Genomic DNA, 57,370 nt, shown 5'->3' on the forward strand with positions numbered 1-57,370 from the left:
TGGCGTGCACCAGGCACCAGCGGTCATCCACCGGAAAGTGGTCGTAGAGCCAGCTGAGCGGGCGCTGGCCGCTCCAGGCCAGGCAGTCGCTGACCTCTTTTTGCTGTTCGGCAATATGAATGTGGATCGGGCCGCTGGCGGGCGAGGCGTCCAGCACTTCGCGGATTTGCTGTTCGCTGACGGCGCGCAGCGAATGGAAACAGAGCCCGGCGCGGTGCAGCGGCTTGCCGATCAGCAGGCGCTGAAGGCGCTGCTGCTGGGCCAGATACGCCTCGCTGTCCTGAATAAAGCGCTGCTGCCCGGCCAGCGGCGGCTGGGCGCCAAACCCGCTGTAGCTGTAGAGCACCGGCAGCAGGGTCTGGCCGATGCCGGCCGACTCCGCCGCGGCGATCAGCTGCTGCAGCATGGCATCATCGGCGTAGGGGCGGCCGGCGGGATCGTGATGCAAATAGTGAAATTCGGCGACCTGGGTATAGCCCCCTTTTACCATGTCGATATACAGCCAGCGGGCGATCGCCCCGACCTGGTCGGGTGAAAGGCGCGCTACCATCCGGTACATCAGGTCGCGCCAGCTCCAGAAGCTGTCCTGCGGATGCCCGGCGACCTCCGCCAGACCGGCCATGGCGCGCTGAAAGGCGTGCGAGTGCAGATTGCTCATCGCCGGCACCACCGGGCCGCTGAGGCGGGCGGCATCCGCGGCCGGGCTGTCAGGCTGCAGGCGCGCAATATTCCCCTGCGCGTCAACTTCAATTCGAACATTTTCCCGCCAGCCTTCGCGTAACAGGGCGCGGGTCGCAAACCAGACAGACATAGTTGACCTCGAGGAGATGTGATTGTATATACATATACATACTTATCCATCAGGAGTAAACCGCCCGCCGGTGCGTTCCTGCAACCCTGAGGAGAACGCCATGGCTGGCCGGCAACCCTGTGATTCACTCTGGCTCGGCGCGGACATCGTTACCCTGCGCGACGGACGCTACCACCTGCAACCCGCCGGGGCGATTGCCGTACGTGCGGGACGCATCCTGTGGTGCGGTGCTGAAGCCGATGCGGGAGACTTTGCGGCGGCGCAGGTGACGCGCTTTACCGGCGGTATTATCACCCCAGGGCTGGTGGACTGCCACACGCATTTGGTGTTTGGCGGCGATCGCAGCGATGAATTTGCCCAGCGGCTGGAAGGCGTCACCTATGCCGACATCGCCGCGCGCGGCGGCGGGATCCTTGGAACGGTGCGCGCCACGCGCGCCGCCAGTCAGGCAGCGCTTCAGCAGCAGGCGGCGGCGCGGATTGCCTGTCTGCTGGCGGAGGGCGTGACCCTGTTGGAGATCAAATCCGGCTACGGGCTGGACGTGGCCAGCGAGCTACGGATGCTGCAGACTATTCGCGCCCTTGGCGACGCGCTGCCGCTGACCATTAAGGCCACCTGCCTGGCGGCCCACGCGGTGCCGCCGGAGTTTGCCGGCGACCCGGACGGCTGGATTGATTGCATTGTGCACCAGCTGCTGCCGCGGGTGGCGCAGGCGGGGCTGGCCGACGCGGTTGATGCGTTTTGCGAACACCTGGCGTTTACGCCGGCGCAGGTGGCGCGGGTGTTTGACGCGGCGCAGTCGCTCGGTCTGCCGGTCAAGCTGCACGCGGAACAGCTCTCTGCGCTGGGGGGCAGTTCGCTGGCCGCACGTTATCACGCGCTCTCCGCCGATCACCTCGAGTACATTACCGAGGATGATGTGCGCGCCATGGCCGCCAGCGGCACCGTCGCGGTGCTGCTACCGGGCGCATACTATCTGCTGCGCGAAACCCGCTGTCCGCCGGTTGCGCTGTTTCGCCAGTATGGCGTACCCATGGCGCTGGCCAGCGACAGCAACCCCGGAACCTCCCCGGTATTGTCGCTACGCCTGATGTTAAATATGGCCTGCACGCTGTTCGGACTGACCCCGGAAGAGGCGCTCGCGGGCGTCACGCTGTGGGGCGCCAGGGCGCTGGGGGAGGCGCATCAGCGGGGCAGCATCGAGGCCGGCAAATATGCCGATTTTGTACACTGGCCGGTGGCGCACCCGGCGCAGCTGGTTTACTGGCTGGGCGGGCAGATCCCGTGCCAGACGATTGTCAATGGAGAGAGACGCCAATGAATGCCTGTCAATTAACCGAAGGATCGCTGCCGCTGTTGATCAGCGTGCCGCACGCGGGGACCGCCCTGACGCCGGAAGTCGAGGCCGCGCTGGCGCCCGCGGCGCGGGGGCTGCCGGATACCGACTGGCATATTCCCCAGCTGTATGCATTTGCCCACGAGCGGGGCGCCAGCCTGCTGGTTGGCCACTATTCGCGCTATGTTATCGACCTGAACCGGCCCCCGGATGATACGCCGCTCTATACGACCGCCACCACCGGTCTGTTTCCCGATACCCGCTTCGACGGTACGCCGCTGTTTGTTGAGGGCAAAGCGCCGGACGCCACGGCGCGGCGGCGCTACCTGAAGGATATCTGGCAGCCATACCACCGCGCGCTGCAGCGTGAACTCAATCGCCTGCGGATAAAATTTGGCTATGCGCTGCTGTTGGACGCGCACTCTATTGCCTCGGTGGTGCCGCGCCTGTTCACGGGCACGCTGCCGGATGTGAACCTGGGAACGCACAGCGGCGCCAGCTGCCACCCGGCGGTGCGGGAAGCACTGGAGGCGACCTGCGCCGCACAGACGCAGTTCAGCTGGGTGCTCGACGGTCGCTTTAAGGGCGGCTACATCACCCGCGCCTACGGCCAGCCGGATCGTCATCAGCACGCGCTGCAGCTGGAGCTGGCGCAGCGTAACTACATGGACGAAACGCCGCCGTTTCGCTGGCAGCCCGAGCGGGCCGCCGCGCTGCAGCCGATGCTGGCGCGGCTGATCGATACGCTGCTCAGCAGTGGCCGTCTGCGTTAGCGCGGCGGTCGGGCGTCCGGCCGCACTAAATCAAAGCGCTCTGCCTCACTGATGCCGTAGTAGGCGCTGGGGCCGCCGGCGCGAAGTACCGGCTGCGCGCGGGCGGTTTGATAAATGCCGTCTTCCAGCAGATGGCTGTCGATATGCACGGCGATAACCTCGCCCAGCACCAGCCAGCTCTCCAGCGCCTCGCCGGCGGCGGACTGCAGCTGGATGCACTGTGACAGGCGGCACTCAAAATTGACCGGGCTTTCCGCGACCAGGCTGGCCGCCACGCGCGTGCCGGGCAGGGGCGTCAGGCCGGCGTGGCTGAACTCATCCTCCGCCGCGGGCAGTGAGGCGGAAGTTTCGTTCATCGCTTCGGCCAGCGGGCGGGTAGCCAGGTTCCAGACAAATTCTCCGGTTTGCTGAATATTACGCACGCTGTCTTTCCAGCCGCTGCTGGCAAAGCCGATAATCGGCGGGCGATAGTTAAAGCAGTTAAAGAAGCTGTACGGTGCCAGATTACGGACGCCGTCGGCGCTCAGGCTGCTGATCCAGCCGATGGGGCGCGGGCCGATAATGGCGTTAAGCGGGTCGTGCGGCAGGCCGTGCCCCTCCGCGGGGCGATAGGTGTAACGTGAACGCGTCATCATGTCTCCCTGGTTGGAATTGTCAGTGTAGCGGCTGATGTGCGAAAAGTGTTGGCTGCGTATTTACCCTGAGTGCGGTGACGCGTATCGTAACGCGCCTTAACAGGAGACAGCCATGCAAACCCCGGCCACTACACCCCGATTTCATCCGCGTAACCGCCACCAGGGACGCTACGATCTTAACGCGCTGCGCGCGGCTCTGCCCGCGCTGGGCGCGTTTATTCACACCGCGCCGCACGGCGGGGAAACCGTGAATTTTGCCGATCCGGCCGCGGTAAAAACCCTCAACGCCGCGCTGCTCAGTCACTACTACGGCCTGCGCGACTGGGATATTCCGCCCGGTTTTCTCTGCCCGCCGATCCCCGGCCGTGCCGATTACGTCCACTTTCTTGCCGATCTGCTGGCGGAAGACAACGGCGGGCGGCTACCGGAACAGGCCTCGCTGCTGGATATTGGCTGCGGCGCCAATCTGATCTATCCGCTGATTGGCGTACACGAGTATGGCTGGCGTTTTACCGGCAGCGACATCAACGCCGAAGCCATTCACGCGGCCAGCGCGATTATTCAGGCCAATCCGGGACTGAACCGCGCCATTCGGCTGCGTCGGCAAAAATCCCCGGCGGCCATCCTGCATGGCGTAGTGCACCGCGGTGAGAGCTTCAGCGCCACCCTGTGTAATCCGCCGTTCCATGACTCGGCGGAAACGGCCCGGCAGGGCAGCGCACGTAAGTTAAAGAACCTCGGCCTCGATGCAGATAGCGCGCTCAACTTCGGCGGGCAGCAGCAGGAGCTGTGGTGCCCCGGCGGCGAGCGGGCATTTATTTTGCAAACCGTGGCTGAGAGCGTCGACTTTGGTCGTCAGGTGGGGTGGTTCACCTCACTGGTGTCACGCAGCGATCTGTTACCGGTACTGAAAGAGGCGATCAAGGCTGCGGGAGCCAGCCGGGTCAGAGTGGTGAATATGGCGCAGGGGCAAAAACAGAGCCGCTTTATCGCGTGGAGCTTTCTTGATAAAACGGCGCGCAGCCGTTTACTGAAGTAAGGCAAAGCGGGCCGGTTGACACCGGCCCGTACTCATCAGGCAACGTGCTGCAGGAACTCTTTCAGGCGGGCGCTGGGCGGATGGCTGATCAGCGTATCCGGATCGCCATCTTCGGCAATGCGTCCCTGATCGACGAAAATCAGCCGCGAGGCCACTTTCTGCGCAAAGCCCACTTCATGGGTGACGATCACCATGGTCATACCTTCCTCGGCCAGATCCTGCATCACTTTCAGAACTTCATGACGCAGCTCCGGGTCCAGCGCCGAGGTCGGCTCATCAAACAGCATCAGCTTCGGCTTCACCGCCAGCGCGCGGGCAATTGCGACGCGCTGCTGCTGGCCGCCGGAAAGTTCAGACGGGTAGTGGTGGCCGCGTTCGGCCAGCCCCACTTTCCCCAGTAGGGTCTTTGCCAGCGCGTGCGCGTCGGCTTTACTGGCGCCGCGGACGCGGATGGGACCAAAAGCGACGTTCTCCAGTGCGGTCATTTGCGGGAACAGGTGGAACTGCTGAAACACCATGCCCGCCTCCTGACGAATCAGGCGCTCATCCACTTTCGGATCGTTAACTTTTAGGCCATCAACAATCAGCTCGCCGCTGGTTATCTCTTCCAGCTTATTGATACAGCGCAGCAGGGTAGATTTGCCGGAGCCGGAGGGGCCGATAATCACCACTACTTCACCCTGATTAATTTTCAGATCGATATTGTGCAGCACCTGGGTTTGACCAAAATGCTTGGAGACGTTTTTAAATTCAATCACAGGATTTTCATCCTTTTTTCAATGAGGCGCAGCGCGAGGCTCAGCGCCATGGTAATGATCAGGTAAATCACCGCCACCGTACTCCAGATCTCCAGCGCGCGGAAGTTACCGGCGATGATTTCCTGACCCTGGCGGGTCAACTCTGCCACGCCGATCACGATAAACAGCGACGTATCCTTAATGCTGACGATCCACTGGTTACCCAGCGGCGGAAGCATACGGCGCAGCGCCAGCGGCATGATCACATAGCGCAGGGTTTCACGGCGCGACAGCCCCAGCGCCAGGCCGGCTTCGCGAAAACCTTTGTTAATGGACAGCACCGCCCCGCGGGTGATTTCGGCGATATAAGCCCCGGAGTTGACCATGATGGTCACCACCGCGGCGGTGAGCGGATCGATGCGCAGGTCGCTAAACGCCAGCGGCAGCGCAAAATAGATAAACATCACCTGGACAACGATCGGGGTACCGCGGATGATTTCGATGAAAATCAGCGCCAGGGCATTACTGATGATGCCCCCGTACGCGCGGGCGAAGCCGGCGACCAGGCCGATAATAAGCCCACCGACCAGGCCGAGGACCGAAATCCACAGGGTCAGCTTGGCTCCTTCCATTAAAAGTGGAAGAGCAGGCCAGATGGCGCTCCAGTCAAACTGCATGGTTAATTCTCCGGTTTTGTGGCCGTCAAAAACAGCAAAAAGACAGAGGAGCAGGGCTCCCCTGACAAGCAAACGGCTTATTTCGGTTCAGTACCGAACCACTTTTTATAGAGGGCGTTATACGTGCCGTTTTCGCGCAGGGTTTTCAGCGCGCCATTCACTTTTTCGCGCAGCGCATCGCTGCCTTTCGGGAAGGCAATGCCGTACTGCTGAGCTTCCAGCGAATCGCCTACCGCTTTAAATCGGCCCTGGCCGGCCGTTTTGATAAAGTAGAGGATATTGGGCGTGTCGTGCAGGACCGCATCCGCGCGGTTAGTGGCCAGCTCGAGGTAGGCATTATCAATGTTCGGGAACTGACGCAGGTCTTTCGCCTTGATGTTGGCTTTCGCGTAGTCGACCGATCCGGTACCGCTCTTCACGGCCACCACTTTTCCATTCAGGTCGGCAGCACTCTTAATGTCATTGTTATTGTTGCGCACCATCACCAGCAGGCCGCTTTTATAGTAGCCGTCAGAAAACTCAATTGCCTTTTTGCGCTCATCGGTGATGGTGATCCCGGCCAGCGCCAGATCCACATTCTTCGTTTGCAGCGCCGGGATGATGCCGCTGAAATCCATCGGCTTCAGGGTGTAATCCAGCTTCAGTTCTTTGGCGATGGCATCCCACAAATCGATGTCAAAGCCCACGTATTTATCCCCCTGCTTAAACTCGAAGGGAACAAAAGCGGTATCGGTTGCGACGATAAGTTGCTTTTCAGCCGCGGTGGAGGAGACCGCGAAGGCGAGCGCCAGAGCCGCCAGTGAGCCTTTAATTGCTAACGTCATTTTATTTTCCTTATCTGTCCGACGGGAAAATCCCGCGCGAGTCGGGTCACGACATGAAAAAATCGTGCCATCTTGATCACTATAAGCAAAAACAATCGATTAATTCATCTTTTTCCGAACAAAAGCGGGCGATGGCTCACACTGCACCACGGGAGGGCGCCAAAAAGGGGCGTGCGATCCAAAAAGGTGCGCGGGAGGAGGGATAACGGTTTGTGCAGCAGGAGGGAGGCACAAAAAACGCGCAGGGCGAAAGGGGTCGCCCTGCGCATTGCCCGAACGGCGTCGGGTGAGAGATTCAATTACTCAATGTTGGACTCGATAAACCACAGGAATTTATCGAGGTCGCGGGAAGCGGCGGTGAAGATATCGGCTGTGTCTTCGTCTTCAACTTCGCCGGTGGCTTTACGCACGTCGTTGGCGACGATGCCGTAGCGATCGGCCAGTGCCTTCAGGTGATCCTGCACGCTGTGAATGTTCAGCGGATAAGCTTTTAGCGGCGTTTTGTCATTGACGATCTGCGTGGTACCCAGCGCCACACCGCCCAGCTGCACGGCACGCTCGGCCATGGTGTCGGAGTGTTCAACCAGCGCGGTGCGAAAGCCATCCAGCATCTCGTGAACGGCAATAAAGTTGGCGCCGCGCATGTTCCAGTGCGCCTGCTTGGTGATAAGCGACAGATCAATGAACGCGATGACTAAACGATTCAACACCGCGATGGTCGCTTTCTTCTCGCTCTCAGATACATCGTTGCGTGTGTAGTGTAGATCGGGAGATTTCGTTTTAACCAATTTAGCGGTACCCATCATTTATATCCTCTTGATAATGAAGTTGTCCTCTCAAGTACGGCAATAAGTGTAGCAGAACCCCACCGGTTTGCCGGGCAGGCGCTGCCTGTCGCTGTGAAAGGTCGCGGCTAATAACCGGCAGGGAAGTTGATTAATTTATTGAAAATAGGTGATTTTTTGAAAAACATCAGCGGCGGATGGCGAAATGTAAATGAATACAACACAGCATCATCAGCGCCACCGCTCCCGCGCAGGCCTAGTCAGGTCGCTCCAGGGGGGTAATCGTCGCTTTGCCGCGCACGGTGAGCGTGGCGCCCATGCTGGCGGCAATGATCGCCAGCAGCGCGAGGCACTGGGTCAGGGTCAACCACTCGCCGAGAAACAGCATGCCGGAGAGAGCCGCCATGGCCGGCTCCAGGCTCATCAGGGTTCCGAAGGTGCGCGCCGGCAGGCGGGTTAGCGCCACCATCTCCAGCGAGTAGGGCAGTGCGCTGGAGAGCACGGCCAGGAGCAGCCCCAGCGGCAGCAGTGACCAGCTCCAGTGATCCAGCTGAGAAAATCCCACCCCGAGCGGCACAAACACCAGCGCGCCGATAAGCGACCCCATTGCCACGGTCGCCGGGCCGTGATCGGCGCCGGCGCGCTGGCCGGTGAGAATGTACACCGCCCAGCAGGCACCGGCGCCAACCGCCAGCCCTGCGCCCAGCGGATCCACCGCGGAAAAATCCTGTCCCAGCGGCAGTAAAAATACCAGGCCAAGTACCGCCAGCACCACCCAAACGAAATCCAGCGGCCGCCGCGCGCCCAGCAGCGCCAGCGCCAGCGGACCGGTAAACTCCAGCGCAACCGCAATGCCGAGCGGCACCGTACGGATGGAGAGATAAAAGAGATAGTTCATGCCACCCAGCGCCAGCCCGTAGCATATCAGCGGCCATCGCTGTTCGCGGCGAAAACGCAGCCGCCAGGGGCGAAAGATAATGCTTAAAATCAGCGTGGCCAGGCCAAGGCGCAGCGCGGTTATACCGGTGGCGCCGATCAGCGGAAACAGCGTTTTGGCCAGAGAGGCGCCGCTCTGGATTGAAATCATTGAAATCAGAATCACCATGACCGGTATGGCGACGCTGCTGCGCGACGGGGGAAGAGACATCCTGTTCACCTTATTCCTGACTGGGAAGACGACAATGCACCGCAGGGAGTCTACCGGAAGGAGAAAAAGGGGGAAAGTTTGTCGGAAAAATCGGCGAGTTCCTGGCGATAAAGACACAAAAAGGCGAAAAAACAGGCGATTTTTTTAGGAATTATCTCAATGAACCTTTCTTTACAATTGCAAATTATGCGTGGCGTATCACAAAAAACATCCGTAAAAAGAATGACATGTGATCTGCCATTCATTTTCTGTTACACGAAATCTTGCTTTGGACAACAAAATCGAGGCAGAGTTTCCCGCTAGTTTTTGCTATATTTTCAGCGTTGTCAGGAGAAGAAGTACTATCACATTTGAGGTGGTTATGAAAAAAATTGCATGTCTTTCAGCATTGGCTTGTGTACTGGCAGTTTCCGCGGGCTCCGCAATGGCGAAAAGCACCGTAACTGCTGGTTACGCGCAGAGCGACTTTCAGGGCGTGGCTAACAAAGCTAACGGCTTCAACCTGAAATATCGCTATGAGAACGGCTCCGACGCCCTGGGCTGGATCGGTTCTTTCACCTACACCGAGAAAGATCGCACTACTGATGGCTTTTACGACAAAGGTCAGTACTACGGTGTGACTGCAGGTCCGGCTTACCGTCTGAACGACTGGGCCAGCATCTACGGTGCAGTGGGTATTGGCTACGGTAAATTCGTCAGCAATGGCCCGAACCGTGACAAAAATGACTACAGCGACGTTGGTTTCTCCTACGGCGCAGGTATGCAGTTCAACCCGATGCAAGACATCGCGCTGGACGTTGGCTACGAGCAGAGCCGCGTTCGCAGCGTAGACATCGGTACCTGGACTGTGGGCGTTGGCTACAGCTTCTAATTGCTGTCAGCATGCCAAAAAATCCGCCTTCGGGCGGATTTTTTTTTGCCCAATTATGGCCCCAACGGGTCTTCTGGCAGCGTGTCGTAGGCCCGGCGCTTCAGTGCAAAATTCGTCACCCACTGCGGCCCGGCCGACTGCGATGACATAAAATGCCAGTCGGTGCGAACCTGCGGGGTGCGGATCCCGGTCCACTGCACAAACAGCGTCAGAAAATCGTTGGCCGAGCGCGGCGCGGCGATGGTCTGGCGCTGCGTATCGCCGCTGGCGGTAATAAACAGCGGCACGTCGTAGTTCTGCCGGAAGCGATCGTCATGCGCCAGGTAAGCGCTGCTGGTGCCGCGTGACTTAACCGCCATGCCGTGGTCGGAAAAATAAATCATCGACCAGCTCAGGCCGCTGGCGTGCAGCCGCGCGTGCAGCTCCTGCAAAAACTGATCGGTCTGCCGAATGCTTTCCAGATAGCAGGAGAGCTCCGGGCTATGGAAAAAGGTCTGATAGCGTCCGCCGGTGCGATCGCAGGTCTTGGGGTGTGAGCCCATCAAATGCAGCACCACCAGCCGCGGCTTATCCACCGGCTGAGCCAGCGCCGGCGGCAGCAGCGCCAGCAGATCCGTATCGCGGGTACTTTTATCCGCCTCAAAATCGCCCCGTTTCAAAAACTGCGCATGGCCGGCGCGTCGGGCAATACTGGCTATCGGCGTATCATACTGCCCAATCTGTCCCTGGTTTGATAACCACCAGGTGCTGAAACCGGCGCGGTTAGCGAGGGTGATAATGTTATCCTGATAAAGCGGCTTGCCGTCCTGTACCCGGTTCAGCGTCAGGCCGAGTGATTTCTGCGTTGACGACGCCGCCGAAATATAGTGGGTAAAAAGCTGGCCCTTTGCCGCACTCATCCACGGTGTGTTCGACCAGCGGCCGCCAAACGCCCCCAGGGCATCGCGACGGGCGCTTTCACCGATAACCAGCACGTAAATCTGGCGCCCGGGGTTTACGCTGCTCACCGTCCAGTCATCTTCCTGAGCAGTCAGGGCCTGCATCCGCGCCAGCTCTTCATCGACGCGCAGCTTGCTTACCAGCGTATCTTTGGTAAAACGCACCAGCGGAAAACCGGCATCGGTCAGGCTGAATACGCCGCCGTGGGTGGCGTTAAGCAGCGGCTGTGTCAGCGCGGCTACCGCGGTAACCAGCAGGCAGGCGGCGTCAAACCAGGCAAAGCGCCGCCGCGGGCGCTGCGGGCCGCGCAGCGCCAGCGCGCCACACGCCATTATCGCAACCCCAATCAGATAGCTGCTCCACGGGAACACCTGCAGAATTTCGCTGGCCTCTGCGACATTGGTGGCGTGCAGCGCCAGCAGGGTATTAAAATTCGGCGGGCCGTACGCCTGTCCAAACGGATAGTAAAACCCGGCCAGCAGCGCGGTGCTGAGCAGCAGGCCTTTCTGCACCCTCGGCCACTGGCGACCCAGCAGTAACAGCAGGGCGGTAAACGCCAGCGCATAATAGCCGCTGACGGGATAGCCGAGCCCGATATTGATGGCCAGAGAAAACACCAGATATAGCCCGGGCCACGGGCTGAGGCTTTCCCGCAGGCGGGAACCGGGTTGCAGCATACTCAGGATGACATTCATTGTGTGACTTCTGGTGCAAAAGGGAACAGGCGCAGCAGGCGCTGCGGATCGACGGCCGGGCCGACGCGTTCATGCCAGGGAAGCCGTCGGGTACACGCGCACCGCGGCCAGCACGCTCACGAACGGGCGGCTAAAGATAATCCGACTTTTTTTGAAGTGCAACCGGCACTTAGCATGGATGGTGTGAAGTGCTTAAAAAAAAGCCCTGCGGGCGTCAGGGCGTGGCGTCGTCGGTTTTTTTGGGGGAAGTGAGTAACGCCATCAGCTGCAGCCGCAGCTGAAACGGTGAGCGCCCCCAGAGGGTAAATAGCAGGGGTTTTTTCATGGCGACCTCCCGGGTGATCCACAGATGATGCTATTTTCATCATGTATAGCACAGGCTATACCCTTTAGCCAAGGCTATTTAACGAAGCCTGGACGTTTGCGGAGGCTGGTTTACAATAGGCCACCCGCAACCGGCCTGTTGAGCAAGCCGGAAGGAATCAAGAGGAAGCTTAATGAGTCGTCGTGCCAAACCTGCGGCCAGCCCTAACGGGCCTCTAAAAGATATTGAAGAACACGTTGAGGGCTTTCGCCAGGTTCGCGAAGCCCACCGCCGCGAGCTGATTGACGACTACGTTGAGCTGATTTCGGATTTAATTCGTGAGTTTGGTGAGGCTCGCCAGGTCGATATGGCGGCGCGCCTCGGCGTATCGCAGCCCACCGTGGCCAAGATGTTGAAAAGGCTGGCCAGCGCCGGGCTGGTTGAGCAGGTGCCCTATCGCGGGGTATTTCTGACTCACGAAGGGGAAGAGCTGGCGGAAGCCAGTCGGGTTCGCCACTTTATCGTTGAAAATTTCCTGCTGGCGCTTGGCGTGAGCCCGGATACCGCTCGCCGGGATGCCGAAGGGCTGGAGCATCATGTCAGCGATGAAACGCTGGCCATCTTCAGGCAGTTTACTGAAGCCCGATAAGGCTATTGGATACCGGATCCGCTGCTATGCGCACACTGCTGCTGCCGTTTTTGCAGGATCGCTTCCTGCATCTGTTGCTGTTAATTGCCGTCCTGCTTGCCTGTCTGGTGCCCTTTTCGTGGCGGGCGCTGCCCGCCGCGGTGGACGGGCAAACCATTATCACCCTGGCCGGGCTGCTGATCCTTACCAAGGGGATAGAAGCCAGCGGCTATTTCGACTGGCTGGGGCGGCGATTGATTCAGCGTTTTCAGCACGAGCGCGGGCTGGCGCTGTTTATGGTTGCCGCCTCGGCGCTGCTGTCGACCTTCCTCACCAACGATGTGGCGCTGTTTATTACCGTGCCGCTGACCCTGACGCTGCGCAAATACTCTACTCTGCCGGTATCGCGGCTGATCATCTTTGAGGCGCTGGCGGTCAATGCCGGATCGCTGCTGACACCGATGGGCAATCCGCAAAATATTCTGCTGTGGCGTCACGGTGACGCCGGTTTTATCGACTTTATTACCCAGATGCTGCCGCTGGCGGCGCTGATGATGGCCAGCCTGCTTCTGCTGACCGCCTGCAGCTTCCGCGCACGCCCCCTCCAGCGTCACCCGGCGGGCGAAGCGCTCGGCTGGCAGCGGCCGCTGTTGTTCACCAGCGTACTGCTGTACGGGGTATTTTTCCTGCTGTTGGAACACGGGCTGGCGCCGTGGGGGCTGGCGCTGGTGCTGCTGGTGTTCCTGCTGCGCGCCCCACGCCTGCTGCTGAGCCTCGACTGGAGCCTGCTGCTGGTGTTTGTGGTGATGTTCATTGACGTCTGGCTGCTAATGCGCCTGCCGCTGCTGCAGCAGTGGCTGCCGCAGGTGCAACAGATGGGGGAGGGGCAGCAGTTTTTGCTCGCCGCCGGACTATCACAGCTGATCAGTAATGTCCCCACCACCATCCTGCTGCTGAACATGCTGCCGGCCTCAACGCTGCTGGCATGGGCGGTGAACATTGGCGGTTTTGGTCTGCTGCCCGGATCGCTGGCGAATCTGATTGCGCTGCGCATGGCCAGGGATCGCGCTATCTGGTGGCAGTTTCACCTGTTCTCACTGCCCATGCTGGCCTGGGCACTGCTCAGCGGCTGGCTGCTGTGGCGTCTGCTTAGCTAACTTTTGTTATTTAATCTAAACGGACGTCAAGTTAGCGTTGATTTTGTCAATTTTCCTCCTATTGTTAAAGCCATTAGGGAGTTCGGCCTCGTCGGGAGGCCGATGAAAATTGATGAAAACTATGGCCGAACAACACACATCCTCTGCAGACGACGCGCAGCAAGACGGCGCGACCGACGACAAATTCACGCGTAAGCGCCCGGGTAAAAAACCGCTCATTATCCTCGCCGTGGTCGTGATCATCATGCTGGTGGTGGCGCTGTGGTACTGGATATCGACGCGTAATCTGGAAACCACCGATGACGCCTTTACTGAGGGCAACGCGGCGACCATTGCGCCGCAAACGTCGGGCTATGTGACACAGCTACTGATCCGTGATAACCAGCGGGTGAAGAAGGGCGATCTCCTGCTGGTTATCGATCCGCGCGATGCGCAAGCGTCAGTTGCGCAGGCCAAAGCCCAGCTGTCGCTGGCGACATCCCAGCTGCATCAGGCCGAGGCGCAGCTGGCGCTGTCCAAAGTCCAGTATCCTGCCCAGCGCGATCAGGCCCTGGCGCAGCAGGCGCAGGCGCAGGCCAATCTGAGCAATGCCGAGGCGGACTATCGCCGCCAGCGCGGCGTTGACCCGCGCGCCACCTCACAGCGCACCATTGACGCCGCCAACGCTCAGCTGCGCTCGGCCCGCGCGGCGCTGCAAAGCGCCAGCGCACAGGTGGAAGTCGCCTCCCAGATACCGCTGCAAATTCGTCTGCAGGAGACTAACGTTGAAGCGCGGCGCAGTCAGCTGGCGCAGGCGCGGGCGCAGCTGCAGGTCGCCGAGCTGAATCTCTCCTGGACCGAGGTGCGCGCGCCCTACGACGGCTTTATCACCAAGCGCAATGTCGATCAGGGATCGCTGGTGCAGGCGGGCAGCGCGCTGTTCTCGCTGGTCTCACCACACGTGTGGGTCACCGCTAATTTTAAAGAGACCCAGCTCGCGCGGATGAATCCCGGCGATAAAGTGTCTATTTCGGTCGATGCCTTCCCGGATCGCAAACTGGAAGGCCACGTTGACAGCATTCAGATGGGCACGGGTTCGCGCTTCTCCGCGTTTCCGGCGGAAAATGCCACCGGCAACTTCGTGAAAATCGTCCAGCGCGTCCCGGTGAAAATCGTGATTGACCGCGGGCTGGATGCGAACCATCCTCTGCCGCTGGGGCTGTCGGTGGAACCAACGGTGACGGTGGAATGACCCACGACAGCAGCTGGCGGCCGGCCAGCAATCCGTGGGCGGTGGCGCTGGTGGTCACCCTGGCGGTGTTTATGGAGATCCTCGACACCACCATCGTCAACGTGGCGCTGCCGCACATTGCCGGATCGCTCTCGTCCAGCTATAACGAATCCACCTGGGTGCTGACCTCCTATCTGGTGGCGAACGGCATCGTGCTGCCGCTGTCAGCCTTCTTCAGCCGCCTGCTGGGGCGCAAACAGTTTTTCCTGATCTGCGTCGTGATGTTTACCGTCAGCTCTTTCCTGTGCGGCATCGCGACCGAACTGTGGCAAATTATCCTGTTTCGCATTATGCAGGGCTTTTTCGGCGGGGGACTGCAGCCGGTGCAGCAGTCGGTGCTGCTCGATTATTTCAAGGTAGAAGATCGCGGTAAAGCCTTCGGGCTCTCCTCCATCGCCATTATCGTTGCGCCGGTGCTGGGCCCGACGCTGGGCGGCTGGATAACCGATAACTACAGCTGGCGCTGGGTATTTTTTATCAATATTCCGGTGGGCATCATTACCGTGCTGGCGGTGTATCAGCTGCTGGAAGATCCGCCGTGGGAGAAAAAGGTACCCCGCGATAAACTGAGCATTGATTACATCGGTATCAGCCTGATTACGCTCGGCCTCGGCTGCCTGCAGGTGATGCTGGACAAGGGAGAGGACGAAGACTGGTTCAGCTCTCACTTTATCATTACCGTGGCCATCCTTACCGCCATCGGGCTGGTGGGGGCGATCTACTGGTTATTGTACGCCCGCAAGCCGGTGGTGGATCTGACCTGTTTGAAGGATCGTAACTTCGCGGTGGCCGGTATTCTGATGGCCGGCATGGCGGCGATCCTCTACGGCAGCTCCGTGGTGCTGCCGCAGCTGGCGCAGCAGGATCTGGGCTATACCGCCACCTGGTCCGGGCTGGTGCTGTCGCCCGGGGCGCTGCTGATCGTGCTGACCATTCCGGTGGTGCTTAAACTGATGAAAGTGGTGCAAACTCGCTGGATAATCGCCTTTGGCTTCACGATGCTGATGCTGTCGATGTTTTACTCTGCCGGGCTGAATCCGCAGGTCGATTTCACCACGCTGGTAATGATGCGCAGCGCCCAGTCGTTTGGCCTCGGGTTCCTGTTTGTGCCGCTGACCACCATTGCCTTCGCCTCGTTACCGCAGCGGCTCAACGCCGACGCGTCGGCGCTGTTTACCATGTTTCGAAACGTGGCGGGATCCATCGGGATCTCGCTGTCGACCGCGTCGATCACCAACTATACCCAGATTAACAGTGCGTACATGGTGCACAACATGTCACCGCTAAATGAGAACTTTAACCTGGCGCTGGCCAAGCTGGCGCAAGGTATCCGCGACTTTACCACCCTGGTGGGGGACCCGATGGCGCTGGCGACCGGACAGCTGTACCGAGAGATGATCGCTCAGACGCGTATCCTGGCCTACGTCGACGTCTTTACGCTGCTGGGACTGGTGGCAATGCTGATGATTCCCCTTTGTTTACTGCTGTCGCCGATCAAAAGCGCCGGCAGCCCTGGAGCGCACTGACATGCAGGTTACGCAGACACTCTCTCTTCTCACGTTAGCGCTGCTGCTCGGCGGCTGTGCGGTTGGGCCCGATTATCGCGCACCGGATTCGCCGCTGCCCTATCGCTGGCAGGCGCTTGATGCGACGGCCGCGTCGCGGCCCACTGCGGGGCAACCGCAGACGCAATGGTGGCGCAGTTTCAACGATCCGCAGCTCAACCGGCTGATGGGGCGCGCGATTACCGGCAACCTCAGCCTGCAGCAGACGGTGCTGCGCATCGCCGGCGCGCGCGAGCAGCTGGCGCAGGCGCGCGGCGGCTATCTGCCATCGGTGCAGGGCAACGTCGGTTACACCCGGCAGCAGCTGGGTCTGAAGGGGGAGCTGGAGTCGCAGGGCGTGTACCAGCGCGCCAATGAGGTTAATCCGGCGCTGGGCGAGGCGCTGGATGGCCTGACAAAACCGGTCAACCTCTATCAGGGCAGCTTTGATGCCGCCTGGGAGCTGGATTTGTGGGGCAAGGTGCGCCGCCAGGTGGAAGCCGCCGACGCGCAGACCCGGGCCGCGATAGAGCAGCGCAACGACGCACTGGTATCGCTGGAAGCCGAAGTGGTGCGCGCCTGGCTGCAGCTGCGCGGCGCTCAGGCAATCCGCCAGACGCTGCAGCAGCAGATTAACAGCGCGCAGCAGACGGTGGAGCTCACCCGCAGCCAGCAGCAAAACGGCCTGACGCCGCAAATGAATGTGGAGAACGCCCGCGCTCAGCTCAGCGGCCTGCAGGCGCAGCTGCCGCCGCTGGAGGCGCAAATCCAGCAGGCGATGAACGGCCTGGCGCTGCTGCTCGGTCAGCCACCGGGCGCGCTGGACGCGGAACTGCGCGGTGATAAACCGCTGCCGGCGCTGCCGCAGGCGGTGCCGGTCGGTATCCCGTCGACGCTGGCGCGTCGGCGGCCGGACATTCGCCGGGCCGAAGCGGAGCTGCACGCCGCCACTGCCAATATCGGCGTATCGGTGGCGCAGCTGTTCCCCAGCCTGTCGCTGACCGGGCAGTTTGGCCTGCGCAATACCGAAGCCGATAGCCTGACCCACTGGAGCAGCCACTTTTACAGCGTCGGCCCGTCGCTGACTATCCCCATTTTCCAGGGGGGCCGGCTGGTCTCCAGCGTGAAGGTGGCGCGGGCGCAGCAGGCCAGCGCGGTGCTGCAGTATCGCCAGACGGTGCTCACCGGGCTGCAGGAGGTGGAAAACGCGCTGGTCAGCTACCGCACTGACCAGCAGCAGGTCGCGCGGCTGGAGGAGAGCGTGGCCTCACTGCAGCAAACCTTCTCGCTGGCCAACGATAACTACCGCGAGGGCAACAGCAGCTTTATTGACGTGCTTAGCGTACAGCGGCAGCTGGCGCAGTCGGCGCAGCAGCTGGCCAGTGCCCGGATGCAAACCGGCCTGGATTTGGTAGCGTTGTACAAAGCGCTCGGCGGCGGCTGGGAGCCGTTCCAGCAGGTGACGCTGCCGGATTACAACGTTTTTGGCCCGGCGCCGACCGGCTGATGACGCCCCCCTACGGTTAGCGCCATTTTTATGGCATACTGTGGTCAAATTCACGACAGGCCGTGCCCGGTTTCCGGGCGCGGCTTCATTTTGATAAGAAGGCAATTCCGTGCTCGTCTCCAGTAACGTCACTATGCAGTTTGGCAGTAAGCCACTGTTTGAAAACATCTCAGTAAAATTCGGCGGCGGCAATCGCTACGGCCTGATCGGCGCTAACGGCAGCGGCAAGTCGACCTTCATGAAGATCCTGGGCGGCGATCTGACGCCGACCAACGGCAACGTCTCGCTCGATCCCAACGAGCGCATCGGTAAACTGCGTCAGGATCAGTTTGCCTTTGAGAAATACAGCGTGCTTGACACGGTGATCATGGGCCACGCCGAGCTGTGGGAAGTGAAAGAGGAGCGCGACCGCCTCTATGCGCTGCCGGAAATGAGTGAAGAGGATGGCTACAAGGTGGCCGATCTGGAAGTCAAATACGGCGAAATGGACGGCTACACCGCAGAAGCGCGCGCCGGTGAGCTGCTGCTGGGCGTCGGCATCCCGCTGGAACAGCATTATGGGCCAATGAGCGAAGTCGCTCCCGGTTGGAAACTGCGCGTACTGCTGGCGCAGGCGCTGTTTTCCAACCCGGACATTCTGCTGCTCGATGAACCGACCAACAACCTCGACATCGACACCATTCGTTGGCTGGAAACCGTGCTCAACGAGCGTAACAGCACGATGATCATCATTTCGCACGACCGTCACTTCCTGAACATGGTCTGCACCCATATGGCGGATCTGGATTACGGCGAGCTGCGCGTCTATCCGGGCAACTACGATGAATACATGACCGCCGCTACTCAGGCGCGCGAGCGCCTGCTGTCGGACAACGCCAAGAAAAAAGCGCAGATTGCCGAGCTGCAATCGTTCGTCAGCCGCTTCAGCGCCAACGCTTCCAAGTCTAAACAGGCTACTTCACGCGCGCGGCAGATTGATAAAATCAAGCTGGATGAAGTGAAGGCGTCCAGTCGACAGAACCCGTTTATCCGTTTTGAGCAGGATAAAAAGCTGTTCCGTAACGCGCTGGAGGTGGAAGGCCTGACCAAGGGCTTTGATAACGGCCCGCTGTTCAAGGGCACCAACCTGCTGCTGGAAGTGGGCGAGAAGCTGGCGGTGCTGGGCACCAACGGCATCGGTAAAACCACGCTGCTCAAGACTCTGGTGGGTGAACTGCAGCCAGACGCGGGCACGGTAAAGTGGTCGGAAAACGCCCGCATTGGCTACTACGCCCAGGATCACGCCGGAGACTTCGCCAATGACCTGACGGTATTTGACTGGATGAGCCAGTGGAAGCAGGAGGGCGACGACGAGCAGGCGGTGCGCAGCATTCTTGGCCGCCTGCTGTTCAGCCAGGACGACATCAAAAAGCCGGCTAAGGTGCTCTCCGGCGGCGAAAAAGGGCGGATGCTGTTTGGTAAGCTGATGATGCAGCGCCCGAACATCCTGATCATGGATGAGCCCACCAATCACCTCGACATGGAATCCATCGAATCGCTGAACATGGCGCTGGAGATGTATGAAGGCACGCTGATTTTTGTCTCGCACGACCGTGAGTTTGTCAGCTCGCTGGCCACGCGGGTGATTGAACTGACCCCGGGTAAAGTCATCGACTTCAGCGGCAGCTACGAAGATTACCTGCGCAGCAAGGGTATCGAGTAAGCCATCAGGCGGGGAACTCCCCGCCTTTTTTATCACTGCAGCTGACCGATATTCAGATACTGGGTTTCCAGATACTCTTCCAGCCCCACATCAGACCCTTCCCGGCCAAGGCCAGACTCCTTGACTCCGCCAAACGGCGCCACTTCGGTGGAGATGATCCCTTCGTTAATGCCGACCATGCCGCTCTCCAGCTGCGGCGCCACGCGCAGCGCACGGGCGAGGTCGCGGGTCCACAGGTAGGCGGACAGACCAAATGGCGTAGCGTTAGCGCGGCGGATCACCTCCTGTTCCTCGCGGAAGCGGAAACAGGCCGCCAGCGGACCAAAGGTCTCTTCATATGCCAGGCGCATCGCTTCCGTGGCGTCACCGAGTACCGTTGGCTGGAAAAAGTTGGCGCCCAGCGGCAGACCTTCGCCGCCGCACAGCAGCGTGGCGCCTTTGGCGCGCGCATCGGCCACGTGCTGCGCCACTTTTTCCACCGCTTTGGCATGGATCAGCGGCCCCTGCTGTGCCCCCGGCGTCATGCCCGGTGCCACCTTCAGTGCGCGGGCGGCAGCGGTAAGCTGCTGGACAAAGCGATCGTAGACCCCTTCCTGAATGTAAAAGCGATTAACGCAAACGCAGGTTTGCCCGCTGTTGCGAAATTTCGCTGCGATAGCGCCGGCCACGGCGGCGTCAATATCGGCATCATCGAAAACGATAAACGGCGCATTGCCGCCCAGCTCCAGCGACAGCTTTTTCACCGTGTCCGCGGCCTGGCGCATCAGCAGCTTGCCGGTCGGCGTCGAGCCGGTAAACGAAACCTTACGCACCGTCGGGCTGCGCATCAGGGTTTCCCCAATGGCGACGGTATCACCGGTGACGGCATTGATGACTCCCGCAGGCACGCCGGCCTGCCCGGCCAGCACGATCAGTGCAAAGGCGGAGAGCGGCGTTTCATTGGCGGGTTTAATCACCGCAGTGCAGCCGGCGGCCAGCGCCGGTCCGAGCTTACGGGTGAGCATTGCCAGCGGGAAGTTCCACGGCGTAATCGCGGCCACCACGCCAACCGGCTGCTTCAGGGTCAGGATCTGATTACCCGGCTTCGGCGAGGGGATAACCTGCCCATAGGCGCGTTTACCCTCCTCGGCGAACCATTCGATAAAGCTGGCGGCGTAGGCCACTTCCCCTACCGCTTCGCTCAGCACTTTGCCCTGTTCCGCCACCATCAGTTCCGCCAGCGCCTGCTGATTTTCCATGATCAGCTGATACCAGCGTTGCAGGATGGCCGCGCGTGCTTTGGCGGTTTGCCCGCGCCAGGCGGGCAGGGCATCCGCCGCGGCCTGAATTGCCGCCTCGGTTTCTGCCGCACCGACGCAGGCCACTTCCGCCACCAGACTGTCGTCGGCCGGATTGGTCACCGGGTAGTGCTGTGCGGCAGTGCGCCAGTGACCATTACAGTACCAGCCGGTCTGGATCAGGTGTGCAAAACGGCTCATGCAATACTCCTTGTTTCATCATTGGCGGCGCCTGACAGCGTGCGGGGCGGGCGGCTTTCGCGGGACATTCGCTTGCCAGCGGTGTAATCGTTAATCACATCGCACGGCGTGTAGTTACGCTCCAGCTCATAGAGGGCGTCCTCGTCCAGCGGCGTGCTCATTGCGGCGATGGCGCTGTCAATTTGCGCCGGAGAGTCGGCGCCCACCAGCATGGCGTCCACGCCGGGATGGCGCAGCACCCAGGCCTGCGCGACCTGTGCCGGCGGCACACCGAGCTGCTGTGCCACGCGGTCCACCGACTCGGCAATGTGTAATGAGGTGGCGTCGGCGTACATTTCATGGGTAAAGAAATCGGTTTTGTTACGCACCGAATGCAGATCGCCGCTCAACAAGCCGCGGGCCAGCGGACTGAACACCGACACGCCCAGCCCCTGATCGCGGCAAAACGGAATCATTTCACGTTCTTCTTCACGGTAGGCAAGATTGAGCTGTAGCTGCATATTGATCGGCTTGACGAAGCCGTTACGCTCACAGCACCAGAGGATCTTCGCCAGCTGCCAGGTGTACATGGTCGAGACGCCGACGTAGCGGGCTTTACCGCTGCGCACAATGTCGTTCATCGCCGCCCAGGTCTCTTCTACCGGCGTCGTCACGTCGAAATAGTGCAGCATATAAATATCCACATAATCGGTGCCCATCCGCTTCAGGCTTCCGTCGATGCTGTCCATAATGTGCTTGCGCGAGTGGCCCTGGTTGTTGTGACCGCCGCCAATCGGATAGCCGACTTTGGTGGCCAGCACCAGTTCATCGCGGCAGGCAATACGGTTGATAACCCGTCCCACCACTTCTTCTCCGGCTCCGCTGGAGTAGAAATCGGCTAAATCGATAAAGTTGATCCCGGCGTCCAGCGCATGGCGGATCAGCGGTTCGCTCTGGGCCTCATCAAAAATCCATGGTTTCCACGCCTTGCTGCCCATATTCATGGTGCCGAGGCACAGGCGGGAAACGGTAAGGCCACTCTGGCCGAGCTTAATGTACTCCATCACGACTCCTTAACGTTGCGGGGTATAAAACGGGTTACCCAGTTCGGGCAGGGCCGCTTCCAGCTGGCGGCGATTCGGTAGTTTCTCCATGGCGGCCTGCAAGGCGGTGGCGCAGGCCGCCAGATTGTTGCGGTACACCTCGTCCAGATCGGTACAGGCGGGGTTCACCCAGTTGGCGGTGACAATGCACCAGTTATCTTCAGCGTCGGCAGGCAACAGTCCGCTGAGCTGCGCGTCGGTGACCGCTTTGGCAATGGCCGCCTGCGAGGCACCCCAGGTGGCGTTGGCGTGCAGGTCGCCGCTGATTTCCGCTTTATTGACGTACAGGGTCATCGGCTTGGCCGGGACGTTAGGCTTGATGACCACCATAAACGGGCAGTGTCCCTGTGACGGCGAGGCCAGACTGCTGGCAAATGCCTGACCCACCGGGCCGCTGCGTGGGCCAATCAGGATATTAATGTGTGACGCATTCACCCCGTTGCCGGCAAAACCTTCTCCGATGTACATCTCCATAAACTTCTCCGCGATTCAAATGAGTGATGAGGGTTGTTGTACGCCTTTGGCCGTCGCGCTTTTACTGTCCTGCGCGGCGTCCACCAGCGTGAGTCCTTTGGTTTCCGGCGCCCAGAGAATCGACACCAGCGCGCCGAGCAGCAGAATGGCTGCCAGCAGCCCCATGGTGGTGGGCACGCCGTAATCACCGATGACGACCGGCAACAGCAGCGTACCGACGGCCGACCCGAGGCGGCTGACGGAAATCGCCAGCCCGACGCCCATTGAGCGTACTTCCGTCGGGAAACTCTCCGCGGGAAACACGCCGACCAGGTTACTGACCGCTGACATAATCAGCGTGAAGGCGGCGAAGCAGGCAATCAGCCAGCCGCTGTGCTGTTGGCCGGGCAGGCTCATGGCGACCAGGCACAAGGCAAGGAAAATAAAGGCGCCGATCAGGAAGCCGCGACGGGAGCAGGCGATGGTCAGGCCAATACCCAGTACCGCGCCGACAAACAGCAAACCGCTCAGCAGCAGATCCGTGCCGAAGTCGCTGCCCAGTCCCATGGCGGTGAGGATCGTCGGTAAAAAGGTGTAAATGGCGAAGTAGGGCAGTACCAGGCAGACGAAGAACAGGCAGTTAAAGGCGGTACGGCGGCGATACAGCGGACTGAATAATACCGCCAGATTGCGCGACTCGCTGTTGCAGGGTTCCGGCTGCAGCATCACGTGATCGCCAAAATACCGTTTCACGATCGCCAGCGCCTCTTCACGACGCCCTTTACGCATCAGCCAGCGGGGAGATTCCGGGGTGCCAAAGCGCATGATCAGGATAATAAAAGCGGGTACGGCAGCCGACGCCAGCAGCCAGCGCCACGCTTCCGGGCTGGCCATCGTCGCGTAATGACCGGCGAAACTGCCGGCGACGTAGCCCACCGTCCACAGCACGCTGAATGCGCCGAGCATGACGCCGCGATGGCGGCGCGGGGCGAACTCTGCCAGCAGGGTATGGCCAACCGAGAAGTCGCCGCCGAGGCCGATACCCACCAGTACCCGCAGCAGAAACAGCTGGCTGGCGCTCTCGGCCCAGAACTGCATCAACGAGGCGAGGGTGATGATGATAAAGCTCAGGGTAAAGATGCGCTGGCGACCCACGATGTCGGCCAGCCAGCCGAGAACCAGACTACCGAGAAACAGGCCAATCAGCGCCGAACTGCCAATCATTCCCTGCCAGAAGGGCGTCAGCCCCATTTGCGGCGTCAGCTGCGCCAGCGCGAACCCAATAACGCCGAGCACGTAGCCATCGGTCAGGTGAGCACCGAAGGTCAGTCCGGTGATTTTGAAGTGAAAACGGTTAAAGGGTACATCATCCAGTTGAAGAGTTTGTTGCATCTTCCTGCCTCCTGTGGGAGTGGTGTGTTGTTATTTTTTTGTTGAATGCAGGTTACAAAATGGCAGCAGGCAGCCGCGGTAGCCAGTGCGTTTTAGTCATACCCCTATTCCAAAATTTCCTGTGATTAGGCTCTGATTTTTCGCCCTTTTCTTCGAGTACGTTGGCGAGAGTGGGTAAAGTATGGGTCGGATCATATCGTCTGCGGCTACACAGGGAGTTGGCGTGAAGAGAAAGCTGCCCGCCCTCAATTTACTGCGATTATTTGAAGAGACTTGTCGGACGCTGAGCGTCAGCAAAGCGGCAGACGCCCTGTTTATTACCCAGAGTGCCGCCAGTCGTCAGCTTCGCCAGTTGGAAACCTTCATCGGTAAAGATCTGTTTATTCGCAGCCACAGCGGGTTAGTTCTGACTCAGGAAGCGATAATGCTATTGCCGGTTGTGCGTCAGTCGCTGGATGTGCTGGAAGAGGGAATTGAACGGGTGCAGCTGCGTAACCCTCGCCAGCATCTGCGCCTACAGGTCGCGCCCACCTTTGCCACCCGTTGGCTGGCTCCTCGTCTGGTGACCCTGCGCCAGCGTAACAGTCAGTTGCAAATCGCCCTGATCAGTGAAGCCCGGCAAAAATACTGTGATTTTGATGGCGCCATCCGTTTTGGTTCGCCGGAGGAAGCACGCACCCGGGGGGAGTGGCTGCGTTACGAAACCCTGGTACTGGTTAGCAGCCCGCTATTAATGATCGACCATGTTTTCCCCCCGCTGCAGGGCGTTCCCCATTTACATGTACTGAATGGCGATAGCCGACTGGATAACTGGGCGCGCTGGTGCGAGGCGGCGGGGGAAGCGCCGCAGCCGCAGGAGAGTGGGCTGGAGTTCAGCACCCAGGATCAGGCGATCAACGCCTGCATCACGGGGGCGGGCTATGCGGTACTGGATCGCGGCATGATCGTCAATGAACTGCGGCAGGGGATGCTGGTGGAACTGTCACCGCTGGCACTGCGCAGTCCCCGCGGTTACTGGCTGGAAATCCCCGCGCCTAAGCGTGACTTGCCGCGCGTCAGGGTATTTCGTGAGTGGTTGTTAACCCAGATAGCAACAGGAGAAGTGTGTGAAGCTTGAGGCGGTGTTACGGCAGTACCCGGTGCTGGCGGTGGTAAAAGATGCGGCGGGATTGCAGGCGGCGCTGGCGTCGGATTGTCGAGTGGTCTCGGTGCTGCACGGTGCCATTGCAATACTGGCGACAGCGTGCAGCAGACCAAACCGGCGGCTAAGCTGGCTTTCATTCCTGCCGATCTGCTGGAGGGCAGTTCCAATCAGGAAGCGGTGATTCCGTTCCTGAAAATTGTCACCGGGACAGATGGCATTATCAGCACCAAACCGGCGATGCTAAAAGCGGCGCGACAGCAGGCTTTTTGCGTCATATAACGTCTTTGTACCCGATTCACTTCCGTTGAGTAATATTGAAAAGCAGATTGTACAATCGCTGCCGGATTGGCTGCGGATCCAGCCCGGCGGTATGCCAACCGTGGCGTCTGGCAGGTTAAGTGAACGCCTCACCTGGCCAGCAGTCTCTTCCCCCTGAGGAATAAACGACGCGGGGAGCCTGGCTCCCCCGTCTTCAGGCTGGCTGCACGCCGGTAAGGTTTCCACCGTCTGCCCCGACTCCCCTTACTCAGCGCGGCTGCACACCTCACACTGCGGGTCTTTCGCCACTTTCACCTCACGAAACTGCAGCGTCATCGCATCGTAAATCAGCAGCTTACCGGCCACCGATGCGCCGTAATCGGTCAGCAGACGCAGGGTCTCCATCGCCTGCAGCGCGCCAATTACCCCCACCAGCGGCGACATCACGCCCGTTTCCACACAGCTGAGCGTCGGCGCGCCGAACAGCCGGCTGATGCAGCGATAGCAGGGCGCCTCCGGCTGCCAGCGAAAGACGCTAAGCTGCCCCTCCATACGGATAGCGGCGCCAGAGACCAGCGGTACCCGGGCGGCAAAACACCCGCGGTTGAGCTGTTCGCGGGTGGCGAGGTTATCCGTGCAGTCCACTACCGCATCGTGAGCGGCAATCTGCGCCGCCAGCGCCGCCTCATCCAGCGGCTGGTTTATCACGTTCAGCGTCACGTGGGGATTCAGGGCGGCGAGGCTAGCCCGGGCGGAATCCACCTTCGGCTGGCCCAGGCTGGCGTCACCGTGCAGCACCTGGCGCTGCAGATTGGAGAGGGACACCACGTCAAAGTCCAGCAGCGTCAGCGTGCCGCAGCCCGCTGCGGCCAGATACTGCGCGGCGGCGCAGCCGAGTCCGCCAAGGCCTACTACCAGCACCCGCGCCGCCTTCAGCCGCTCCTGACCCTCAAAATCAAAGCCGCGCAGCACGATTTGTCGGTTATAGCGCAGCGCCTCTTCATCGCTCAGCTCCGGCAGCATTCAGCCTCCCAACAGCGCGTTAAAGGGCTCGATCTCGACCCATTCACCGTCCTCCACTCGCCCGCGTTCGCGCTCCAGCACGATAAAGCAATTGGCCTGGCTGAAGGAGCTGAAGACGTGTGAACCCTGATGGCCGGTGCTTTTTACCTGGAGTTCGCCGTCTGCACCGCGGCTAAACACCCCACGCTGAAAATCGAGACGGCCGGGCTGTTTTTTCAATGCCCCGACGGCGCGGGCGCGCAGCCGCGGCGGCAGCGACGGGCCCTGCCGGCCGCTCAATTTCGCCAACAGCGGCTGCACCAGCTGATAAAAGGTCAGCGCGGCGGAGACCGGATTGCCGGGCAGGCCACAAAACCAGCTGTTTGGCAGGCGGCCAAAGGCAAACGGTTTTCCGGGCTTGATCGCCAGCTTCCAGAAGTTGACCTCACCGAGGCTCTCCAGCAGCGATTTGGTGTAGTCGGCTTCGCCCACCGACACGCCGCCGCTGCTGATCACCACGTCGGCGTCGGCATCGGCGCGCTCGAAGGCCGCGCGCAGCGCGGTTTCGTCGTCGCGAATAATGCCGAGGTCCTGCACTTCGCAGCCAAGCTGCGCCAGCATCAGGCGCACGGCAAAGCGGTTGGTGTCGTAAATTTGCCCATCGGCCAGCGGTTGACCGGGAGGCACCAGCTCGTCGCCGGTGGAGAAGATGGCCACGCGCGGTGGGCGCAGGATTTCAACCTCACTGACGCCCAGTGACGCCAGCAGCGGCAGCTGGGCGGCACCGAGGCGCACGCCGGCCGCCAGCACCGTCGCACCGGCCCGGATATCCTCGCCGGGCAGGCGAATGTTCTGCCCCGGCTGCACAACGCCCTGAAAGCGCACGCCCGCTTCGCTTACCTCGGCCAGCTCCTGCATCACCACCGCATCGGCCCCGGCGGGAACGGGCGCCCCGGTCATGATTCGCAGGCAGGTGGCAGGCGGCCAGTCAGCCGCCAGCGGGCTGCCGGCAAACACTTTTGCGGCTACCGGCAGCGGCTGGCCGGTGGCCAGATCGGCCAGCCGCACGGCGTAGCCGTCCATCGCCGAATTGGCGAACGGCGGCACGTTCACCGGAGAGATGACCGGGCCGGCGGTCACCAGGCCCGCTGCGGTAGCGAGCGGCAGACGCCGCGTCTCGCTAATGGGCGTGACCGCCGCCAGCATCTTTTCCCGCGCTGTTTCCAGTGAAATCAACCCGGCGGTAAAGCTTTCCATAGTGATACCTCGTAGAGATCGCAGAGGATAATTATGGCAGACCGGCGCAGGGGGATAAACCACGGCGTGTGCCGGTTGGCTATGAGCTTATTCCATAATCTGCTTTACAAGGCATCCGGGCCTACCTATAGTCAAAAATTACGATTTTTTACCGGGGCGTTATTGCCTAACTCAGTGTTTTTCATGCCGATTTAATCACGCAGGGTGACGTTAATCATGGGGAAAGCGGTTATTGCTATTCACGGCGGCGCGGGCGCGATTGCCCGGTCCCGGCTGTCGCCAGAGCAGGAGCGGGCCTACGTCGACGCGCTGTCCGCGATCGTTACGTGCGGACAGGCCCTCCTCGCCGGGGGCGGCAGTGCGCTGGACGCGGTAACAGAGGCCGTGCGCCAGCTCGAAGCCTGCCCGCTGTTTAACGCCGGCGTCGGCAGCGTCTTTACCCATCAGGGCCGCCACGAGCTGGATGCCTGCATCATGGATGGCCGCACGCTGGAGGCCGGCGCGGTGGCGGGCGTCAGCCGCATCCGCTATCCGATCCTCGCCGCGCGAGCGGTGCTGGAGTCCAGTCCGCACCTGCTGCTGATTGGCGAAGGTGCCGAAACCTTTGCCTTCCTGCAGGGACTGGAGGCGGTTGAGCCCGCGTTTTTCTCCACGCCGGCGCGACGGGCCCAGCTGGAGCGCGCGCAGGCGGCGCAGCAGACCCTGCTGGATCACGACGGTGCGCCGCTGGATAGCGATCGTAAGTTTGGCACCGTGGGTGCGGTGGCGCTGGATCTCGCCGGCAATCTGGCGGCGGCCACCTCCACCGGCGGCATGACCAATAAGCTGGCCGGGCGGGTCGGTGATTCGCCGATCGTTGGCGCCGGCTGCTATGCCAATAATGCCAACGTAGCCGTCTCCTGTACCGGCACCGGCGAGGTGTTTATGCGCACGCTGGCCGCCTACGATATCGCTGCGCTGATGGAGTATGCCGGCCTGTCGCTGCAGGAGGCCAGTGAGCGGGTGATTGGCGAAAAAATTCCGGTACTCGGCGGCAGCGGCGGCGCCATTGCCATTGATCGCGAAGGCAATCTGGCCATGCCGTTTACCACCGAAGGCATGTACCGCGCCTCGGCCCGGGTGGGCGATGCGCCCTCCGTCGGCATCTATCGCGAAGGCTGCGGGGAGGGGGGACATGGCTGACTCATCCCCGCTGGCGGCGGATCAGGTACTGGCGGTCAACCGTCTACGCGTAGCCTTTGGCGACACGCCGGCGGTGAACGGCCTGTCGCTGACGGTAAAGCGCGGTGAGACCCTGGCCATCGTCGGCGAATCGGGCTCGGGCAAGTCGGTCACCTCGCTGGCGCTGATGCGGCTGGTGGAGCAGGGCGGCGGGCAAATTACCGACGGTGAAATCTGGCTGCGTCGCCGCAGCGGCGAGGTGTGCGATCTGCGCGCGCTGCCGGCCAGCCAGCTGCGGCAGATTCGCGGCGCTGACGTGGCGATGATTTTTCAGGAGCCGATGACCACGCTGAATCCGGTGTTCACCATCGGAGACCAGCTTGCCGAATCTTTCCGCCTGCATCAGGGATCGTCGCGGCGCGAAGCGTGGCAGCAGGCGCGCGATATGCTGGACTGCGTGCGTATTCCCGATGCCGGTAACGTGCTGCGCCGCTACCCGCATCAGCTCTCCGGCGGCATGCGCCAGCGGGTAGTGATTGCGATGGCGCTCTCCTGTCGTCCGGCGCTGCTGATTGCCGATGAGCCCACCACCGCGCTGGACGTCACGATTCAGGCCCAAATTTTGCAGCTGATGCGCGCCCTGCAGCGCGAGATGGGCATGGGGATGATTTTTATCACCCATGATATGGGGGTGGTCGCCGAAATGGCCGACCGCGTGCAGGTCATGCACCGTGGCTCTCCCGTCGAGAGCGGTACACCGGAGGCGATTTTTTATCGCGCGCAGCAGCCCTATACCCGCGCGCTGCTGGCGGCGGTACCGCGACTGGGGGCGATGCGCGGTAAACCTCTGCCGGAAAAATTCCCGCTGCCGGGCGGCGAGCCCTCCCTCGCTGTCGCGCCGCCGGCTCCCAGCGGGCCGGCGCTGCTGGAGGTCCGTGACCTGGTGGCCGGCTTTGACCTGCGCAGCGGCTGGCGCAACCGCATCACCCGCCGGGTGCACGCGGTGGAAAAAATCAGTTTTGATCTGCGTCCCGGCGAGACGCTGGCGCTGGTGGGGGAATCGGGCTGCGGTAAATCCACCACCGGCCGGGCGCTGCTGCAGCTGGTGGCCAGCCAGGGCGGCAGCATCACCTTTGACGGCCAGCGCATCGATCGGCTGCGCGGCCGTCCGCTGGCGGCGCTGCGCCGCGATATCCAGTTCATTTTTCAGGATCCCTACGCGTCGCTCGATCCGCGGCAGACGGTGGGCTACGCCATCAAAGAGCCGCTGCTGGTGCACGGCCTGGCCCGCGGCGCGGCGGCGGATCGCCGCGTGGCCGAACTGTTGACCCGCGTAGGCCTGCTGCCGGAGCACGCCTCGCGCTATCCGCACGCGTTCTCCGGCGGGCAGCGTCAGCGCATTTGCATCGCTCGCGCGCTGGCGCTGAATCCAAAGCTGGTGATTGCCGACGAGGCGGTCTCCGCGCTGGACGTCTCTATCCAGGCGCAAATCGTCAATTTGATGCTCGATCTGCAGCGCGAGCGGGGTATCGCCTTTCTGTTTATCTCTCACGATATGGCGGTGGTGGAGCGCATCAGCCACCGCGTAGCGGTGATGTATCTGGGACAGATCGTTGAAATCGGTCCGCGGCAGGCGGTGTTTGAGCATCCGCAGCATCCCTATACCCGTAAGCTACTGGCGGCCGTGCCGGTGGCCGAGCCGGGGGCGCGGCGGCGCGAACGCCCGCTGCTGGCGGATGATATTCCCAGCCCGATTCGGGCGCTGGGCGACCCCCCTCTTACCGTTCCGCTGGAGCAGGTCAGCGACGGTCACTATGTCGCCCGCCATTCGATTGGCTAGCCGGGCGTACAGCGTATTTTTGGCAGGGACTACAGGAGAGCAACAGATGATGAGTTATCGCAAAGGGTTACTGGCTGCCGGCTTACTCGGTACGCTGACGGCGCTGCCTGCCTGGGCGGCAAAAGAGGTGGTGGTGGCCGTTGGCTCCAATTTCACTACCCTCGATCCCTACGACGCCAACGACACCCTGTCGCAGGCGGTGGCGAAATCGTTCTATCAGGGGCTGTTTGGCTTTGATAAGGACATGAAGCGCATTAACGTGCTGGCGGAGAGCGCCACCCCCAGCGCGGATGGCCTCCGCTGGACCATTAAACTGCGCCCGAATATTCAGTTCCAGGACGGCACGCCGTTTAACGCCGAGGCGGTTAAGATCAATCTCGATCGCGCCAGTAACCCGGACAACCGCCTGAAGCGCTATAACCTGTTTAAATCCATTGACCGCACCGAGGTGGTCGATCCGCTGACGGTCAACGTGACGCTGAAACAGCCGTTCTCGGCGTTTGAGAACGTGCTGGCGCACCCGGCGGCGGCGATGATTTCGCCGGCGGCGTTGAAAAAATGGGGCAAGGCGATCGGTTTCCATCCGGTCGGCACCGGCCCGTATCAGCTGGAGACCTGGAACCCGACGGATTACGTCAAGGTGAAGAAGTGGTCTGGCTACTGGCAACCGGGCTACCCGAAGCTGGATGGCATTACCTGGCGTCCGGTGGTTGATAACAACACCCGCGCGGCGATGTTGCAAACCGGCGAAGCGAATTTCGCGTTCCCGATCCCCTATGAGCAGGCACCGCTGCTGGCGAAAAGCGACAAGGTCGATCTGGTGACTTCACCTTCGATCATGCAGCGCTATATCAGTCTAAACGTGACGCAGAGGCCGTTTGATAATCCGAAGGTACGCGAGGCGCTGAACTACGCCATCAATCGTCAGGCGCTGGTCAAGGTGGCCTTTGCCGGCTACGCCACGCCGGCTACCGGTATTGTGCCGCCGGCCATCGAGTATGCGCAGAGCTATCCGCCGCTCGAATACAATCCGGCCAAAGCGCGCGCGCTGCTACAGGAAGCGGGCTACCCCAACGGCTTTACCACCGCCCTGTGGTCATCGCATAACCACAGCACCGCGCAGAAAGTGCTGCAGTTTACCCAGCAGCAGCTGGCGCAGGTGGGAATCAAGGCCACGGTCACCGCCATGGATGCCGGCCAGCGCGCGGCCGAGGTCGAAGCGAAAGGACAGAAAGAGAGCGGCGTGCGGATGTTCTACACCGGCTGGTCGGCCTCCACCGGCGAAGCCGACTGGGCGCTGACGCCGCTGTTTGCCACCCCGTCCTGGCCGCCGGCGCTGTTCAATACGGCGTTCTACAGCAACCCGCAGGTTGACAGCGATCTCAGCGAGGCGCTGAAAACCACCGATCACGCCGACAAGGCGCGGCTGTACAAAGACGCGCAGGATCGTATCTGGCAGGCGCAGCCGTGGATCCCACTGGTGGTGGAAAAACTGGTGTCGGCGAAAAGTAAAAACCTGAGCGGGTTTTATGTCCAGCCCGATACCGGCTTTGATTTTATCGACGCCGAACTGAAGTAAGGCAACGCGCCGGGGCCGCCCGGCGCAGGACACACTATGCTGAACTACATCATTAAACGCCTGCTGGGACTGATTCCAACGCTGCTGATCGTCGCGGTGCTGGTGTTTCTGTTTGTCCACCTGCTGCCGGGTGATCCGGCGCGGCTGGTGGCCGGACCGGAGGCCGACGCCACGGTCGTGGCGCTGGTGCGTCAGGAACTCGGTCTCGATCAGCCGCTGTGGCGACAGTTTCTGCATTTTATTGGCCATGCGCTGCAGGGCGATTTCGGTACCTCCATGGTCTCGAAGCGGCCGGTCTCCAGTGAGATAGCCCAGCGTTTTCTGCCGACGCTGCTGCTGACCCTCGCCAGCATGGCCTGGGCCGTCACGATAGGCATGGCGATCGGTATGATCTCTGCCGTGTGGCGAAATCGCTGGCCGGACCGGCTGGGCATGGCGCTGGCGGTCTCCGGCGTCTCCTTTCCGTCGTTTGCGCTGGGGATGCTGCTGATTCAGGTGTTTTCGGTCCAGCTCGGCTGGCTGCCTACGGTAGGCGCCGACAGCTGGCAACACTATATTCTGCCGTCGCTAACGCTGGGCGCGGCGGTGGCGGCGGTGATGGCGCGCTTTACCCGCGCCGCCTTCGTCGAGGTCATTCAGGAAGACTATATGCGCACCGCGCGGGCCAAAGGGGTGCCGGAGTGGCGGGTGATCCTCAAGCACGGCCTGCGCAACGCGATGATTCCGGTGGTCACCATGATGGGGCTGCAGTTTGGTTTTCTGCTCGGCGGATCCATCGTGGTCGAAGTGGTATTTAACTGGCCGGGGCTGGGGCGGCTGCTGGTGGATTCCGTTACCCTGCGCGACTATCCGGTGATTCAGGCAGAAGTGCTGCTGTTTTCGCTGGAGTTTATCTTGATCAATCTGGTGGTCGATGTGCTATATGCCGCGATCAACCCGACTATTCGCTACCGGTAAGGAGGAGCGATGACACACGGGCGACGCGAAGCCGCGCTGGCGGTGGAGCCACTCAGCGGCCTGCCGCAACCGACCCTCTGGCGCAGCGTCTGGCGGCGTTTTGCCGCGCATCCGGTAGCGGTAGCTGCGTTGCTGTTTGTGCTACTGCTGGTGGTGGTGGCGCTGTTCGCCCCCTGGCTGGTGCCGTATGACGCCGAAAACGACTTCGACTACGACCGGCTGAACGACGGCCCCTCGGTGCAGCACTGGTTTGGGGTCGATGCGCTGGGGCGCGATATCTTTAGCCGTATTCTGCTCGGCGCCCGCCTGTCGCTGGCCTCCGGACTGCTCTCCGTGGCGCTGGGCGGCGCGGTCGGCGTTGCCTTTGGCCTGCTGGCGGGCTATTACGAAGGGCTGTGGGATCGGCTGGTGATGCGCGTCTGCGACGTGCTGTTCGCCTTCCCCGGGATCCTGCTGGCCATCGCTATCGTGGCGATCATGGGCAGCGGGATGGCCAACGTGATTGTGGCCGTGGCGGTGTTCAGCGTGCCGGCGTTTGCCCGCCTGGTGCGCGGCAATACGCTGGTGCTCAAGCAGCAGACCTGGATTGAGTCGGCGCGCAGCATTGGCGCCTCGGATCTGACCATTATCGTGCGCCACATTTTGCCCGGCTGCCTGTCATCAATTGTGGTCTATTTTACGCTGCGCATCGGTACTGCGATCATCACCGCCGCCAGCCTGTCGTTCCTTGGCCTCGGCGCGCAGCCGCCCACGCCGGAGTGGGGCGCGATGCTCAACGAAGCGCGGGCCGACATGGTGCTGGCGCCGCACGTGGCGCTGTTTCCCAGCCTGGCGATTTTCTTCACCGTGCTGGCTTTTAATTTGCTGGGCGACGGTCTGCGCGACGCCCTCGATCCGAAGCTGGACGGTTGAAGGCCGGCGCCGCAGCGGCTCAGGCCGACGTGGATTACCGCGCGTCGCCGGAGCGCTACCGCGCTGGGTGCGGCGAGCAGGGCGTGCTCAGCGTCGAGCCCTGTAAAAGTGAGCTACTGCCGCACTGGCGGTTTAAAACGGTGGCGCTGGCTGAAGAGTCTGCCCGCGCGCTGATGGCCTGCTTTGAACAGTATCGCGGCGCCGACGATGTTGTCGGGATGGATATGGCCAGGCCGTTTATGCAGATGGGCTACACCCGCGCGCGGCCCAACGCCAATCCTCCGGGAGGGCGGAAATAGGATGCCAACGGCGTACCGCTCCCGCGCGGGGAGGATCGGAAAAAGGCCGCCGCGGCGGCCGAGTTTACCGCCTGTTGGGATCGGATCCGCGGCGACGAAGACACTCTGGCGCGCAAACGTGCGCGCCAGTACGGTTAAACCCGGCTGCCCCACAGATCGTATTCGTCGGCGTGCTCGACCATCACCCGCACCACGTCACCGGGCTTGACGCCGGTTTCGCCGTTCAGGTACACCGAGCCATCAATCTCCGGCGCATCTGCCATGCTGCGGCCAATGGCGCCTTCGCCGTCAACCTCGTCGATCATCACCAGCAGCTCGCGGCCCACTTTCTCCTGCAGGCGCTCGGCAGAGATCCGCTGCTGCAGCAGCATAAAGCGTTCCAGGCGCGCCTGCTTCACCGCTTCCGGAACCGGATCGGGTAGCTGATTGGCGGTTGCACCCTCTACCGGGCTGTAGGCAAAGCAGCCGACGCGATCCAGCCGCGCCGCCTGCAGGAAGTCCAGCAGCATCTGGAAATCCTCTTCCGTCTCGCCGGGAAAACCGACGATGAAGGTCGAGCGCAGGGTCAGCGTCGGACAGATCTCTCGCCAGCGCTTAATGCGCTCCAAGGTGCGCTCAACCGCGCCCGGGCGCTTCATCAGTTTCAGAATCCGCGGGCTGGCGTGCTGCAGCGGGATATCCAAGTAGGGCAGGATCTTGCCTTCCGCCATCAGCGGGATCACCTCATCCACGTGCGGATAGGGGTAAACGTAGTGCAGACGCACCCATACGCCCAGCTTCGCCAGCTGCTCACACAGGCTCACCATGCTGGTTTTCACCGGCGCGCCGTTCCAGAAGCCGGTGCGATGCTTCACGTCCACGCCGTAGGCGGAGGTGTCCTGGGAAATCACCAGCAGCTCTTTAACGCCGGCGGAGACCAGCCGCTTCGCCTCATCCAGTATCGCGCCAATTTCGCGGCTGTCGAGATCGCCGCGCATGGAGGGAATAATGCAGAAGGTGCAGCGGTGGTTGCAGCCTTCAGAAATTTTCAGATAGGCGTAGTGACGCGGCGTCAGCTTCACGCCCTGTTCCGGCACCAGGCTCATAAACGGATTATGCTGCGGCTTCGGCACGTAATGGTGCACGTGCGACAGCACCTGCTCGTAGCTGTGCGGTCCGGTGATTTCCAGCACTTTTGGATGCACTTCGCGGATCTGATCCTCTTTGGCACCCAGACAGCCGGTGACAATCACCTTACCGTTCTCATTCAGGGCTTCACCGATCGCCTCCAGCGACTCCTGTACCGCACTGTCAATAAATCCGCAGGTGTTAACAATCACCAGGTCAGCATCGTCGTAGCGCGGCACCACGTCATAGCCTTCGGTCCGCAGCTCGGTCAGGATCCGTTCGGAGTCGACGAGGTTTTTAGGACAGCCAAGAGAAACAAAGCCGACGCGCGGCGGCTGTTGGGTAGCATTGCTCATAAGGTTAAAAAATCATCAGTGATGGAGGGCAGGCGATGATTCTACAGCGGTTGCCGCCGTTTTTGTACAGCAAAAGATGAAGAAACTGCGCGCGCGACCCGGGGCGTTCCCCGGCCTCCCGCCCGGCGTAAGCTTGCGTAAACATGGCGCCGGCGCGGCCGGCGACGGCTACAGTGATCATATCATTCCCTCGGTGAGGAACCATTATGACGGGCTATCGGCGGTTAGTGGCAGGTGCAGTAGGACTGTGGTTAACGGGCGGGTCGGCGGCGGCGCTGCAGGTTGAGATCCTGCAGGATAAGCTGGATCACCCCTGGGCACTGGCGTTTCTGCCGGGCGATCGCGGAATAGTGATCACCGAGCGCAGCGGCCAGCTGCGGCACTGGCAGCCACAGAGCGGCCTCTCGGCGCCGATTACCGGCGTGCCGGCGGTGTGGGCGCAGCGGCAGGGCGGGCTGCTGGACGTGGCGCTGGCGCCGGACTTCGCGCAGAGCCGTCGGGTGTGGCTGAGCTATACGCTGCGCGGTGCGCAGGGAGTCGGGGCCGCCGTGGGCTTCGGTCGTCTGTCAGAGGATGTCCGCCGCCTTGAGGGGTTTACCGAGGTGCTCCGGCAAGCGCCGGCGCTCTCCTCCGGCGCCAACCTCGGGACGCGCATCGCGTTTGCGCCGACCGGACATGTGTGGGTGGCCTTTGGCGATAACTTTGTGGCGGAAAACGCGCAGCGGCTGGATACCCTGCAGGGCAAACTGGTGCGGCTGAACCCGGACGGCAGCGTGCCGGCGGATAATCCGCTGGTCGGTCGCGAGGGCGCGCGACCGGAAATCTGGGCCTGGGGACTGCGCAATCCGCAGGGGCTGGCGGTGCATCCCACCACCGGCGTGCTGTGGGAGAGCGAACACGGTCCGCGCGGCGGCGACGAGATAAACCGTATCGCCAGGGGGCAAAACTATGGCTGGCCGCTGGCCACCTGGGGCGTAGACTACAGCGGTGAGAAGGTGCCGGGGTCGCGCGGCGGTGAGGTGGCTGGCACGGTACCGCCGGTTGAATGGTGGAAAGTCTCGCCGGCCATCAGTGGCATGGCTTTTTATCAGCACCCCCGCTTTCCGCAGTGGCAAAATATGCTGTTTGTTGGCGCCCTGAAGGACCGCAATCTGATTCAGCTGCGCCTGAGCGGCGATCGGGTCGTGGCGCAGCAGCGGCTGCTGGGCGCGCGCGGGGAGCGTATTCGCGACGTGCGGGCCGGACCGGACGGCTACCTGTATCTGCTCACCGATGAGGCCAACGGCAAGCTGCTGCGCGTGTCGCCCGAGGGCGCCGCGCCCTGAATGCCTCACCGGCCGCGTCAGGCGGCCGGTGAGCTTATTTAGTCCACCGCCATACCGGCCAGCCGCGGCTCAAGGCCTGCTGCTCCAGTGCGGCATCGGGATTGATCGCGTGTGGAAAGTCCGCAAGCGCCAGCATCGGCAGATCGTTGTGCGAATCGCTGTAGGCCCAGATATGGTTAAACCTCAGTTCGGGATGCTGTGCCTGCCATTCGCGCAGGCGGGCCACTTTGCCCTGCTGATAGGTAAAAGTACCCTGCGTTTTGCCCGTGTAGCAGTCGTTAACGACTTCCATGCCAATTGCCAGGGCACCGTGCGCCCCCAGCTGGCGGGCAATCGGACTGACCAGGTGATCGCCGTTGGCCGAAATCACCAGAAGGGTGTCGCCGCGCTGCTGGTGGAACTGCAGCCGCGCCAGCGCGGCCGGATAGACCCGCGGCAAAATATCGCGCTGAATAAAGCGGCGTACCCAGCCGTCCACCGTGAGCGTCGCCTTGCCGGCGATCGGTGCCAGCAGGGTGTCCATGTACTCCTCCATCTGCAGCGTGCCCTGGTAATAACGCTGCATCAGCGCCTCGTCCTGACGCACTATGGCATCGTCCGCGTAGCCTTGTGACACCAGCCACAGCAGCCACAGACTGGCGGTATCTTCGCAAATCAGGGTTTCATCGAGATCAAATAACGCTAAGTCCATGGGCTCATCCTCATGATTCAGTTTCTTTAAGGGTAACGGAAACGGTGCAGTGAGTCCGCCGACGCCGCGCGCCTTTCAGACAATGACGCAGAAAAAAAAGCCGGACCGGCGCGGCAAGATACAGATTTGTCTAATAAACTCTAAAAAACTTTACGGTGTGAAGGTTTCATTACGTTTTTGGAAACGTTAGCGTAGGGGCGGGACGTGCAGCACTGGCTGCGCGTATACCCCTGTCTTTCAAATGGAAACGCTGGGCCAGCCATGAAGAAAATACCTCTCTGCCTGTCGGCAACTTTGCTATGCGTACTGAGCAGCGCGGCCTCTGCGGTCGATGCGCCGGCTCCCCCCCAAATCGAGGCGAAAGCCTGGCTGCTGATGGATTATGCCAGCGGTGAAGTGCTCGCCGAATCGCAGGCCGATCAGCGGCTTGATCCCGCCAGCCTGACCAAAATCATGACCAGCTACGTGGTGGGCCAGGCGCTGAAGCAGGGCAAAATTCACCGTGATGACCTCGTGACCGTCGGCAAAGATGCCTGGGCGACCGGAAACCCGGTGCTGCGCGGCTCGTCGCTGATGTTCCTCAAGCCGGGTGATCGGATCCCGGTATCGGAGCTGAATAAAGGGGTGATCATTCAGTCCGGCAACGATGCCAGCATCGCGCTGGCCGACTACGTGGCCGGCAGTCAGGACGCCTTCGTTGGCCTGATGAATAACTACGTGAAGGCGCTGGGCCTGAACAATACCCACTTCAAGACGGTACACGGCCTGGACTCCGACGGGCAGTACAGCACCGCGCGCGACATGGCGCTGCTTGGCCAGGCGTTGATTCGTGACGTCCCGGAAGAGTACGCGATCAACAAAGAAAAAGCGTTTACCTTCAACAATATTCGCCAGATTAACCGAAACCGCCTGCTGTGGAGCAGCAATCTGCACGTTGACGGCATAAAAACCGGTCACACCGCCGGCGCCGGCAATAACCTGGTCGCCTCGGCCACCGAAGGGGATATGCGCCTGATCTCTGTGGTGCTCGGCGCGCAAACCGATGCCATTCGCTTTCGCGAAAGCGAAAAGCTGCTCACCTGGGGCTTCCGCTTTTTTGAAACGGTGACGCCGGTAAAGGCCGATAAGCCGTTTGTGACCCAGCGCGTCTGGTATGGCGATCGGAAAGAGGTCGGGCTGGGCGTTGCCAACGACGCGGCGATCACCGTGCCAAAAGGGCAGCTGAAAAATCTGAAGGCCAGCTTTACCCTCCGCGACGCCGCGCTGACCGCACCGCTGAAAAAAGGGCAGCAGGTGGGCACGATTGATTTTCAGCTGGACGGTAAATCGGTGGCGCAGCGGCCGCTGGTGGTGATGGAGGCGGTGAACGAGGGCGGCGTCTTCAGCCGGCTCCTGGACTTCATCATGATGAAGCTGAACGGTTGGTTTGGCAGTTGGTTTCGCTGAGATAAAAGCGCCCCCTCGCGCAGAGGGGGCGTTGACCATGTTTACTTCACCGGCATGCCCGGCTCGGCGCCGCTGTCGGCGCCAAGAATAAACAGATCCTTGCCGCCGGGGCCGGCAGACAGCACCATGCCTTCCGATACGCCAAAGCGCATCTTGCGCGGCGCCAGGTTGACCACTACCACGGTCAGGCGCCCTACCAGCACGGTCGGATCGGGATAGGCCGCGCGAATGCCGGAGAAAATCTGCCGGGTTTCGCCGCCCAGGTCCAGCTCCAGACGCAGCAGCTTGTCTGACCCGTCCACGCACGCGGCGGTGGTGATGCGCGCCACACGCATGTCCACTTTGGCAAAGTCATCGATGGTGATGGTGCCCGTCGCCTCCGCGGTGGTTGCCGCCGGCGGTTTGGCTCGGGTGGCCGCGGTAGCGGCCTGCGCGGCCGGAGCGGCAGCGGCGGCATCCGCTTTCGAGGCCTCGACCAGCGCCGCCACGTTGGCCGGCTCGATGCGGCTGTAGAGCGCTTTGAACGGATTAATGGCGTGCGACAGCAGCGGCTGCTGCACGCCCTCCCAGGTCAGCGGCTGGCCGAGGAAAGCTTCGGCGCGTTCGCTCAGCGACGGCAGTACCGGCTTCAGCCAGGTCATCAGGACGCGGAACAGATTGATACCCATTGAGCAGATCGCCTGCAGATCCGCGTCGCGCCCCTCCTGCTTCGCCACCACCCACGGTGCCTGCTCATCCACGTAGCGGTTAGCCAGGTCGGCCAGCGCCATGATTTCCCGCACTGCGCGGCCATACTCACGGCTCGCCCAGGCTTCACCGATGCTCTGCGCTGCGTCGGTAAAGGTTTTGTACAACGCCGGATCGGCCAGTTCGGCCGCCAGCTGTCCGCCAAAGCGCTTCGTGATAAAACCGGCGTTGCGCGACGCGAGGTTCACCAGCTTATTGACAATGTCGGCGTTCACGCGCTGAACAAAATCTTCCAGATTGAGATCGATATCGTCGATGCGTGACGACAGTTTGGCGGCGTAATAGTAGCGCAGGCTGTCGGCGTCGAGGTGTTCAAGCCAGGTACTGGCCTTGATAAAGGTGCCGCGCGACTTGGACATTTTGGCGCCGTTTACCGTCACATAGCCGTGAACAAACAGGTTGGTCGGTTTACGGAAGCCGCTGCCTTCCAGCATTGCCGGCCAGAACAGGCTGTGGAAATAGACAATGTCTTTGCCGATAAAGTGATACAGCTCGGCGTCGGAGTCTTTCCGCCACCAGGCATCAAAGTCGATATCGCCGCGCTTGTCACACAGGTTCTTAAACGATCCCATGTAGCCGATCGGCGCATCCAGCCAGACGTAGAAGTATTTGCCCGGCGCATCCGGAATTTCAAAGCCGAAGTAGGGGGCATCGCGTGAGATATCCCACTGCTGCAGGCCCGATTCAAACCACTCCTGCATTTTATTGGCCACCTGCGGCTGCAGAGCGCCGGAGCGGGTCCAGGCCTGCAGCATGGCGCTAAAGCTCGGCAGATCGAAAAAGAAGTGCTCGGAATCGCGCAGCACCGGCGTCGCGCCAGAGACCACGGATTTCGGATCGATCAGTTCCGTCGGGCTGTAGGTCGCCCCGCACACTTCACAGTTATCGCCGTACTGATCCGCCGCTTTACAGGTCGGGCAGGTGCCTTTTACAAAGCGGTCCGGCAGAAACATGCCTTTTTCCGGATCGTAAAGCTGCGAGATAGTGCGGTTTTTAATAAAGCCGTTCTCTTTCAGGCGGGTATAAATCAGCCCGGACAGCTCACGGTTTTCGTCGCTGTGCGTGGAGTGATAGTTATCGTAGCTGATGTTAAAGCCGGCGAAATCAGTCTGATGCTCCTGACTCATCTCAGCAATCATCTGCTCCGGCGCGATGCCGGACTGCTGCGCTTTCAGCATGATCGGCGTACCGTGGGCGTCATCGGCGCAGATGAAATAAACCTGATTGCCGCGCATTCGCTGGTAACGGACCCAAATATCTGCCTGGATATGCTCGAGCATGTGGCCGAGATGGATGGAGCCGTTGGCGTACGGCAGCGCGCACGTTACCAAAATTTTCTTCGCGACTGGAGTCATAGTGAGACTTGCTATACCTGATTGAAAATGGGGGTTAGATGTTACCCGAAAGCGCGGGGGTGCGTAAACAAAGGGGGCACGAAGGGGATTATTTCCCGGCGAATCCCCTACCCGGCGACGGCTTCTGATATTCTTAACGCATTGAGTTTCGTTGAACACACTGAAGGAGAGGGAATGCGCGACCATTCCACGTCACCCCTGTCACCGGACACGCTGCGCGCGATGGTGAACGGGGTATTGGCATCGTTTGAACATGCCACGTTGAAACACAACCTGACGACCCTGAAGGCCGTGCATCACGTGGCGCTGATGGATAATCGCCTGCACATTGAGCTGGTGCTGCCCTTTGCCTGGAACAGCGGCTTTGACGATCTGAAAGAGCAGGTCAGCAACGAGCTGCTGCGCATGACCGGCGCGGCGGCCATCGACTGGCGTCTTCATTACGACATCGCCACCCTGCAGCGGGTGAAAAATCAGCCCGGCGTCAACGGGGTGAAAAACATTGTGGCGGTCAGCTCCGGCAAAGGCGGAGTCGGTAAGTCGAGCACGGCGGTGAATCTGGCGCTGGCGCTGATTGCCGAAGGCGCCCGGGTCGGCATCCTGGATGCGGATATCTACGGGCCGTCGATTCCCAGCATGCTGGGCACCGAGGATCAGCGCCCCAGCTCGCCGGACGGCACCCACATGGCGCCAATCCTTGCCCACGGCCTGGCGACCAACTCCATAGGCTATCTGGTGACCGAAGATAACGCCATGGTGTGGCGCGGGCCGATGGCCAGTAAGGCGCTGATGCAGCTGCTGAACGAAACCCTGTGGCCCGAGCTTGACTACCTGATCCTCGACATGCCGCCCGGTACCGGCGACATTCAGCTCACTCTGGCGCAGAACGTTCCGGTCACCGGCGCGGTGGTGGTCACCACGCCGCAGGACATCGCCCTGATAGACGCGCGCAAAGGCATCGTGATGTTTGAGAAGGTGAGCGTCCCGGTGGTGGGCATAGTGGAAAACATGAGTATGCACGTCTGTAGCCACTGCGGCCACGAGGAGCCGATCTTCGGCAGTGGCGGGGCGGAAACGCTGGCCGAGCGCTATCATACCCGGCTGCTGGGGCAGATGCCGCTGCACATCAGCCTGCGCGAGGATCTCGACTTCGGTGAGCCGACGGTGGTACGCCGCCCGGAGAGCGAATTTACCGCGCGCTATCGCCGGCTGGCGGGTGAGGTGGCGGCCCAGCTTTACTGGCAGGGCGAGGTGATCCCCGGTGAGATCGCCTTCCGCGCGCTGTAAGCGCGTCAGGGCTGATGTACAAACAGCGGCGGCACCTCGATCAGGGTGGTGTCGCCGCCGCCGCCGCTGTCAATCAGCGCAAACACCGCATCCAGCATCGCCGGCACATTCTGCTTCATCATCTCAATGTCGTGGCCGAGCAGGCTGACAAACGGATCCCAGTCAAAACAGCCCATTGTAAGCTGCCGCTCGCCAACCAGGCCCGCGCTATCCATCCAGCGCATCACCCCTTCCAGTGAAATGGTCGAGTTAACGAACAGGCCGTTAACCGGGCGCTGATGGCGCGCGGCATACTGACTGAGTACCGACGCCGCTTTTTCCGGCGCGTAGCCACAGGTCAGAATGTCCCCGGTCTGCACCGGCAGGCCGTACTCGCGGTGTGCATCGCTGAACCCGCGCAGGCGCTCGCGGGTGTTGTGATCGCTACCGCGCCCGCCGACAAACACCAGCGGTCGCTTTTCGCCCATTCGCCGCGCCACGTTCTCCAGCACCCGCCGCGTCAGCGCCCGGGCCCCGCCGTAATTATCGGAAATCACCGAGGGCGCGCGCTTGCCGGGCAGATCGAGATTCAGCGTGGGCACGCCGACGGCGGCACACAGCTCGCTGATTTTATCCGGATCGGTGGCGCCGGTGGCGATCACCCAGTCGACCTGCCAGGAGAGCATGGTCTGCGCCGCTTCCAGCTCCAGCGCCGGATCGCGGCGGGTACAGGTGACTATCGGGAACAGCCCGCGGGCGCGGGCCATTGCCTCAAAGCGCTCGACGATAGAGCCGAAATAGCGGTTATCATACTTGGGGACGATCATGCCAATGATGTGCGAGCGCTGGCTGCGCAGCACGCTGGCCTGCTTATTCGGGGCGTAACCCTGCTCCTGCGCCACCCGCGCGATCTTTTCCGCCAGCTGCGCGCTGATGCGGCGCTTCTTCCAGTTGCCGTTGAGCACCGAACTCACCGCCGTCGCCGATGCACCGGTCAGTTCCGCCAGGTCATAGATGGTAGTTTTCCGGGCTTTTTTGCGTTGAATCACAAATCCGTTACCTCTTTTTTTACCTAGCTTGACACCAAAATTGAACAGTGACAATGCTGCTCCATCGATTGAGCAATTGTGAGATCGATGTGTTCAATGTGTGAGCTTGATGTGAAATTAGGTGAAGAAGTGTCCATTCGGGAGGCGTCCGCCGCGTTGCCAGGCGTCCTGATGTCCCGCTGAACCTTTCGCTCCCGTCAGTCATCCCGCGGTCTACGGCAACCTCCGCGCGTTGACAGGTTTTCCGCTACCTGAGGAATATGACATGCGTTACCGCACAATGTTGATGGCATCCGTCGCCGTGATGATGGGAATGAGTTCGCAGGCGCTGGCAGAAGACGCCGCGACGGTCGCTTTTTTGATGCCGGATCAGGCCTCGACCCGCTATGAGCAGCACGACTATCCCGGCTTTAAAGCCCGAATGAGCAAGCTATGCGCCAGCTGTAAAGTGATTTACCAGAATGCGAACGCCAGCGCGGCGCTACAGCAGCAGCAATTTAACTCGGCGATCGCCCAGGGCGCGAAGGTGATTGTCCTCGATCCGGTGGATTCGTCGGCCGCCGCCGGACTGGTGGCGATCGCGCATCAGCAGGATGTGAAGGTGATTGCCTACGACCGGCCGATTCCAAACCAGCCGGCCGACTTCTACGTCTCCTTCGACAACGAGGGGATCGGCTATGCCATCTCCCAGTCGCTGGTGGCGCATCTGAAAGCCAGCGGCGTGCCGCAGGGCGCCGGCGTATTGGAAATTAACGGGTCTCCCACTGACGCCGCTGCCGGGCTGATTCGCGACGGCATTCATCGCGGCCTGAAGGATTCGGGCTATAAAACCCTGGCCGAATTTGACACCCCGGAGTGGGCGCCGCCCAAGGCGCAGGAGTGGACCGCTGGCCAAATCACCCGCTTTGGCGACGCCATTAAGGGGGTTGTCGCCGCCAACGACGGCACCGGCGGCGGCGCCATTGCCGCCTTTAAGGCCGCGGGCATCGCGCCGCTGCCGCCGGTCACCGGTAACGACGCTACCCTGGCGGCGCTGCAGCTGATTATCGCCGGCGATCAGTACAACACCATCTCCAAACCGTCTGAGGTGGTGGCCGCCGCCGCCGCACAGGTGGCGGTCGATCTGCTGGCCGGTAAAACGCCGAAGGCCACCACCACGCTGTATAACACGCCGTCGCAGCTGTTTGTACCGGCGGTGATCACCGCCCACAACATCAAGGCGGAGATTTTCGATAAACAGATCCAAACGCCGGCGCAGGTCTGCACCGGTGATTACGTGCAAGCCTGCAAAAAATTAGGCATAGCGCCGTAAACCGGTCCGACGGGTCCCCGATGGAGCGCGGGGACCCGCTCACAGCAAGAGGTCTTCGTTATGTCAAAGCAACCGGACCTGGGGGCCGTCAACGGCAGCCAGCCCATTTTACAGCTGCGTAAGGTGTCAAAGCATTTTGGCGCGGTGTCGGCGCTGACCGATATCGATCTGGAGGTCCACGCCGGTGAGGTGGTGGCGCTGGTGGGAGATAACGGCGCGGGCAAATCGACGCTAATTAAAGTGCTGGCCGGCGTCCATCAGCCGAGCAGCGGCAGCATCGAATTTGCCGGGCGGGAAGTGACGCTCGACAGCCCGGGCAAAGCGCTGGAGTTGGGCATCGCCACCGTGTTCCAGGATCTGGCGCTGTGTGAAAATCTCGACGTGGTCGCCAACCTGTTTCTCGGCCACGAGCTCTCGCCCTGGCAGCTGGATGAAGTGGCGATGGAGGTCCGCGCCTGGACGCTGCTGCAGGAGCTGGCGGCGCGTATTCCGTCGGTGCGGGAGCCGATTGCCTCGCTCTCCGGTGGCCAGCGTCAGACGGTAGCCATCGCCCGTTCGCTGCTGCTGAATCCGAAAATCGTCATGCTGGATGAGCCCACCGCGGCGCTGGGCGTGGCGCAAACCGCGGAAGTGCTCAACCTGATTGAGCGGGTGCGCGCCCGCGGCCTCGGGGTGATCATCATCAGCCACAATATGGAAGACGTCCGCGCGGTCGCGGACCGCATCGTGGTGCTGCGGCTGGGGCGAAACACCGGCGTATTTACCCCGGAAGCCAGTAATCAGGAGCTGGTCGCCGCCATCACCGGCGCCACGGAAAACGCGGTCTCGCGCCGCATCCAGCGTAAAGCGCAATCCGTTCAGTCAGAGGTTCACTCATCATGACGCTCATCACCAATAAGCCGCCGGTGGCGGCGCGGGCGCTGGATCGCAGCGACGAACGCGTACAGCACAGCGACGGCCTGGCCGGCGTGCTGCGCGCCTTTATCAGCCGAATCAAAACCGGCGATCTCGGTATGCTGCCGGTGCTACTGGGGCTGATTCTGATCGCCACCGTATTCAGCGTGCTCAACCCGGTATTCCTCGCGCCAAACAACCTGGTCAATATGCTGTTCGACTGCGCCACCGTGGGCTTTATTTCGCTGGGCATTGTCTGCGTGCTGATGCTGGGCGAAATCGACCTGTCGGTCGGGTCCATGAGCGGGCTCGCCTCAGCGTTGATTGGCGTCCTGTGGGTGAATCTCGGCTGGCCGGTGGCCGGTGGCCGGTGCCATCGCGGCGTCACTGGCGGTGGGAGCGGCGGTCGGGCTGGTGTACGCGCTGCTGTTTACCCGCCTCGGCATGCCGAGTTTTGTTGCCACGCTGGCCGGCCTGCTGGCGCTGCTGGGACTGCAGCTCTATATCCTCGGACCGTCGGGCAGTATTAACCTGCCGTACGCCTCGCCGCTGGTGCGCTTTGGCCAGGTTATGGTGATGCCGGACGGACTGGCGCAGGCGCTGGCGCTGCTGCCGGGCGCGGTGATGGTGCTGCAGGGGCTGCGTACCCGGGCGCGCCGCGCGGCGGTGAATCTCTCCTCCGGACCGGTCAGCGCCCTGTGGCTACGCGCCGGCATCCTGACCGCGGTGCTGGCGTGTGCGGTGTTTTACCTCAACCTCGGTCGCGGCGTACCGTGGATTTTCGGTGTGTTCGTGCTGCTGGTGGTCACACTGAACTACGCCCTGAAGCGCACCCAGTGGGGCCGCTCAATGTTTGCGGTGGGCGGCAATCGCGAGGCCGCGCGCCGCGCCGGGATTAACGTCCGGGCTATCACCGTCAGCGCCTTTGTGCTCTGTTCGACGCTGGCCGCGGTGGGGGGCATTCTCGCCGCGTCGCGACTGGCGTCGGCCAGCCAGCAGGCGGGCACCGGTGACGTCAACCTGAATGCCATCGCCGCGGCGGTGATCGGCGGCACCAGCCTGTTTGGCGGTCGCGGCAGTGCCTGGTCTGCGCTGCTCGGCATCATTGTGATTCAGGCCATTTCTAACGGCCTGACGCTGCTGAACCTGCCGTCCTCACTGCGCTACATGATAACCGGCGCGGTGCTGGCGATCGCGGTCATTGTCGATTCCCTGGCGCGGCGTTCGCGGGCAACTCACGGTCGCGCCTGACCCTTCACTGTAACGGGAGAAATACGATGCAACACGCCTTAGAAAACAAAGTGGTCGCCATTACCGGTGCCGCCTCGGGAATCGGCTTGGCCTGCGCCAAAGCCTTTCTGGCCGCCGGGGCCACCGTGGTGATGATTGACCGCGCCCGCGAACGACTGGAACAGCTGACCGACGAGCTGGGTGACAACGCCCTGCCGCTGGTGGTGGATCTGCTGCAGCCGCAGCAGGTCTCCGGCATGCTCTCGGGCATTCTGGCGGCGGCCGGGCGGCTGGATATCTTCTATGCCAACGCCGGCGCCTATGTCGGCGGCGCGGTGGCCGAAGGCAATCCGGATGAGTGGGACCGGATGCTGAACCTGAACGTGAACGCCGCGTTCCGCTCAGTACACGCGGTGCTGCCGCACCTGATTGCGCAGAAGTCGGGCGATATTCTGTTCACCAGCTCCATCGCCGGGGTAGTGCCGGTGGTCTGGGAGCCGATTTATACCGCCTCGAAATTTGCCGTTCAGGCATTTGTGCACAGCACCCGTCGGCAGGTGGCGCAGCACGGCGTGCGGGTCGGGGCGGTGCTGCCTGGCCCGGTGGTGACCGCGCTACTCGACGACTGGCCAAAAGCCAAAATGGAGGAGGCGCTGGCCAACGGCAGCCTGATGCAGCCGGAAGAGGTGGCCGAGGCGGTGATGTTTATGGTCACCCGCCCGCGCCACGTGACGGTCCGCGATCTGGTGATCCTGCCCGGCAGCGTCGATCTTTAATCGCCGGCGCCGGGGGCGCCAGCAGTTTACGCAGTAAGGGAGAAGAACATGAGCGGCGAAGCAGCGCACAGTGCGCAGACGGCGGAGCGGGTGTTTATCGGCATTGACGTGGGCACTGCCAGCGCCCGCGCCGGCGTGTTTGACGGCGAGGGAACGATGCGGGCCAGCGCCCGCCGCGCCATCACCCTGTACCGCGGCACCGGCCAGGCGGTGGAGCAGTCGGGTGACGAAATCTGGCAGGCGATCGCCGGGGCAGTCAGGGAAGCGGTCAGCGAGGCGGGGGTTGACCCGGCGCAGGTCGGCGGCATCGGCTTCGATGCCACCTGCTCGCTGGTGGTGGTCGGCGAGGACGGTGCGCCGCTGGCGGTGGGCGACAGCGAGGATCCGCAGCGCAACATCATCGTCTGGATGGATCACCGCGCCACCCGCGAAGCGGAGCAGATTAACGCCACGCAGCATCCGGTACTGCGCTACGTCGGCGGGCGGCTGTCGCCGGAAATGGAGCCACCAAAACTGCTGTGGCTGAAAACTCACCGGCGCCACATCTGGGACCGTGCCTGGCAGTTTTTTGATCTTGCCGATTACCTGACCTGGCGCGCCAGCGGCGATTTGGCGCGCTCCACCTGCACGGTTACCTGCAAATGGACCTACCTGGCGCATGAGTCGCGCTGGGATCCCGACTTTTTTCACCAGGCGGGGCTGGGGGACCTGGCGGAGGAGGGGTTCCGCCGTATCGGCCAGCGGATGCACGAGCCGGGGACGGCCTGCGGCAACGGCCTCACCGAGCGGGCGGCGCGCGAACTGGGGCTGCCGGTCGGCACGCCGGTGGCGGCCGGCATGATCGATGCCCACGCCGGCGGCATTGGCACCGCAGGGGCGCAGGGCGACGCCCAGGACACGCTGGCCTACGTGTTTGGCACCTCCTCCTGCACCATGACCAGCAGCCCGGAGCCGGTATTTATTCCCGGCGTCTGGGGACCGTACTACTCGGCGATGGTGCCCGGCCTGTGGCTGAACGAGGGCGGACAGAGTGCCGCCGGCGCGGCAATAGACCGGCTGCTGGGCATGCATCCGGCGGCGGCGGCGCTGGCGCAGCAGGCGCAGGCGCAAGGCTGCACGCTGCCGGTGCTGCTGGCCGATCGCGTGCTGGCCAGGGTGGCGCAGCCATCCGATGCCGTGGCGCTGATCGCCGGGCTGCACGTGGTGCCGGAATTCCTCGGTAACCGCGCGCCCTTCGCCGATCCGCGCGCGCGCGCGGCGATCGCCGGACTGGATATGAGCGAAGACGATGCCAGTTTGCTGGCGCTGTATGTTGCCGGCATCTGCAGCATTGGCTACGGCCTGCGGCAGATTATCGATGTGCAGACAGAGGCGGGCGCGACGGTGCGGCAAATCGCCATCAGCGGTGGTGCCGGGCAGCATCCGCTGGTGCGTCAGCTGCTGGCCGATGCGACCGGGATACCGCTGCTGGCGACCCGCGCCAGCGAACCGGTGCTGCTCGGTGCCGGGATCCTTGGCGCCTGCGCCGGTGGGCTGGTCAGCTCGGTGAGTGAAGGGATGGCGCGCTTTACGCGGGCGGCGGCGGTGTGGACCCCGTCCGCTGCGCAGCAGACGCGTCATCAGCGACGCTATCAGGCGTTTTTACACCTGCAGGCCAGCGCGCGCGACTTGCAGGCGTGGGACTAGCGGGCCATTACAGCTCGTTACGCAGCCGCTGATAGCCTTCAACCAGCGCCACGTTGGTCTCGGCCACCTCTTCGGAGAACTGCACCGAGGCCGGATCCACCCGGGCAAAATCGCTCAGGACCGAATCCGGCCCTACGCGTTCGGTAGAGGGAACGTAGGTGTGCGGCGGCAGCGTCACGCCGTCGACCACCGCGTTATAGCGCACCACGCAGCCGGTTTGAATATGGCAGTTAAACAGCACGCTGTTAAAACCAATAAACACCCGTTCATCCACGCGGCACGGGCCGTGCACGATGGCGCGGTGCGCAATTGAACTGCCGCTGCCCACGCTCACCGGCGCGCCGCTTTTCGAGTGAATCACCACCCCGTCCTGAATATTGGCGTGGGCATGAATCTCTATCGGTTCCATTTCGCCTTCGGCATTCACCTCGTCGGCGCGGATCACCGCGTAGGGACCAACGTACACATAATCGTGAATAATGACCCGGCCGCAGATCACTGCCGTAGGGTCGATAAAGGCGTTGGGCGAGACCTGCGGCAGATGGCCGGAGGGATTTTTACGTAACATCTGAGGCTCCTTTCCAGTGGGTAACGGCGACGGCGTTGTGCGCATGCAGGCTCTCCTGATGCTCGACCCGTATCGTTGCCGCGGTACACCATGCGGCCGCCTGAAACGCCCGTTCCAGGCGGCGCGCGGCGTCTTCACAAAACAGCAGGTTCGCGCCGTTAGCCAGCGCAAAGGCGCGTTCATCGCAGCGTTTCACCGCCGTCTGCACGGCGGTGCCCAGCGCCTGCTCGGCGCAGGCAATCGCCGCTGCGACCGGCAGTTCGCGGGCTTCGGGATCGAGACGCAGACGGATGTGTGCCCAGCTCCGCTGGCTATGCGGCGTGGCGGGCATTCCTGCCGCGGCCAGCCAGTCGGCGATCTCCGCCACCGTCAGTCCGTTGCGGCGATCGCCAAACGCCTGCAAAAAGTGCGACTGTGCGGCATGACGGCTGAGTGCCGCGGAGGCCGGGCAGGTGGAGGAGTAAGGCACCGCCACGTCAAGCGTTAATGAAAACGTCTTCTCCAGCGTGGCCTCCACGCCGATCGGATAGGCTTTCCAGCCGCTGTGCGCCGAGACCAGCGCGCGACGCGAGAGCAACACATCGCCGGATAGGGTCAGGCTGGCGCGATCGCAGCGCCCCGGATGGGAAGCGAGAAAGCCCGCCAGCACGGTGCGCAGCCGCGCCGGCGTCAGTTCCCCCTGGGTGAGTTCGTCCAGCTGCAGGTAGAGGCGCGACATATGGATGCCGCTGCCACCCTGGGGGTCGGCGAGGAGATTAATGCCGGCGTTAACCCGCGCCGATACCGGTCTGCCGGCGATGTCGACCGGCAACGCGATATGCTCCATGCCGACCCAGGCCAGCGACTGGTGTTGACCCGGACCGGGAGCGGCCTGCGCATCCGGCAGGGCATCAGTGGTGGTTGTTAACATGACAGACCCGTGATTGTTGTTCATGACAAATAAACAGGACGGCTCGTCGACCGCCGCGGTATTAATGTGTGTTATGTTATAACGTAACATTGGTGACTTGCCAAAGGGGGCGTAACATCCGCATCGCTGGCGGAAGGCGGATACGGCGCGGTAAAGCAGCAGAATTGCGCTAAAGCAGAGCAGCGGGGCGGCGCTAAAGCAGAATTACACCGAAGCAGAACCGCGGGGCGGCGAAGACGCAGAGCCGCGCGACGGTGGGGGAACGGCAGTAAGAGGGGGCCAGGCGCCGCCGCGTCGCGGCGGCGGCACCGACAATCAGAGGCCGCCGGCCAGCCGCAGCGCGCAGCCGCTAAGCCAGAGCCCCACGCCGAAGGAGAGGTGAGCGATCAGGCTGCGCCGGCGCGCCACCGACGGATGAGGCGTGCGCGCGGCGGCCACGCCAAAGCCAAACGCCGGTTGCATAATCAAAAATGGCGACAGCACGCTGATAATACCGGCCAGCAGCGCCGGCAGTAAGGCGGGGGCCTGCAGCCAGGATGGCCCCACGCAGCTCAGAAACAGCGTGGCAAACAGCACGCCGATCAGGTAGTGCGCCAGCCAACCCAGCGGCTTCTCTCCGGCCACGACGGGGGCCTGCAGAATGGTCCGGTGGCGCCACTCGCCGTACCGCATCCGGCCAATCCAGCGCCCCACCAGCCGGTAATCCAGCGAGGGAATTTTGAGCACCCGCGCCTGAAACAGCGCCCAGAGATCCATGATCAACGTTGCGCCGACGCCCAGCGCAATCCCCTGCCACCCCATTTCCATATATTTATCCTGTATGTCATCAAGTTTGCGATACTGCGCCCATTTTTTTTACCCTGCCGTGTGGTCAGTCACACCAGGACTGGCTGGTCGGGCTGCCGTTTGCTAAAATAACTATCAAATAATTTATTGAATGATGAAACAAAGGCGAAACTATGTCAACCAGCAGTATGGAGAATGCGCAAATGATATTCGGCACGCTGGCGGAGGTAGCCCGCTCCCTTGCCAATCCTCACCGACTGATGCTGCTGGAGCACATCGCTCAGGGCGAGCGGCCCGTTGAACGGCTGGCAGAGTTGTCGCAGTTATCGCTGGCGAACGCCTCTCAGCATCTGCAGCAGCTCAAGCGCGCCGGCCTGGTGCAAGCGCGTCGCGACGGCAAAAATGTGCTGTACCGACTGGGGGACGGGCCGGTGCAGTCGCTCCTCGCCGCGCTACACCAGTACGTCGCCTTCCGACACGGTGAGATCAGTCAGTTCGTGAGTGAGAGCGTCAACCGGCAAGCCGATCTTGAATCCGTATCCCGCGGGGAATTGCTGCAGCGCCTCAGCGAGGGGGATGTGACGCTGCTGGACGTGCGGCCCAGCGAAGAGTATCGCCTGGGGCATCTGCCCGGCGCGATTAACATCCCGGCAGAGGAGCTGGAGGACCGTTTGGCCGAGCTCACCCATCAGCAGGAGGTGATCGCTTACTGCCGCGGTCCCTGGTGCGTGCTGTCGCAGGAAGCCATGACTCTGCTGAAGCGCAAAGGGTATCGCGCCCGCTGTCTGGAAGACGGTTTTCCGCAGTGGAAAGCCGCCGGACTGCACGTAGAGGCCAGTGAGTAATTGCCAGCGGGCAGCCGTCCCGGCTGCCCGTTTAGCAATCACTGACGGCGATAAATGCGCTTAGCGACCAGTGCCGCCGCCGCCGCGGCCAGTAGATAGACGACACCGGCCGCGTTAAATGCAAGAGTAAACCCCGCCAGGCTCTCCGTCTGCGTCGCGGCCAACGCCATCAGCGCCGCCAGCCCCATCGTCGGGCCCAGCTCCATTGCCGTATTCATCACTCCGCCCGCCAGCCCGCCGCGGTGAAGAGGGACATGAGCCGTTGCCAGCACGGCGCTACCTGAAAACACCAGCGAGGCGCCGGCCGGCAGGATAAACAGCCCCGGCAGCAGGTCCCAGCCATAGTGAGAGTGTGGCGTCAGGTGACCCAGCAGGAACAGGCCGACCGCGCCAATGACTAATCCACTGAGGGTTAACGTCAGCGCGTGGAAGCGGCCAATTAGCCAGTGTGCAGCGCGATTAACCACCAATAACGCCACCGTATAAGGAATAAACGCCAGCGAGGTGGCCAGCGGGCTCCAGCCGCGAATCTGCTGCAGATACAGCGACAGCAAAAACGTGATCAGTCCCATCCCGGCGGCGGCCAGCAGGATACCCACCAGGCCCGCGCCGCGCGTCAGGTCGAACAAAAAATCAACCGGTAATAATGGGTGCGCTACCCGGCATTCGTAAACGAAAAACAGCATCAGGCACAGCGTACCGGCCAGTACCGGCGCGTACACGACCGGTGCGGACCATGCCGCTTCGCCACTGGCAATCAGTCCAAAACTCAGCAGCATAATACCCAGCGTGGCCAGCAGGGCACCCGGTATATCAAGCGGCGCCGGAGCAGGTGATGTTTTCAAATCGCGCAGCGGTTTATGCACCATCCACAGCCCCAGCAGGGCAACCGCCACGGGGACGATGAACATCCAGCGCCATGATACCCAGGTGGTCAACATGCCGGATGAGAGAAACCCGACCGCGCCGCCCAGTACGGATACGCCGCCCCAGGTGGCCATCGCCCGCCCAAACGCCGCCGGATCCGGATAGAGCTGACGAAGAATCGCCATCAGGGCCGGTGCGATCAGCGCCGCGCCGACGCCCTGCAGCAGCCGTACCGCCACCAAAATGGCGTAGGAAGGAGCAAACAAACCGACCAGTGACGCACCGCCAAATAGCAGCGCACCGGCACGTAGCAGGCTTTTCCCGCCAAGACGATCGCTGAGACGACCGCCAAACAGCAGCAGTCCACTGAATGGCAAGCCGTAACCGGCGCTGATTAGCAGCAGTTCCGGCTGTGCCAAAGAAAACTCCTGTGCAATCGCCGGTAGCGGCACCCCGACCATGACGATAGTGAAGATAAGCGTTGCCTGCATGATGGCCAGCGCCAGAAAGAGGCCGGATCGATGCCGGCTCTGCTCCGGCGCACGGCTATCCGCTGCCAGCGATTCTGGCAGAACGACGTCAATTTTACTCATGGCCCACTCCTGTTCGGTAAAAAATCAGTAACGATGACTGTTTAATACATCTACACGTATTTATTAAATCATTCAATATATAAATTGATTGAATGCGATCGCGAAGCCATCGTCGGGTGTTTTTTGCACAGTCGGGGAGTTTGGATAAGTTAAATATTGCTAATGGTAATTTGGCGATGTTTATCAATTCAAGATGGGTTTACGCCCTGACTTATGGGCTTTTCTTGTTTATATCAATTAAAACAGTCTGATAGTATATTTCAGTCGGTTAAGAATATTCTTAACTATATAATAATTTATTATATACATCAGTATTGCTTACTATTGACGGCGCTAAGGTGTGCGTCGTACATTATAACAATTCAGTAAAGCATTGAATGATTGATTGCTTTACTATTTATTTTTTTCATTAAATATAAATTTTATTTATTCGCAGTGGTGACTCCCGCCCGGTCGGGCGGTCTGCCACTGCGCTCAATCTTGCTCGCATGATAAGGAGTGTGCAGTGGAACGTTTTCGCGATGCTGTCGCCAGTCTGGGATTACGGCTGAATCCCGGACAGATGATACCGAATACCGTTTTATTACCGGACAACCCGCGCGTACTGGTAAAACAGATCATGGCGGTTAATCAGTGCCGCTTGCCGGAACCGCTGGATAATCTCGCGGTGGATGAGCATGCTGCCGATGCGGTAACGGGATTTCCGCTCACCGATATGCAATATGCCTACTTAATTGCCCGCAACGCGGCAATGCCTCTGGGCAGCATACCAGCGCAACATTATATCGAAATGGAGGTGTTCAAGACTGATGAAACCCGACTGGCTGCTGCGTTAAACCAGGTTGTTCAGCTCCATCCGATGATGCGGGCTGAGCTGACGGACAATGCGCGCCAGCGTATTATCCAGCATGTGCCTCCGGTACAGCTTGCCGTTGAGGATACGTGCGGGTTCAGCGAGGAGGCGCGCAGTGCCTATCTGCAGGCCACCCGCGACGCAATGCATGCCGCGCAGGCGCTGTCCGACAGTACGCTGCCCTTTCGCGTGCAGGCTACGCGCCTGCCGGAAGGCTGGTTAAGGCTGCATCTCTGCTTCGATTTGATGTTCTTCGATCTGCTCAGCATTCAGCTGGTATTACGCGACTGGTGGACGTTTTACTGTTTACCACAGCGTGAAGCTAAACCGGTTCAGCTGTCTTTTCCCTCCTACATCAGTTTACAAGAGCGACTGCTGCTGACGCCTGAGGGCCAGCGGGATGTAACCTACTGGCGCAGCAAACTTGCCACCCTGTCGGGCCCGCCGGAATTACCGCTGCGCCAGGCTCCCGAACGTATTCATCAGCCGCGGATGCAGCGCATTGCGCGGACGGTACCCGCCGGGTTAGTGAACCAGTTGCGCGCGCGCGCGGGAGACGTGGGGCTGACCCTGGAGACCCTTTTTCTGGGGGCTTTTACAGAAGTCCTGCAAAAATGGTCCCGCCGTGATGCTTTTTCACTGACCCTGACCCAGTTCAGCCGCCGTCCTTTCTCGCCGGATGTCAGCGCGCTGGTGGGGAATTTTTTACAACCACTGCTGCTGACCTGCGCGCCGGCGCCGCAGTCCACCCTGGTCGAACGCTGGATCGATCTGCAGACGGAACTGCTGTTAAACCGACTGCACAGTGCTTGCAACGGTATCCAGGTGCTGCGGGATAAAACCCGCCTTGATCAGGATGGGCGGGCCTTTTCCTTGCCGGTCGTGTTCAGCAATACGCTGGATGCTGATTTGCGCAGCTGTCTGCCGGACACCGGCTGGGAAGGGACGGCCCGTATTGCCTGGTGTAGCAGTCAGACGCCAGGGGTATGGTTGGAAAACCAGCTTATGATCCTTAATGGTGAGCTGGTGATGAACTGGAATTACGTGGCCGATTTATTCCCTGAGGGGATGATTGACGATCTGTTCCAGAGCGTCTGGCAATTACTTTACCGCTGCGCGGAAGAGCACGCCGTATGGCAAAGGGGTAGCGATACGGTGCCGCTGCCTGCTGCGCAGCAGCAACGGCGCGATCGGGCTAACGACACCGGGTGCGTCTTCCCGCAGCGGCTACTCCATCAGTCACTCTGGCAGGCCGCCCGGGCTAACCCGGATAAAGTGGCGGTCATCCAGGAAAATCAGCGGATTACGTTTGGGCAGCTGGCGGCGACGGCCTTGCAGTGGCAGGCACAGCTTGAGGCGCAGGTCAAAGTCCGGCCCGGTGACATCATTGCGGTGTCCCTGCCGCAGGGGCCGAGGATGCTGTCAGCAATACTGGCCGTTTTACTCGCCGGAGCGGCCTATGTGGTACTGGATCCGGCGCTGCCGGAAGAGAGGAAGCGTCGTCTGCTTGAGCGGACGGATGCCCGCGCCGTGCTGGGAGAAGCAGCGTTACCTCATGCTTCATCGCCCTGGCTGTCCGTCGGGGAGATGCTAACACACCCCCAGGCCGCGCTCCCTGAGTGGCAACCGCGTCAGCAGGTAAGCGATCTGGCTTATGTGATCTTTACGTCGGGGTCGACCGGAGAACCCAAGGGGGTGATGATCAGCCATCAGAACGCCGTGAATACGCTGCTTGATATCAATCAGCGCTTTCAGGTTAGCGCCGAAGATCGCGTTTTCTCGGTTGCGCCCGCCGGATTCGATCTCTCGGTCTATGACTATTTTGGCGTGCTGGGCGCCGGCGGCAGTCTGGTGTTTGCCGCGGCGAATGCGCTGGCCGATCCGAAAGCCTGGGCCGATACCATTAAGCAGCAGAAAGTAACCCTCTGGAACTCCGTTCCAGCGCCGGTCAAAGCGCTGATTGAGCAGGGTGGAGAGGCGCTACAGGGCAGCGCGCTGCGGCTGATTCTGATGAGCGGCGACTGGATCCCCCCGTTGATTTGCCGGGCCAGATTCGGCAGCGTCTCCCGCGCGCGGCGATCATCAGCCTCGGGGGGGCTACTGAAGGCTCTATCTGGTCAATCATCTACCCGATTGGCGACATCGATCCTGGCTGGACCAGTATCCCCTACGGCCATCCGCTCGCCAATCAGCGGTGTTACGTGCTCAATGAAGCTGGCGAAATCTGCCCGGACTGGACGACCGGAGAGATTTATCTGGCCGGTGCCGGCGTTGCGCAGGGCTACCTTGGCGATCCGCACCGCACTGCGCAGCGTTTCATCGACCATTCCCTGCGCGGCGAACGCCTGTATAAAACCGGGGATTTGGGGCGTTATCAGGCCAGCGGCGAGATAGAAATTCTGGGACGTGAAGATAACCAGGTCAAGATTAACGGCTACCGCATTGAGCTGGGCGAGGTTGAAGCGGCTCTGCTGCAGCATCCCAACGCGGGCCACGTGGTTATTCATACTTCA

General features: G+C 61.5%; 50 protein-coding genes and 3 pseudogenes (2 of these 53 only partly in view). 31 read left to right on the top strand and 22 right to left on the bottom strand.

The features are described from left to right. Positions 1–811: the 5' portion of a formimidoylglutamate deiminase gene (locus BS626_RS02450; RefSeq protein ID WP_075180806.1), read on the bottom strand. It extends 545 nt beyond the left edge of the window; only the first 811 of its 1,356 coding nucleotides appear in the window; it begins with the start codon at positions 809–811; the stop codon falls past the left edge of the window. Positions 812–911: 100 nt separating this feature from the next. On the opposite strand from BS626_RS02450, the gene hutI reads away from it, so the two are divergent. Beyond that, the gene (hutI, locus tag BS626_RS02455; protein WP_075180807.1) at positions 912–2,132 is read left to right on the top strand and encodes an imidazolonepropionase; all 1,221 of its coding nucleotides are present in this window, start codon (positions 912–914) and stop codon (positions 2,130–2,132) included. Further along, on the top strand, positions 2,129–2,920 hold the full coding sequence (gene hutG, locus BS626_RS02460; protein ID WP_075180808.1) for an N-formylglutamate deformylase: 792 nt from the start codon (positions 2,129–2,131) through the stop codon (positions 2,918–2,920). The genes hutI and hutG overlap by 4 nt, the downstream gene beginning before the upstream one ends. Here hutG and BS626_RS02465 read toward each other — a convergent pair. Continuing rightward, positions 2,917–3,552, bottom strand: a complete 636-nt coding sequence (locus BS626_RS02465; protein ID WP_075180809.1) for a flavin reductase family protein — start codon at positions 3,550–3,552, stop codon at positions 2,917–2,919. The two genes, hutG and BS626_RS02465, sit on opposite strands and share 4 nt — an antisense overlap. Positions 3,553–3,667: 115 nt before the next feature. On the opposite strand from BS626_RS02465, the gene rlmF reads away from it, so the two are divergent. Next, on the top strand, positions 3,668–4,594 hold the full coding sequence (rlmF, locus tag BS626_RS02470) for a 23S rRNA (adenine(1618)-N(6))-methyltransferase RlmF (RefSeq protein ID WP_075180810.1): 927 nt from the start codon (positions 3,668–3,670) through the stop codon (positions 4,592–4,594). Positions 4,595–4,629: 35 nt separating this feature from the next. Here the strand turns inward: rlmF and glnQ are convergent, their stop codons facing one another. The 5 genes from glnQ to rhtA form a co-directional block, all read right to left on the bottom strand. Then, positions 4,630–5,352 carry a glutamine ABC transporter ATP-binding protein GlnQ gene (gene glnQ, locus BS626_RS02475; protein ID WP_075180811.1) on the bottom strand — a complete coding sequence of 241 codons (723 nt, stop codon included), beginning with the start codon at positions 5,350–5,352 and terminating at the stop codon, positions 4,630–4,632. Further along, a complete protein-coding gene (glnP, locus tag BS626_RS02480; RefSeq protein ID WP_075180812.1) occupies positions 5,349–6,008 on the bottom strand; it encodes a glutamine ABC transporter permease GlnP in 660 nt (219 codons plus the stop codon). Before glnP ends, glnQ begins: the two co-directional genes overlap by 4 nt. A 77-nt stretch (positions 6,009–6,085) precedes the next feature. Next, positions 6,086–6,832: a glutamine ABC transporter substrate-binding protein GlnH gene (gene glnH, locus BS626_RS02485; RefSeq protein ID WP_075180813.1), complete on the bottom strand. Its 747-nt coding sequence runs from the start codon at positions 6,830–6,832 to the stop codon at positions 6,086–6,088. Between the two features lie 299 nt (positions 6,833–7,131). Next, positions 7,132–7,635, bottom strand: coding sequence for a DNA starvation/stationary phase protection protein Dps (gene dps, locus BS626_RS02490; protein ID WP_075180814.1), 504 nt, complete (start codon positions 7,633–7,635; stop codon positions 7,132–7,134). Between the two features lie 238 nt (positions 7,636–7,873). Further along, the gene (rhtA, locus tag BS626_RS02495; protein WP_075180815.1) at positions 7,874–8,764 is read right to left on the bottom strand and encodes a threonine/homoserine exporter RhtA; all 891 of its coding nucleotides are present in this window, start codon (positions 8,762–8,764) and stop codon (positions 7,874–7,876) included. Positions 8,765–9,125: 361 nt separating this feature from the next. Between rhtA and ompX the strand changes: the two genes are divergently transcribed. Next, positions 9,126–9,635 (top strand): outer membrane protein OmpX, encoded by a 510-nt coding sequence (ompX, locus tag BS626_RS02500; RefSeq protein ID WP_075180816.1) that lies wholly within the window; start codon positions 9,126–9,128, stop codon positions 9,633–9,635. A gap of 53 nt (positions 9,636–9,688) precedes the next feature. Here the strand turns inward: ompX and BS626_RS02505 are convergent, their stop codons facing one another. Continuing rightward, positions 9,689–11,269 (bottom strand): phosphoethanolamine transferase, encoded by a 1,581-nt coding sequence (locus BS626_RS02505; protein ID WP_075180817.1) that lies wholly within the window; start codon positions 11,267–11,269, stop codon positions 9,689–9,691. A gap of 497 nt (positions 11,270–11,766) precedes the next feature. Between BS626_RS02505 and mntR the strand changes: the two genes are divergently transcribed. The 6 genes from mntR (at position 11,767) to BS626_RS02535 (ending at position 19,381) form a co-directional block, all read left to right on the top strand. Then, positions 11,767–12,222 carry a manganese-binding transcriptional regulator MntR gene (gene mntR, locus BS626_RS02510; RefSeq protein ID WP_075180818.1) on the top strand — a complete coding sequence of 152 codons (456 nt, stop codon included), beginning with the start codon at positions 11,767–11,769 and terminating at the stop codon, positions 12,220–12,222. A 26-nt stretch (positions 12,223–12,248) separates the two neighbouring features. Next, positions 12,249–13,358: an SLC13 family permease gene (locus tag BS626_RS02515; RefSeq protein WP_075180819.1), complete on the top strand. Its 1,110-nt coding sequence runs from the start codon at positions 12,249–12,251 to the stop codon at positions 13,356–13,358. A 121-nt stretch (positions 13,359–13,479) separates the two neighbouring features. Further along, positions 13,480–14,589, top strand: a complete 1,110-nt coding sequence (locus BS626_RS02520; RefSeq protein ID WP_075181110.1) for an HlyD family secretion protein — start codon at positions 13,480–13,482, stop codon at positions 14,587–14,589. Next, on the top strand, positions 14,586–16,154 hold the full coding sequence (locus BS626_RS02525) for a DHA2 family efflux MFS transporter permease subunit (protein ID WP_075180820.1): 1,569 nt from the start codon (positions 14,586–14,588) through the stop codon (positions 16,152–16,154). Before BS626_RS02520 ends, BS626_RS02525 begins: the two co-directional genes overlap by 4 nt. A 1-nt stretch (position 16,155) precedes the next feature. Further along, on the top strand, positions 16,156–17,679 hold the full coding sequence (locus BS626_RS02530) for an efflux transporter outer membrane subunit (protein WP_075180821.1): 1,524 nt from the start codon (positions 16,156–16,158) through the stop codon (positions 17,677–17,679). 109 nt (positions 17,680–17,788) lie between these two features. Beyond that, positions 17,789–19,381 carry an ABC-F family ATPase gene (locus BS626_RS02535; RefSeq protein WP_075180822.1) on the top strand — a complete coding sequence of 531 codons (1,593 nt, stop codon included), beginning with the start codon at positions 17,789–17,791 and terminating at the stop codon, positions 19,379–19,381. A 32-nt stretch (positions 19,382–19,413) separates the two neighbouring features. Here the strand turns inward: BS626_RS02535 and BS626_RS02540 are convergent, their stop codons facing one another. Genes BS626_RS02540 through BS626_RS02555 form a run of 4 tightly spaced genes read right to left on the bottom strand, consistent with a single transcriptional unit; the run spans position 19,414 to position 23,786 of the window. Then, complete coding sequence (locus tag BS626_RS02540) at positions 19,414–20,859, bottom strand: NAD-dependent succinate-semialdehyde dehydrogenase (RefSeq protein WP_075180823.1); 1,446 nt, start codon at positions 20,857–20,859, stop codon at positions 19,414–19,416. Beyond that, on the bottom strand, positions 20,856–21,902 hold the full coding sequence (locus BS626_RS02545) for an aldo/keto reductase (protein ID WP_075180824.1): 1,047 nt from the start codon (positions 21,900–21,902) through the stop codon (positions 20,856–20,858). Before BS626_RS02545 ends, BS626_RS02540 begins: the two co-directional genes overlap by 4 nt. 9 nt (positions 21,903–21,911) lie before the next feature. Continuing rightward, the gene (gene fae, locus BS626_RS02550) at positions 21,912–22,415 is read right to left on the bottom strand and encodes a formaldehyde-activating enzyme (protein WP_075180825.1); all 504 of its coding nucleotides are present in this window, start codon (positions 22,413–22,415) and stop codon (positions 21,912–21,914) included. A 15-nt stretch (positions 22,416–22,430) separates the two neighbouring features. Continuing rightward, the gene (locus tag BS626_RS02555) at positions 22,431–23,786 is read right to left on the bottom strand and encodes an MFS transporter (RefSeq protein WP_075180826.1); all 1,356 of its coding nucleotides are present in this window, start codon (positions 23,784–23,786) and stop codon (positions 22,431–22,433) included. A gap of 223 nt (positions 23,787–24,009) precedes the next feature. Between BS626_RS02555 and BS626_RS02560 the strand changes: the two genes are divergently transcribed. Together BS626_RS02560 and BS626_RS02565 are read left to right on the top strand one after the other, a co-directional pair. Next, entirely contained in the window at positions 24,010–24,903 is an 894-nt protein-coding gene (locus tag BS626_RS02560; protein ID WP_371328474.1) for a LysR substrate-binding domain-containing protein, read from the top strand. 75 nt (positions 24,904–24,978) lie between these two features. Further along, positions 24,979–25,209: a glycerol-3-phosphate responsive antiterminator gene (locus BS626_RS02565; protein ID WP_256374837.1), complete on the top strand. Its 231-nt coding sequence runs from the start codon at positions 24,979–24,981 to the stop codon at positions 25,207–25,209. Positions 25,210–25,452: 243 nt separating this feature from the next. On the opposite strand, the gene moeB is transcribed toward BS626_RS02565, so the two are convergent. Together moeB and moeA are read right to left on the bottom strand one after the other, a co-directional pair. Continuing rightward, positions 25,453–26,211, bottom strand: coding sequence for a molybdopterin-synthase adenylyltransferase MoeB (gene moeB, locus BS626_RS02570; protein ID WP_075180828.1), 759 nt, complete (start codon positions 26,209–26,211; stop codon positions 25,453–25,455). Beyond that, a complete protein-coding gene (gene moeA / locus BS626_RS02575) occupies positions 26,212–27,447 on the bottom strand; it encodes a molybdopterin molybdotransferase MoeA (protein ID WP_075180829.1) in 1,236 nt (411 codons plus the stop codon). It abuts the gene before it with no gap. Between the two features lie 216 nt (positions 27,448–27,663). On the opposite strand from moeA, the gene BS626_RS02580 reads away from it, so the two are divergent. From BS626_RS02580 to BS626_RS02605, 6 genes and pseudogenes are all read left to right on the top strand, one after another. Further along, positions 27,664–28,629: an isoaspartyl peptidase/L-asparaginase gene (locus BS626_RS02580; protein WP_075180830.1), complete on the top strand. Its 966-nt coding sequence runs from the start codon at positions 27,664–27,666 to the stop codon at positions 28,627–28,629. Then, positions 28,622–30,448: a dipeptide ABC transporter ATP-binding protein gene (locus BS626_RS02585; RefSeq protein WP_075180831.1), complete on the top strand. Its 1,827-nt coding sequence runs from the start codon at positions 28,622–28,624 to the stop codon at positions 30,446–30,448. Before BS626_RS02580 ends, BS626_RS02585 begins: the two co-directional genes overlap by 8 nt. A 46-nt stretch (positions 30,449–30,494) precedes the next feature. Next, positions 30,495–32,027 (top strand): glutathione ABC transporter substrate-binding protein GsiB, encoded by a 1,533-nt coding sequence (gene gsiB / locus BS626_RS02590; protein ID WP_371328475.1) that lies wholly within the window; start codon positions 30,495–30,497, stop codon positions 32,025–32,027. 36 nt (positions 32,028–32,063) lie between these two features. Further along, positions 32,064–32,984, top strand: coding sequence for a glutathione ABC transporter permease GsiC (gsiC, locus tag BS626_RS02595; protein ID WP_075180832.1), 921 nt, complete (start codon positions 32,064–32,066; stop codon positions 32,982–32,984). A 9-nt stretch (positions 32,985–32,993) separates the two neighbouring features. After that, positions 32,994–33,896 (top strand): glutathione ABC transporter permease GsiD, encoded by a 903-nt coding sequence (gene gsiD, locus BS626_RS02600; RefSeq protein WP_075180833.1) that lies wholly within the window; start codon positions 32,994–32,996, stop codon positions 33,894–33,896. After that, positions 33,893–34,333 (top strand): annotated as a pseudogene (locus BS626_RS02605) (DUF4385 family protein). The gene gsiD and the pseudogene BS626_RS02605 overlap by 4 nt, the downstream one beginning before the upstream one ends. On the opposite strand, the gene rimO reads toward BS626_RS02605, so the two are convergent. Beyond that, positions 34,330–35,658: a 30S ribosomal protein S12 methylthiotransferase RimO gene (rimO, locus tag BS626_RS02610; protein ID WP_075180834.1), complete on the bottom strand. Its 1,329-nt coding sequence runs from the start codon at positions 35,656–35,658 to the stop codon at positions 34,330–34,332. The pseudogene BS626_RS02605 and the gene rimO overlap by 4 nt on opposite strands. Positions 35,659–35,864: 206 nt before the next feature. Between rimO and BS626_RS02615 the strand changes: the two genes are divergently transcribed. Then, positions 35,865–36,983 (top strand): PQQ-dependent sugar dehydrogenase, encoded by a 1,119-nt coding sequence (locus BS626_RS02615; protein ID WP_075180835.1) that lies wholly within the window; start codon positions 35,865–35,867, stop codon positions 36,981–36,983. A 34-nt stretch (positions 36,984–37,017) separates the two neighbouring features. On the opposite strand, the gene BS626_RS02620 is transcribed toward BS626_RS02615, so the two are convergent. Then, complete coding sequence (locus BS626_RS02620; protein ID WP_075180836.1) at positions 37,018–37,674, bottom strand: HAD family phosphatase; 657 nt, start codon at positions 37,672–37,674, stop codon at positions 37,018–37,020. A gap of 261 nt (positions 37,675–37,935) precedes the next feature. Here BS626_RS02620 and BS626_RS02625 point away from each other — a divergent pair, with 261 nt between their 5' ends. Further along, positions 37,936–39,120, top strand: a complete 1,185-nt coding sequence (locus BS626_RS02625; protein WP_075180837.1) for a serine hydrolase — start codon at positions 37,936–37,938, stop codon at positions 39,118–39,120. A gap of 41 nt (positions 39,121–39,161) precedes the next feature. Here BS626_RS02625 and metG read toward each other — a convergent pair whose 3' ends face one another. Continuing rightward, complete coding sequence (gene metG, locus BS626_RS02630) at positions 39,162–41,222, bottom strand: methionine--tRNA ligase (protein ID WP_075180838.1); 2,061 nt, start codon at positions 41,220–41,222, stop codon at positions 39,162–39,164. A gap of 174 nt (positions 41,223–41,396) precedes the next feature. Between metG and apbC the strand changes: the two genes are divergently transcribed. Further along, the gene (gene apbC / locus BS626_RS02635) at positions 41,397–42,509 is read left to right on the top strand and encodes an iron-sulfur cluster carrier protein ApbC (RefSeq protein WP_075180839.1); all 1,113 of its coding nucleotides are present in this window, start codon (positions 41,397–41,399) and stop codon (positions 42,507–42,509) included. A gap of 5 nt (positions 42,510–42,514) precedes the next feature. Here the strand turns inward: apbC and BS626_RS02640 are convergent, their stop codons facing one another. After that, positions 42,515–43,537: a substrate-binding domain-containing protein gene (locus tag BS626_RS02640; protein ID WP_075181112.1), complete on the bottom strand. Its 1,023-nt coding sequence runs from the start codon at positions 43,535–43,537 to the stop codon at positions 42,515–42,517. 280 nt (positions 43,538–43,817) lie between these two features. On the opposite strand from BS626_RS02640, the gene BS626_RS02645 reads away from it, so the two are divergent. From BS626_RS02645 to BS626_RS02665, 6 genes are read left to right on the top strand one after another with little or no spacing between them, the layout of a single operon-like run. Next, entirely contained in the window at positions 43,818–44,849 is a 1,032-nt protein-coding gene (locus tag BS626_RS02645; RefSeq protein ID WP_371328478.1) for a sugar ABC transporter substrate-binding protein, read from the top strand. 60 nt (positions 44,850–44,909) lie between these two features. Further along, the gene (locus BS626_RS02650; protein ID WP_075180841.1) at positions 44,910–45,731 is read left to right on the top strand and encodes an ATP-binding cassette domain-containing protein; all 822 of its coding nucleotides are present in this window, start codon (positions 44,910–44,912) and stop codon (positions 45,729–45,731) included. Then, on the top strand, positions 45,728–46,273 hold the full coding sequence (locus BS626_RS18745) for a hypothetical protein (protein WP_240494247.1): 546 nt from the start codon (positions 45,728–45,730) through the stop codon (positions 46,271–46,273). The genes BS626_RS02650 and BS626_RS18745 overlap by 4 nt, the downstream gene beginning before the upstream one ends. Continuing rightward, the gene (locus BS626_RS02655) at positions 46,158–46,994 is read left to right on the top strand and encodes a sugar ABC transporter permease (RefSeq protein WP_240494260.1); all 837 of its coding nucleotides are present in this window, start codon (positions 46,158–46,160) and stop codon (positions 46,992–46,994) included. The genes BS626_RS18745 and BS626_RS02655 overlap by 116 nt, the downstream gene beginning before the upstream one ends. Before the next feature lie 26 nt (positions 46,995–47,020). Next, positions 47,021–47,749, top strand: a complete 729-nt coding sequence (locus BS626_RS02660) for an SDR family oxidoreductase (protein ID WP_075180842.1) — start codon at positions 47,021–47,023, stop codon at positions 47,747–47,749. Between the two features lie 48 nt (positions 47,750–47,797). Then, the gene (locus BS626_RS02665; protein WP_075180843.1) at positions 47,798–49,435 is read left to right on the top strand and encodes an FGGY-family carbohydrate kinase; all 1,638 of its coding nucleotides are present in this window, start codon (positions 47,798–47,800) and stop codon (positions 49,433–49,435) included. A gap of 7 nt (positions 49,436–49,442) precedes the next feature. Here BS626_RS02665 and BS626_RS02670 read toward each other — a convergent pair whose 3' ends face one another. From BS626_RS02670 to BS626_RS02680, 3 genes are all read right to left on the bottom strand, one after another. Continuing rightward, positions 49,443–50,003 carry a carbonate dehydratase gene (locus BS626_RS02670; protein ID WP_075180844.1) on the bottom strand — a complete coding sequence of 187 codons (561 nt, stop codon included), beginning with the start codon at positions 50,001–50,003 and terminating at the stop codon, positions 49,443–49,445. Then, positions 49,993–50,913: a GTP cyclohydrolase FolE2 gene (gene folE2 / locus BS626_RS02675; protein WP_075181113.1), complete on the bottom strand. Its 921-nt coding sequence runs from the start codon at positions 50,911–50,913 to the stop codon at positions 49,993–49,995. Before folE2 ends, BS626_RS02670 begins: the two co-directional genes overlap by 11 nt. A 315-nt stretch (positions 50,914–51,228) precedes the next feature. Then, on the bottom strand, positions 51,229–51,720 hold the full coding sequence (locus BS626_RS02680; RefSeq protein ID WP_075180845.1) for a DUF2938 family protein: 492 nt from the start codon (positions 51,718–51,720) through the stop codon (positions 51,229–51,231). A 152-nt stretch (positions 51,721–51,872) separates the two neighbouring features. Between BS626_RS02680 and BS626_RS02685 the strand changes: the two genes are divergently transcribed. Then, positions 51,873–52,544, top strand: a complete 672-nt coding sequence (locus tag BS626_RS02685; protein WP_075180846.1) for a metalloregulator ArsR/SmtB family transcription factor — start codon at positions 51,873–51,875, stop codon at positions 52,542–52,544. 38 nt (positions 52,545–52,582) lie between these two features. Here BS626_RS02685 and BS626_RS02690 read toward each other — a convergent pair whose 3' ends face one another. After that, positions 52,583–54,004 (bottom strand): MFS transporter, encoded by a 1,422-nt coding sequence (locus tag BS626_RS02690; protein WP_083615872.1) that lies wholly within the window; start codon positions 54,002–54,004, stop codon positions 52,583–52,585. Positions 54,005–54,794: 790 nt separating this feature from the next. Between BS626_RS02690 and BS626_RS02695 the strand changes: the two are divergent. The 3 genes and pseudogenes from BS626_RS02695 to BS626_RS18975 form a co-directional block, all read left to right on the top strand. Beyond that, a pseudogene (locus tag BS626_RS02695) lies at positions 54,795–56,816 on the top strand (AMP-binding protein); the annotation flags it as partial. Positions 56,817–56,896: 80 nt separating this feature from the next. Further along, positions 56,897–57,085, top strand: a pseudogene (locus tag BS626_RS19040) (non-ribosomal peptide synthetase); the annotation flags it as partial. A 135-nt stretch (positions 57,086–57,220) separates the two neighbouring features. Beyond that, positions 57,221–57,370 carry the start of a non-ribosomal peptide synthetase gene (locus tag BS626_RS18975; RefSeq protein WP_170870423.1) on the top strand. It continues 498 nt past the right edge of the window, so 150 of the gene's 648 nt are visible here — the first part of the coding sequence; its start codon is at positions 57,221–57,223; the stop codon falls past the right edge of the window.

This window comes from Pantoea sp. 1.19 (assembly GCF_001922585.1).
GTDB lineage: Bacteria > Pseudomonadota > Gammaproteobacteria > Enterobacterales > Enterobacteriaceae > 1-19.

Bases quoted from the DNA above. Each gene is read 5' to 3' on its own strand.
- hutI (WP_075180807.1), top strand. From the start codon at position 912: ATGGCTGGCCGGCAACCCTGTGATTCACTCTGGCTCGGCGCGGACATC.
- hutG (WP_075180808.1), top strand. From the start codon at position 2,129: ATGAATGCCTGTCAATTAACCGAAGGATCGCTGCCGCTGTTGATCAGC.
- BS626_RS02465 (WP_075180809.1), bottom strand. From the start codon at position 3,552: ATGACGCGTTCACGTTACACCTATCGCCCCGCGGAGGGGCACGGCCTG.
- rlmF (WP_075180810.1), top strand. From the start codon at position 3,668: ATGCAAACCCCGGCCACTACACCCCGATTTCATCCGCGTAACCGCCAC.
- glnP (WP_075180812.1), bottom strand. From the start codon at position 6,008: ATGCAGTTTGACTGGAGCGCCATCTGGCCTGCTCTTCCACTTTTAATG.
- glnH (WP_075180813.1), bottom strand. From the start codon at position 6,832: ATGACGTTAGCAATTAAAGGCTCACTGGCGGCTCTGGCGCTCGCCTTC.
- dps (WP_075180814.1), bottom strand. From the start codon at position 7,635: ATGGGTACCGCTAAATTGGTTAAAACGAAATCTCCCGATCTACACTAC.
- rhtA (WP_075180815.1), bottom strand. From the start codon at position 8,764: ATGTCTCTTCCCCCGTCGCGCAGCAGCGTCGCCATACCGGTCATGGTG.
- ompX (WP_075180816.1), top strand. From the start codon at position 9,126: ATGAAAAAAATTGCATGTCTTTCAGCATTGGCTTGTGTACTGGCAGTT.
- BS626_RS02505 (WP_075180817.1), bottom strand. From the start codon at position 11,269: ATGAATGTCATCCTGAGTATGCTGCAACCCGGTTCCCGCCTGCGGGAA.
- mntR (WP_075180818.1), top strand. From the start codon at position 11,767: ATGAGTCGTCGTGCCAAACCTGCGGCCAGCCCTAACGGGCCTCTAAAA.
- BS626_RS02515 (WP_075180819.1), top strand. From the start codon at position 12,249: ATGCGCACACTGCTGCTGCCGTTTTTGCAGGATCGCTTCCTGCATCTG.
- BS626_RS02520 (WP_075181110.1), top strand. From the start codon at position 13,480: ATGGCCGAACAACACACATCCTCTGCAGACGACGCGCAGCAAGACGGC.
- BS626_RS02525 (WP_075180820.1), top strand. From the start codon at position 14,586: ATGACCCACGACAGCAGCTGGCGGCCGGCCAGCAATCCGTGGGCGGTG.
- BS626_RS02530 (WP_075180821.1), top strand. From the start codon at position 16,156: ATGCAGGTTACGCAGACACTCTCTCTTCTCACGTTAGCGCTGCTGCTC.
- BS626_RS02540 (WP_075180823.1), bottom strand. From the start codon at position 20,859: ATGAGCCGTTTTGCACACCTGATCCAGACCGGCTGGTACTGTAATGGT.
- BS626_RS02545 (WP_075180824.1), bottom strand. From the start codon at position 21,902: ATGGAGTACATTAAGCTCGGCCAGAGTGGCCTTACCGTTTCCCGCCTG.
- fae (WP_075180825.1), bottom strand. From the start codon at position 22,415: ATGGAGATGTACATCGGAGAAGGTTTTGCCGGCAACGGGGTGAATGCG.
- BS626_RS02555 (WP_075180826.1), bottom strand. From the start codon at position 23,786: ATGCAACAAACTCTTCAACTGGATGATGTACCCTTTAACCGTTTTCAC.
- moeB (WP_075180828.1), bottom strand. From the start codon at position 26,211: ATGCTGCCGGAGCTGAGCGATGAAGAGGCGCTGCGCTATAACCGACAA.
- moeA (WP_075180829.1), bottom strand. From the start codon at position 27,447: ATGGAAAGCTTTACCGCCGGGTTGATTTCACTGGAAACAGCGCGGGAA.
- BS626_RS02580 (WP_075180830.1), top strand. From the start codon at position 27,664: ATGGGGAAAGCGGTTATTGCTATTCACGGCGGCGCGGGCGCGATTGCC.
- BS626_RS02585 (WP_075180831.1), top strand. From the start codon at position 28,622: ATGGCTGACTCATCCCCGCTGGCGGCGGATCAGGTACTGGCGGTCAAC.
- gsiB (WP_371328475.1), top strand. From the start codon at position 30,495: ATGATGAGTTATCGCAAAGGGTTACTGGCTGCCGGCTTACTCGGTACG.
- gsiC (WP_075180832.1), top strand. From the start codon at position 32,064: ATGCTGAACTACATCATTAAACGCCTGCTGGGACTGATTCCAACGCTG.
- gsiD (WP_075180833.1), top strand. From the start codon at position 32,994: ATGACACACGGGCGACGCGAAGCCGCGCTGGCGGTGGAGCCACTCAGC.
- rimO (WP_075180834.1), bottom strand. From the start codon at position 35,658: ATGAGCAATGCTACCCAACAGCCGCCGCGCGTCGGCTTTGTTTCTCTT.
- BS626_RS02615 (WP_075180835.1), top strand. From the start codon at position 35,865: ATGACGGGCTATCGGCGGTTAGTGGCAGGTGCAGTAGGACTGTGGTTA.
- BS626_RS02620 (WP_075180836.1), bottom strand. From the start codon at position 37,674: ATGGACTTAGCGTTATTTGATCTCGATGAAACCCTGATTTGCGAAGAT.
- BS626_RS02625 (WP_075180837.1), top strand. From the start codon at position 37,936: ATGAAGAAAATACCTCTCTGCCTGTCGGCAACTTTGCTATGCGTACTG.
- metG (WP_075180838.1), bottom strand. From the start codon at position 41,222: ATGACTCCAGTCGCGAAGAAAATTTTGGTAACGTGCGCGCTGCCGTAC.
- apbC (WP_075180839.1), top strand. From the start codon at position 41,397: ATGCGCGACCATTCCACGTCACCCCTGTCACCGGACACGCTGCGCGCG.
- BS626_RS02645 (WP_371328478.1), top strand. From the start codon at position 43,818: ATGTTGATGGCATCCGTCGCCGTGATGATGGGAATGAGTTCGCAGGCG.
- BS626_RS02650 (WP_075180841.1), top strand. From the start codon at position 44,910: ATGTCAAAGCAACCGGACCTGGGGGCCGTCAACGGCAGCCAGCCCATT.
- BS626_RS18745 (WP_240494247.1), top strand. From the start codon at position 45,728: ATGACGCTCATCACCAATAAGCCGCCGGTGGCGGCGCGGGCGCTGGAT.
- BS626_RS02660 (WP_075180842.1), top strand. From the start codon at position 47,021: ATGCAACACGCCTTAGAAAACAAAGTGGTCGCCATTACCGGTGCCGCC.
- BS626_RS02665 (WP_075180843.1), top strand. From the start codon at position 47,798: ATGAGCGGCGAAGCAGCGCACAGTGCGCAGACGGCGGAGCGGGTGTTT.
- BS626_RS02670 (WP_075180844.1), bottom strand. From the start codon at position 50,003: ATGTTACGTAAAAATCCCTCCGGCCATCTGCCGCAGGTCTCGCCCAAC.
- folE2 (WP_075181113.1), bottom strand. From the start codon at position 50,913: ATGTTAACAACCACCACTGATGCCCTGCCGGATGCGCAGGCCGCTCCC.
- BS626_RS02680 (WP_075180845.1), bottom strand. From the start codon at position 51,720: ATGGAAATGGGGTGGCAGGGGATTGCGCTGGGCGTCGGCGCAACGTTG.
- BS626_RS02685 (WP_075180846.1), top strand. From the start codon at position 51,873: ATGTCAACCAGCAGTATGGAGAATGCGCAAATGATATTCGGCACGCTG.
- BS626_RS02690 (WP_083615872.1), bottom strand. From the start codon at position 54,004: ATGAGTAAAATTGACGTCGTTCTGCCAGAATCGCTGGCAGCGGATAGC.